A 57,671-nucleotide genomic window follows, 5' to 3' on the forward strand; every position below is an offset into this window, starting at 1 on the left:
AAGGGAACGACAAAAGCCGCCGTGGTCATCGAGGCCACGGCGGCTGCGTCTTGCGAAGTATTGCCAGCGAGCACCAGGCTCGCCGGGAATCAGATCTTGTTCAGAGCCAGCGCGAGCGCGGACTTCTTGTTGGCCGCCTGGTTGGCGTGGATGACGCCCTTGGACGCGGCCTTGTCGAGCTTGCGGCTCGCGAACTGCAGCTGCTGAGCAGCCTTTTCCTTGTCACCGCTGGAGGCAGCTTCACGGAAGTTGCGGATCGCGGTGCGCAGCGCGGACTTGACCGACTGGTTACGCTGACGCGCTTCCTCGTTGGTACGGATCCGCTTCATCTGAGACTTGATGTTGGCCACGCCTGTATCCTCTGGTTTCCTGTCGCTGGGTGGTATTCCTTGAAAGCTCGTCGGGCGCGCGCCCACGATGCAGCAGTTGGTGCTGAACTACAGGTAACACCGCGCCGAAGATCGAGGTTACCAGCTCGGCACCGCCCCGGCGAAATCGGCCCTCATCCGGCCGACCGGGGAGGCGACGCCGATTTCACCCGTTTCAGGTGATGCGAAGAATTTACCTGTGTCACACACGACCCTGCTGCCGGGTGATGCACAGTTTTTGTCATGACCTCCACCACTGCGCCGGGTTCGGCTCGATCTGCATCACCGGCCTTGGTGAGAACGAACGGGTTACCGGCTTCCACGCACACCGGTTTGTTCGAGGGATACGGGCCGGGCCGCTTCGCCGACGCGTTCGACGAGATGTTCGACGGGTCGGGAAAGGTGCGCGCGCCGTACAAGGGCATCCACGCCGCGATGGCGGCCAACGACGTCGACGACCTGGCCAAACGCTCCGATGCCCTGGACCGCGCGTTCATCGACCAGGGCATCACCTTCTCCCTGTCGGGTCAGGAGCGGCCGTTCCCGCTGGACCTGGTGCCCCGGGTGATCGCCGCCGCGGAGTGGGCCAAGCTCGAGCGCGGCATCAAACAGCGGGTCACCGCGATGGAGCTGTTCCTGGCCGACGTCTACGGCGAACAGAACATCCTGCGCGATCAGGTCATCCCCAAGCGCCTCGTGACCTCGTGTGAACACTTCCATCGCGAGGCCGCCGGGCTGGTGCCACCCAACGGCGTGCGCATCCACGTCTCCGGCATCGACCTGGTCCGCGACGAGAAGGGCGACTTCCGGGTACTCGAGGACAACCTGCGCTCGCCGTCGGGCGTCTCCTATGTGATGGAGAACCGGCGCACGATGGCCAGGGTCTTCCCCGACCTGTTCTCCTCGCACCGGGTCCGCGCGGTGGGCGACTATCCCGGCCACCTGCTACGCGCGCTGCGAGCCTCGGCCGCGCCCAACGAGGTCGACCCCACAGTGGTGGTGCTCACGCCGGGTGTGCACAACTCCGCCTACTTCGAGCATTCGCTGCTGGCCAGGCAGATGGGTGTGGAGCTGGTCGAGGGTCGCGACCTGTTCTGCCGCGACAACGTCGTCTACATGCGCACGACCGCGGGCGAGCGTCAGGTCGACGTGATCTACCGGCGCATCGACGACACCTTCCTCGACCCGATGCACTTCCGCCCCGACTCCGTGCTCGGCGTCGCCGGCGTGCTCAACGCCGCCCGGGCGGGCAACGTGGTGATCTCGAGCGCGGTCGGCAACGGCGTCGGCGACGACAAACTCATCTACACCTACGTGCCCAAGATCATCGAGTACTACCTCGGTGAGAAGCCGATCCTGCCCAATGTCGACACCTTCCGCTGCTGGCTCGACGACGAACGCGAGGAAGTGCTCGACCGGGTCGGCGAACTGGTGGTCAAACCGGTCGAAGGGTCCGGCGGCTACGGCATCGTGATCGGGCCCGACGCGTCGCCGCGCGAGCTGGACGCGATCAAGCGCAAGATCAAGGCCGACCCGCGCGGCTGGATCGCCCAGCCGGTGGTGCAGCTCTCGACGGTGCCGACCAAGATCGGTGACGATCTCGCCCCCCGCCACGTGGACCTGCGCCCGTTCGCGGTCAATGATGGTGACGACATCTGGGTGCTACCAGGCGGTCTCACCCGGGTCGCGCTGCCGGAGGGCTCGCTGGTGGTGAACTCCAGTCAGGGTGGCGGCAGCAAGGACACCTGGGTGCTGGCCGGGCGCGCGGGTTCGGTCGATCGGGAACTGGCCGGACCCGAACTGGTCAGCGAACCGCCGCAAGCGGATTCGTTCGAACTCGGCCGCGAACTCAGCACACCGCAGGCCAATCAGCAACAGCAGCAACAGCAGCAGACACAGCGGTTGATCGGGGACTAGAGACATGCTTGCTCGAAACGCCGAATCCCTACTACTGGATCGGCCGATACGTCGAGCGCGCCGACGACACAGCGCGCATTCTGGATGTGGCGGTGCATCAACTGCTCGAAGATGCCACCGTCGACGCGGACCGCACGTCGCGCGTGCTGCTCAAGGTGCTCGGGATCGAACCACCGGAGGGCCTGAGCTTGGACGTGTGGTCGGTCACCGATCTCGTCGCCTACAGCCACGACCACGGCGTCTCGATCAGTGACTCCATCACCAAAGCCCGCGAGAATGCCCGCGGCGCACGCGAAGTCACCTCGAGTGAGATGTGGGAGTGCCTCAATGCCACCTACAACGGCATGGCCGCGGCCGAGCGTGCCGCGCGTGGGCTGGGCCCGCACGAGTTCTTCTCCTACATCAAGGGCCGGGCGGCGATGTTCACCGGACTGACCGACTCGACCCTGAGCCGCGACGACGGCTACCGCTTCCTGCTACTCGGCCGGTCCATCGAACGCGTGGACATGATGGTGCGCCTGCTGCTCTCGCGTGCCGGCGACAAGACCTCCTCACCCGCCTGGGTGACGGTGTTGCGTTCGGCGGGCGCGCACGACACCTACCTGCGCACCCATCGCGGTGCCCTCGACGCTGCCAGGGTCGCCGAGTTCATCCTGATCGACCGCCTGTTCCCGCGTTCGGTATTCCACACGCTGCGCGTAGCCGAGGCCTGCCTGACCGAGCTCGATCAGCGACCCGGCAGCCGCGTCGGCGCCAGGCACGAGGCGCAGCGGGTGCTCGGACGCGCCCGCAGTGAACTCGAATTCCTGCCGCCGGGAGTGTTGTTGGAAGATCTGCAAGCCCGGCTGCTCGCACTGCAGAAATCGTGCCGTGAGCTCAGTGAAGCCGTGTCACGCCAGTACTTCCACGCCGCCCCGTGGGTGGCGTGGACCGATGTGCGCAGCAAGCAGGACAGCCGCGTGCAGGTAGAGGGAGAGCTATGAGTTGGCGGATCAGGGTGGTGCACACCACCGGTTATGTCTACGACGCGCCCGTGACGCGGTCGTTCAACGAGGCCAGGCTCACCCCGCGCGCCGACAGCAGACAGAACGTGATCCTCAATCGCGTCGAAACCGTGCCCGCCACAAGGGCTTACCGCTACACCGATTACTGGGGCACCGCGGTCACCGCCTTCGACCTGCACGCACCGCACACCGAACTCGAGGTGACCGGCTCGTCGGTGGTCGAGACCGAGCCGTTCGCCGAACCCACCGAGGAACTGAGCTGGGACGAGCTCTCGGGCGGGCGGGTGATCGACCGGTTCGACGAAATGCTCAGTCCCACCGCGTATGTCCCGCGCGATCGCAAACTGTCGACCGTGGCGCGTCAGCTCTCGCGTGGGGAGGAGCCCGCCAAGGCGGTGGTGCGCGCGGCCGAGTGGGTGCACAAGGAGATGGACTACATCGCGGGCACGACCTCGGTGCACACCTCGGCCCTGCAGGCCTTCGCCGAGCGGCGCGGCGTGTGCCAGGACTACGCGCACCTGACGCTGGTGTTGTTGCGCAGCATGGGAATTCCCAGTCGCTACGTGTCGGGATATCTGCACCCCAAGCCGGGTGCGCAGATCGGCGAGACGGTGGCGGGCCAGTCGCACGCGTGGATCGAGGCGTGGACCGGGCAGTGGTGGGGATACGACCCGACCAACAACCTCGCCGTCAACGAACAGCACGTGTCGGTGGGCGTCGGTCGTGACTACGCCGACGTGCCGCCGCTGAAAGGCGTGTTCTCCGGCGGCGGCTCGACGGACCTCGAGGTCGTTGTGGAGGTCACCCGCCTCGCGTAATGTCCGAGAGGCTCGTGCGGACCCCGCTCCCCGCGGGGATGATTCCTCCCGGAGAGGTGGCAGCCGATGTCTCCCACTGCACAGGAAATCGCCGAAATCGACGTCGTCCCCGAGCCGAAGAAGTGGGCGGCCGAGGGGCTCGGCACGTTCATCCTCGTGATCTGTGGCGTCGGCACCATGGTGTTGGCGGGTGATCGGGTAGGTCCGCTCGGTGTCGCCTTCGCCTTCGGACTGTCGCTGATGTTTCTGGTCTACGCGATCGGGCCGATCTCGGGCTGCCATGTCAACCCGGCTGTCACGCTCGGGCACATGCTGCTCGGGCGGATCAGCGCGATCGGGGCGGTCGGTTACGTCATCGCGCAGCTCGTCGGCGCGTTCCTCGCCGGGCTCGTGCTGTTCGCGTTGGCCAACAATCTGCCCGCCTACGACCGTCCCGTCGACGGCCTCGGCGCCAACGGCTGGGGCGCGCACAGTCCGTCGGCGGTGAGGGGGCCGCTCGGTGAGGTCGTCCTGCAGAACGGCTACGGCTTGGCCGCCACCATCATCATCGAGGTGATGCTCACCGCGCTGCTGGTGTTCGTGGTGCTGGCTTCGACCGATCAGATCTCCGATGTGCCGCTGGCCGGACTCTCGATCGGGGTCACGCTCACGGTGATCTACCTGGTCTCGCTGCCGATCGACAACACCTCGGTGAATCCGGCGCGCAGCCTCGGCGTCGCGCCCTATCAGGACGGGGCGATGGGGCAGGTGTGGGCGTTCATCGTGTTCCCGCTGATCGGCGGCGCGCTGGGGGCACTGCTCTACGGGCTGATCTTCGGCCGGTCCAAGGACGTGCACACCTAGGACCGAACAATCGAACCCCGATCCGAGGTGTTCGGATCGGGGTTCGATGTTGTTCAGCTCCAGCTGTATTCGGCGACCAACCGGTGCGCGACCAGGTCGAAGGTCTTGCGTTCGACGATCGCGCCCTCGCGCCGGATGCCGTCCTCCGGCACGTCGAGCACCCGGTCGAGGCGCACCCAGCTCGGCCTGCCGTCGTGATCCCACGGTCCGCTGCCGATCCCCACCCAGTTGCGGTCGTGGGCGCGGTCGGCCTTGGACGACAGCATCAGCCCGAGCAGGGTCTTGCGGTCGCGCCCGACCACCAGCACCGGCCGGTCCTTGCCATTGGTCGGATCCTCCTCGAACGGCACCCAGGTCCATACGATCTCGCCGGGGTCCGCGCGCCCGTCGAGCTGCGGGCAGTAGACGATCTGGCGGGCGCGGTGGGCGGTCGGCACGGGGGTCGAGGCCGTCGGGCGCACCGCCACGGCGGGTCCGGGCTTGGTCGACAGTGCGTCCACCAGCTTCTCGAGCAGTCGCGGCCCCTGCTTGCGCACGATTTTGGGCCCCTGCTCCTTGGCGATGACGCCTAGCTGCTTGCCGAGACTGTTCCAACTGCTGGCCATGAAGTGAAATATAACGCCGACTCACCCCGGGAGTGCACCCGTGACAGGGCACCGGTTCGGCGAAATGTGACGTCGACGCGCGCTCGGGCGCACCGGTGGCAAGGGCGTGGGTCCGTGCATGGGACGATGGGCCCAGTTCGCCTATACCCCGCGAGGAGTGGAGTGGCTTCCAGTTTTGCCGATACGACGTTCACCGATCCTGCCCGGATCCGGAACTTCTGCATCATCGCCCACATCGACCATGGCAAGTCGACCCTGGCCGATCGGATGTTGCAGCTGACCGGAGTGGTCGAGGATCGGGCTATGCGCGCCCAGTACCTGGACAGGATGGACATCGAGCGCGAGCGCGGCATCACGATCAAGGCGCAGAACGTGCGTCTGCCGTGGCAGGTCGACGGCACCGACCACGTGTTGCACCTGATCGATACCCCGGGCCACGTCGACTTCACCTACGAGGTCTCGCGCGCGCTCGAGGCCTGTGAGGGCGCGATCCTGCTGGTCGACGCCGCACAGGGCATCGAGGCGCAGACCCTGGCCAACCTGTATCTGGCACTGGAGAAGGATCTCACGATCATTCCCGTGCTGAACAAGATCGACCTGCCCGCCGCGGATCCCGATCGCTACGCGGCCGAGCTGGCCCACATCGTCGGGTGCGAGCCCGAAGACGTGCTGCGCGTCTCGGGCAAGACCGGCGTCGGTGTGACCGAACTGCTGGACAAGGTGATCGAGGCAGTCCCCGCGCCCGTCGGCGACGCCGACGCACCGGCCCGCGCGATGATCTTCGACTCGGTCTACGACACCTACCGCGGCGTGGTCACCTACATCCGCGTGGTCGACGGCAAGATCTCGCCGCGCGAGAAGATCAAGATGATGTCGACCGGCGCGACCCACGAGCTGCTCGAGGTCGGCATCGTCTCGCCCGAACCCAAGCCCACCCAGGGACTCGGCGTCGGCGAGGTCGGCTACCTGATCACCGGCGTGAAGGATGTGCGTCAGTCGAAGGTCGGCGATACCGTCACCAGCGCCCGCAACGGCGCCACCGAAGCCCTCACCGGCTACCGCGAGCCGCGCCCGATGGTGTACTCCGGCCTGTACCCGGTCGACGGCTCCGACTATCCGGATCTGCGCGACGCGCTCGACAAGCTGCAGCTCAACGATGCCGCGCTCACCTACGAGCCGGAAACCTCGGTGGCGCTCGGCTTCGGTTTCCGCTGTGGGTTCCTCGGTCTGCTGCACATGGAGATCACCCGCGAGCGGTTGCAGCGCGAGTTCGGTCTCGAGCTCATCTCCACCGCGCCCAACGTGGTGTACCGGGTGGAGATGGAGGACGGCACCGAACACGTCGTCACCAACCCGTCGTACTGGCCGGAGGGTAAGTCGCGGCACGTGTACGAACCCATCGTGAAGTGCACCGTCATCTCGCCGAGCGAGTTCATCGGCTCGATCATGGAGCTGTGTCAGCAGCGTCGTGGCGAGCTGGGCGGCATGGACTACCTGTCCGAGACCCGCGTCGAGCTGCGCTACACGATGCCGATGGCCGAGATCATCTTCGACTTCTTCGATCTGCTGAAGTCGCGTACCCGTGGCTACGCCAGCCTCGATTACGAAGAGGCGGGCGAGCAGGAAGCCGATCTGGTGAAGGTCGACATCCTGCTGCAGGGCGAGGCGGTTGACGCGTTCAGCGCGATCGTGCACCGCGACGCCGCGCAGGCCTACGGTCACAAGATGACCACCAAGCTGCGCGAACTGATCCCGCGTCAGCAGTTCGAGGTGCCGATCCAGGCCGCGATCGGCGCGAAGATCATTGCCCGCGAGAACATTCGGGCGATCCGTAAAGACGTGCTCGCCAAGTGCTACGGCGGCGATATCAGCCGTAAGCGCAAGCTCCTCGAGAAGCAGAAGGAGGGCAAGAAGCGCATGAAGACCATCGGTCGCGTCGAGGTCCCTCAGGAAGCTTTCGTGGCGGCGCTGTCGTCGGACTCGGACAAGCCGAAGAAGTAGGCACCACCACGAACTCAGGCGCCGGTGCTCATCGGCGCCTGAGCTATTTCCACCCGCAGCCGGACCCCGCCGAGCGGGCTGTGGTCGAGTTCGGCTGTGCCGGAATGCAATGCGGCCTGCTGGCGGACCAGCGCGAGGCCGAGGCCGGAGCCGGGGGAGCCCGGTCGTTTGGCGAAACGGTCGAAAGCGGTGGGCGACAGGTGTTCCGGAATGCCCGCGCCGTTGTCGTCGATGGTGATCTCGGCGCCTTCGGCGGTGGCTCGCGCCGCGACGGCGACCTCGGTGGCGTGCCCGTGCAGCACCGCGTTGGCCACGGCATTGGTGACGATCAGCATGATCCCGCCGGGCAAGCCGTGCACCGGAACCGGGTCGCAGGCGGTGAGGGTGACGTCGACGCCGGGATTCGCGCGGCGCGCGTTCTGCACCGCGCGGTCGAGGGTTTCGCACAGCTCGAACGGTTCGAACGCGCCCTGATCGGTGAGCTCGCCGACGGCAAGGCGTTCGAGATCGGTGAGGGTGCGCGCGATGTGGCCCTCGGCGGCCAGCACGTCGGCCAGGACGGCGCCGCGCTGGTCGGCGGGCAATTCGGTGCCTGCCAGCACCTGGAGGTCGGTGCGCATGGCGGTGAGCGGGGTGCGCAGTTCGTGGGCGCACACGGCCGCGAAGTCGCGGGCGCCGGCCAGCGCCTGGCGGGTCTCACCGTGCGCGGTCTCGAGGCGCGCCAGCATCCGGTTGATCGCGTCGGAGAGTTCCTCGGCTTCCTTGGCGCCGCGTCCGGACAGCGGCGGCAACTCGTCGAGGGTGTCGATCTCATGGGTGGCGGTGGCGAGCCTGCGCAGCGGGCGCGCGGCGAATCCGGCCAGCACCCAACCCAATACGGCCGCGACGAGCACTCCGGCCACGCCGATGCCGAGGCCGACCAGCTGGCTGCGGGTGATGGCGGCGTCGACGAGTTCGCGATCGGGATCGAGCCGCACCACCAGCCCGGGCGCGCCCTGCACCTGCGCCAGCGACTCGTCCGGCGGGGTGCCGGGTACCACGATCGTGTGCTCGCGCTGCAGGGGTGCGAGGACCGGCGGCCCCGGCACGGCCGGCGCCCCCGGATCGGACGGTGGATTCGCGAGATCACCGTCGAAGCGCTGCGCGACCTGCACCCGCATGCTGGATACGGTCTGATCGAGCTGGCTGGTACCCGCCACCTTCAGCAGCGCGCCATAGGTGAGACCGAGGGTGACCGCCACGATCGCGGCGACCACGGCAGATACCAGCGCGACCCGAACCCGCAACGACCACGAGGCCTTCACGGCTGATCTCGCAGCACGAACCCGACCCCGCGCACGGTGTGCAGCACCCGCGCGACACCGTCGGCCTCCAGCTTGCGCCGCAGATACGACACGAACACATCCACCACATTGGTGTCGGTCGTGAAGTCGTAGCCCCACACCGTCGACAGGATCTGCTCGCGCCCGAGCACGATCCCCGCATTGCGCGCCAGCATCGCCAGCAGCTCGAATTCCCGCTTGGTGAGGTCTACCGGTGACGAACCCGCGTGCACCCGGTGCCCGGTCAGATCGATCACCACCGCGCCGACTCGGATCGTGTCGGCCGAGGACGCCACGGTGACCGGCCTGCGCCGCAACAGCGCGTGCAGCCGCGCGACCAGCTCGCCCAGATCGAACGGTTTGGTCAGATAGTCGTCGGCGCCACGCTCGAGCGCGGCGATCCGGTCGGTGACGGCACTGCGCGCGCTGAGCACGCAGATGGGGATGTCGTTACCCATCGCGCGCAGGGCGGTGACCACGCCGACACCGTCCAGCTCGGGCATGTTCACATCGAGCACCATCGCGGCGGGAACGGCGGAACCCACCAGGGTGAGTGCGCGGGCGCCGTCGGGCGCGGTGATCACCTCGAAGCCCGAGAGTTCGAGGCCGCGCCGCAGCGACGCGAGCACGCGGACCTCGTCGTCGACGACCAAGATCTGCTGTCCCGTCATGCACTCACCCTAGTGATGTCCGTTGTTATCGCTGGTCAGAAGGGCTGTGCGGGCCGGCTGTCGGCCGAGCCGCTGCCCGGGACGACATCGCCGAAACCGCCGGGCGCAGGGACGACGACGCGGTCACCGTCGGGGTCGATCTGCCGGCATTCCACCGTTCCGTCCATGTGGGGTGCGGGGTTGCCCGGCACCGCGCGTTCGATGCGCAGCTGACGGGGCTGCTCGCCCGGCCGGCCGGGAACGACGTGCTCGAAGTGGGTATCCGGCTCGATGGTCAGCGGGGGCGGTCCTGGCACGTCGGTGCCCCCGGGCGCGGTGCAGATGATCGTGGTCGCTCGGCCGTCGCCGGGTCGGCTGCCCGGGTCGGCGGCGGCGACGCCGGTCACCGTGGCGGTGATCACGGCGGCGCCGCCGAGTAGTGCGGCGGCCTTGACGAGGTTGCGGGTGGCGATCATGGGCGGGCTCCTGACTGTGCGATTTCCGGCCTGCTCGGCCGGTGAGCCCGACGTTATGGCGCCGATCTTCACGCTCTGTTGAGCAATCGTTAGAGTTCTCTTGGAGTGCGGCGCCCCTGGTTCCCCGGGCTCGCCGAAAGATGTTGTTCGCCATAAGGTGAGTACCAACCGGCCTGCACGAAATGACAGGCCGACGGTCGAAAATTAGTGTTGGATGAGCCTGGACTTCGCCGCTGCATGTGGTGGGGGACCACAGCGATGCGAGTGTTGGAGCTTTGATGACGCGTGATCTGCCTTTCGATGACGGTGCCGCGCGCGCAGACGAGCCGGAGGGGTCCGACACGGCCTACCGGATCGCCAACGGCGTAGCCCGGGTGGCCAGGGCAGGCGCCTACGTCACCGGTGGCGCGCTGGTCGCGGCGAACGGGACCGCGCGCGAGCCGGGCACCAGCAATGCCGACAGCCGATACGCCGGCTGGTCGCAGCAGACCGCCTCCGCCGATCCGAGCCCGGACGCCCCGAGCCCGATCGTGACCTTCCCCGACCTGGCTGTCGAACCCGAGCCCGCGCCGGTGGTGCCGCATACCCCGGTCGTCGTCCCCCGGCCCGATGCCACCATGGTCGCCAAGCCCGACGAGTCCGACCGGCGCCCAGAGATTCCCGGCTCCGACGGCGATCGTGAATTCCGGATTCCCGGCAGTGACGAGCAGTCCAGCGGCATCGGCATTCCGGGCTACGGGAACACCCCGGCCGGACCAGGCCCCCACCCGCTGCCGGGCAACACTCCGGACCCCGGCTTCGACCTCCCCGGTTTCGAGGGTCTGCCCGGCCACGGCGATCTCCCCGGCTTCGATATCCCGGGGACGGGCGGCAACCTGCCCGGTTTCGACCTGCCGGGTACCGGCGGCACCCTGCCCGGTTTCGACGGTCTGCCGGGCGGTGGCATCGGCATTCCGGGCTACGACGGCTTGCCCGGACAGGGTTTCGGCACCCCGGGTTACGAGAGCGTCGGTATGCCGAGCGGCGATCCGGCCGACTCGCATGCCCCCGGCGGCATGTTCAACGGAATCGGCGACGTCTTCGACGGTATCGGCCGCACGGTCGACGGTGTCGGTGGGATGTTCGACGGGGTCGGCGCGATGGTGACCACCGACTGGCAGGTCGACGTCCACGTCGGGCTCGACGGGGTGTGGGCCACCTCGCAGATGAAGGTCGACGTGCAGGTCGGCCAGGTCGGCGATCAGCTCGACGATTACGGCCAATGGCTCGGTGACGGGCTGAAGGTCCCCGGCGACACCGCGGGCACCGCGCCGACCGGATCCGGCCTCGGCAACTCGTCGTCGGGTACCGGACTCGGAAATTCGTCGTCGGGTGCTCCCGGCCTGCCCGGATCGTCGCCGTCGGGCGTCGGCCTGCCGGGCGCGACAGCGCCTGCCCCGGCCGTCGTAGCGCCCGCCCCCGCCATCGCCCCGCCTGCCCCCGCGCCCGTCGCGGCGACGCCGTTCGCGCCGGCTCCCGCACCCGCCCCGGCGCCGATCGCCCCCGCGCCCGCGCCGCTCGCACCCGTCGCCCCCGCGCCGGTCGCGGTCAACCCCGTGGTCAGCACGCCGTTGCAGACCACCATCCAGCCCGACGTCGCCTCCACCCCGATCGCGAATGTGTTCGGCCAGCACGCTGTTTCGCCGCTGACCGCGCCCGCCGCCTCGGTACCCGCCCTGTTCACCCCGGCCACACCGACGAAACCCGTTGTGCTGCCCGAGGTCACCGGCGGTGGCCAAACGCCGACGACGGCGCCGGTGACCGTCCCGTCCAAGGTGCCGACGGTCGACATCGAGACCCCGACGACGGTCAAGGTGCCCTCGGTCACGGTCCCGACCGTGCCCGACATCACGAAGACACCGATCACCGTGTCGCCGACCGGTCCGGCCAAGCCGACCACCCCCGACGACGACTTCACCACCAAGCCCGGCACCGGCGGCGTGACGACACCCTCGACGGGCGACGTGACGACACCGTCGACGGGCGGCACCACGCCGTCGACGGGCGGTGGCACGACTCCGTCGACCGGCGGTGGCACGACTCCGTCGACCGGCGGTGGCACCACGCCGACCGTCGATGTCCCGAGCCAGACCACCCCGCACACGACCGTGCCGGTGCCCACCCAGCAGCCGACGGCGCCGACCAAGCAGCCGACCGTCGACATCGATCCGCCGAAGGTGGTCACTCCGCAGACGACCGTCGCACCGGTAAAACCCCCGGTCATCGAGACCAAGCCGATCGCCGCGGAGTTCGACCGGCACGACGGCGGCTACCATGGCGTTTCGGCCGGTTTGTTCGATACGGGTCTCGGCGGCGGCGATCCGCTCGCCGGCGCGTTTCCCGTCGAGCACCACGGGTATGACTTCGTGGTCTGAACACGACGATCTCGGCCGTGTTGATGCAACGAGAGTGAGGAACAGTTGTCTGCCGCAGCCGGACTGCAGACCGCGACGGTGAAGCATCCGGATGTGATGGCTCCCGTGATCGCGCTCGTCGACGAACTGCGGGAGCTGGTCCGTTCGGGCGGCCGCAACGATCTCGATGCCCGGCTCGGCATGGTGCGGGCCAGACTCAGCGATCCGCGGGTCCGGATCGTCGTCGTCGGTGAGCCGCAGGCGGGGATGAGCACGCTGGTCAACAGCATGGTCGGGTCCCCGGTCAGCGCCACCGAAGGCAGCCCGAGCGTGCCGGTGATCGTCGAATACGGCCAGGCGCCGAAGGCGACCCTGGTGAAGTCGGCGCCGGGTGGCCGGGTCGAACGAGTGCCCGTCGACCCGCTGAACCCGCTGCCCGCGCTGACCACACTCGGCGTACTGCGCGCCGAGTTCGCCGAGCCGAGTCGGCTGCTGGCCGACGGACTCGTCGTGATGGACGCGCCGGGTTCAGCCGCCCACGAGGCTGCCGCGTGGTCGATGATCGCCGCCGCCGACGTCGTCCTGTACGCCGCCGACGCCGCCGCCGAACTCACCGAGGCCCAGCTGGACTACCTGCGCCGGGTCGAGCGAGTGTGCCCGTCGGTGGTCTGCGTGCTCACCAAGATCGACCGCAATCCGCACTGGTCGCTCACCCAGCGGCGCAATCGCGCGCTGCTCGACGATGCCGGGCTGAACTTCGCGGTGGCGCCCGTGTCGGGTCTGCTGCACCGCGAGGCCACCGAGCGCGGAGACCAGCAGCGCGATGCCGAGTCGGGCGTGCCCCAGCTCATCGATCATCTGCGCGAATATGTTGTGGCCCAGGCTGATTCGGTGGCGGTGGCGGCCGCGGTGCGCGATATCGCGCTGATCACCGACCAGCTCACCGTCACCCTGCGGGCCGAGTCCGACACGCTGCGCGATCCGCGCAGGCGTGCCGAGATCACCCAGCGCCTTGCCGCCGCGCGCACCACCGCCGATCAGCTGCGTCAGCGCACTGCCACCTGGCAGGTCACCCTCGTCGACGGTAGTTCCGAGCTCAGCGCCGATATCGAGCACGATCTGCGGCATCGGCTGCGCAGTCTGGTCCGGGAGGCCGAGTCCGAGATCACCCGCACCGATCCCGCCCGCAAGTGGTCGGATTTCGCGTCCGAACTCGACGCGCGGATCTGCGAGGCGGTGGAGGAGAACTTCGTGATGGCGCACTACCGCGCCGTCGAGCTCACCGAGCAGGTGGCCTCGAAGTTCCCGCCCGACAACCGGACTCCGCCGCTGCCCGAACTGCGACTCACCAACCCCGGCGAGGTCCTCGAGCCGGTGCAACCGCTGGAACCCCTCGAAAGCGCCAAAGCCGGAGTGGGACAACAGCTGCTCACGGCGCTGCGTGGTTCCTACGGCGGCATCCTGATGGTCGGTCTTGCCACCAGCCTGCTCGGCATGTCACTGGTCAACTGGTACTCCGCGGGCGCGGGCGTGCTGCTGGGCGTGAACGCGCTGTGGGACGACCGCAAGAACCGCAAACAGCGCAGGCAGGCCGAGGCGAAGGTGGCGGTGGCCCGGCTGGCCGACGACGTGATCTTCCAGGTGGGCAAGGAATCACGCAACCGACTGCGCTCCCTGCAACGGGTGCTGCGCGACCACTACACCGAGATCGCCGCCGAAGTGGGCCGTACCGCCGACGAGGCACTGCGCGCCGCCGAGGAAACCGGTCTGCGCTACGGCGATCATCGTGAACTGCGCATCACCGAGATCGACGCGGGTCTGCGCACGGTGGCCGGGCTGCGCGCCCGCGCCGAACGACTCTCCTATTGAGGCGTTCGGCCCGGGTGGTCGAACATGTTGTCCCGCACGGAGTTCGGTGGCGAACGGCTCCGTTCACGGCCGGTGTGACGGTGTGTGCGCGGGCTGGAACTGACCCGCGTTGCGCTGGTCCTCCGCCCTGATCACGTGGGTCACCGCGTTGATCAGGGCCAGGTGGGTGAATGCCTGAGGGAAGTTGCCCAGGTGGCGCCCGGTGCGCGAGTCGATCTCCTCGGCGTAGAGGCGTAGCGGACTGGCCAGTCCGAGCAGCCGCTCGCACAGATTGGTTGCCCGTTCGAGTTCGCCGATTTCCACCAGCGCGGAGACCAGCCAGAACGAACAGATCGTGAACGTCCCCTCCTCGCCCTCGAGGCCGTCGTCGGTGGTCTCGGTGCGGTAGCGCAGCACCAGCCCGTTGACGGTGAGGTGGTCGGCGATGGCCAGCACCGTCGCGCGGATGCGCGGGTCGTCGGGCGGCAGGAAACGGGTCAGCACCACCAGCAGCAGTGAGGCGTCGAGAGTGTCGCCACCGTAGGTCTGGGTGAAGACGCCGTCGGCGCTGACACCGAATTCGAGGACGTCGTCGCGGATCTCCTCCGCGATCTCGAACCACTCGGCCGCGCGCTCGTGCTGGCCGTGCAGTTGCGCCAACCGCGCACCGCGATCCAGCGCCACCCAGCACATCACCTTCGACGAGGTGAAGTTCTGCGGTTCGCCGCGCACCTCCCAGATCCCGCGATCGGGCTTGCGCCAGTTCGCGATCGCGGCGTGCACGGTGCGTTCGAGCAAGGGCCACAACGACTCCGGCACCTGCCCGCGCGACTTCACGTGCAGGTACACCGCGTCGAGCATGGTGCCCCAGATGTCGTGCTGATCCTGGTCGTAGGCGGCGTTGCCGATGCGGACCGGGCGCGCGCCGTCGTAGCCGGACAGATTCGGCAGCTCGTATTCGGTGATGTGGCGTTCGCCGCCGATCCCGTAGAGCACCTGCAGGGGGAGCGCGTCGCCGTTCTCACCGGTGGTGACGTCGTCGAGGAAGGCGAAGAAGTCGTTGGCCTCACGGTCCAAGCCGAGGGTGTACAGGCCCCACAGCGCGAAACTCGCGTCGCGCACCCAGGTGTAGCGGTAGTCCCAGTTACGTTCTCCGCCAGGGGTTTCCGGCAGCGAGGTGGTGGAGGCGGCGAGCAGTGCGCCCGTCGGCGCGTAAGTGAGACCCTTGAGGGTGAGCGCACTGCGTTGCAGGTAGCTGCGCCATGGATGATCCGGGAAGTCGCCCTGGGTGATCCAGCGTCGCCAGCATTCGGCGGTCGCCCACATCTTCTGGGCCGCCTCGTCGAAGGTAGCTGGCGCGGGCAGTTCCGACCAGGTGAGCGCGACGAACACCTGGTCGCCCTCGGCCATTCTGGTGCGGGCTCGCGCCTCTCTGCCTTCCAAGCCGAGTCGCAGGTCGGTGGTGAGAACCAGCGACGGCGCGACATCCGGATCGCTCGACGCCCGTGCGGTCGCCTGCTCGTAGACCTTGCCGGTGTACTCCCATGTCGCGCCGCCCTGGTGGTAGTCGAACGAGGGCTGGCAGCTCATCTCCAGTTCGACCGTGCCGCTCACGCACTTGACCGTGCGCAGCAGCACGTGTTCGGCATCCCAGTCCATCGGGGTGCGGCGGTGGGTCTTGGACCGGGCGATGTTGTTGTGCCACGGGCCGAGTACGAGCGCGTCGCGCACGATCAGCCAGCCGGTTTCGGTCTGCCAGGTGGTTTCCAGGATCATCCCGCCCGGCAGATACCGCCGCGCCGCCGGCACATTCTTGCCGTAGGGGCCGATCCGGAAATGGCCTGCGCTGCGGTCGAGGACCGCGCCGAAGATACTGGGGGAGTCGGGGCGTGGCACACACATCCACTCGACCGAACCGCTACTGGCGATCAGGCAGCTGGATTCACAGTCGGACAGGAAGGCGTAGTCGTCGATCGGCGGAAAGGCGCCGCGACGGCCGCTGGAGGAGACCGGACTCAGAATCGGCAGGCTGTCGCTGGAAGACTCCATACCCAATGATCACGGCGCTGCGGGCGCGCGTCCACCGCTGCGGGCGCGATCCCGGCGGATCCGCTGGTCGTGGGCGGGGAATTCGCCTGTGCCGGTGCGGGCGAAGAGGGGCCGCGAGGGCAGCGACTAGGCTGGGCGGCGTGCAACGGATCGCAGGTTGGTGGGACGGGTTCGAACTCTGGGTAGCTGGGCTGCCCTTTATTCCGCAGTTCCTCGTGGTGCTGGTCGGGATGGTTCCGATCAGCTTCGCGATCGCCTTCCTGCTCGATCGAGGCTTGCGGGTGGTCTTCCGGGTGCTGCGCCGGGACGAGCGTGCTGAACCGATGCCGGTCGTCGCCGAACGTCCGAGCGTGGGAAGCGGTGTCCGCTGATGCCACGGTCTCGCGTTCAGCTGGCGCTGGTGGGCTTGCTCGTTCTGGTTGTGATCGCCTGGTTTTTCACGCGGTGACCGGCGCGAGCACTGACCCGCGCCGGCACAGCAGCTAGTTCTTGCGCCAGTCGTCGAAGCGTTTGCCCAGGTCGGATACTGTGCGGCCGACTTCTTGCCCGACGGTGCTCACCGCGGAGCCGACGTCGCGGCCGAGGTCACGGACGGTGCGGACCAGCAGGTCTTCGGATTGGTCGAACGACTCGCGGTAGTGGCGTGCGGCGTCTTTGACCTCGTCGCTGATTCGCGCGTTCTTGTCGTGTTCGCGGCGGGGGTAGCTACCGCCGAGGACGCGTTCGTAGTCTCCCGATTGGATCCAGCGGCGGAGTTCGGCCGCGCGCAGCACCGAGAACGGGTGCGATTGCAGTTCCAGGTTGAGGAGCTTGAGGACGCCGTCGCGCAGGTCGCCCGAGCGCATGTAGTCGTCGGCCTGATCGAGGAAGGCGCCGTGGTTCATCTCGTGCAGCCAAGCACCGCCGGCGGTTTTCATGTGCACGCGCACCGAGGCCTCGACGTCCTGGCAGCAGAGCAGGCCCGCGCGGTCGCCGGACAGTTCCGACTTGCGGCTCCACTCCATCAGGGCCGCGACGATCGCGCGCAGGGCCCAGCCGCCGACCGGCATCCAGCCGACCGACGCCGACAGGCGCATCAGGTGCATGAGCATCGTGCGATAGACCGCGTGCCCGGACAGGGCGTGACCGAGTTCGTGGCCGACGACGAACCGCAACTCCTCGGTGTCCATCAGTTCGAGCAGGCCGGTGGTGACCACGATGAACGGCTTGTCCATCCCGATCGTGAACGCGTTCACCGACGGGTCCTGCAGCACGAACATCTCCGGCGTCGACTGGGCGTCGAGCACGCCGACGCAGTCCGCGCGCAACTCGTGCAGCGTGCGGAACTGGCGGTCGTCGACCCGTACGGCGGTCGCCAGGTACATCAACCGGTGCTGACGCTCCCGGAGCAAGCCCGACAGCGCGCGCAGCACCGTGTCGAAGCCGCTCAGCGAGCGCAGTGCCACGAGTGCGGTGCGGTCGGCCGGGTGTTCCCAAGCGCGCGTGCTGATCTCCGGAAAACGCGTGCGAACCCGGTCTGGAGCCATGGTCATAGGATGAAATCCCCCCTGGTTAGAGAACTCTCGTCGATTGCGATCATCATGTCCCAATCTGCTACAGTCTGCCTGTGTCGTCGAGTGTCGCTCCGCAGATCCGCCATGAGTTGGCGTTGATCGCTGTCGGCAACCTCGCGGTCGCAGACATTCTCTGTCGGTGATCGGCCACCGGACTCGTCTGCGCTCCTCTGCCCAGTAGACTGGCGCGCGCTTTCCTTTCGCAGTCGTAGTCCGTCACCCCGGGGGCCATCGGGCCCGAGTCGCGCCAACTGTCGTGCATCCGCCACGGCAGGTCTACCGATCGACACGAGCGTTCCCTGCCCGCACGAAAGCCGTTGCGCCGCAGGTCCTTTCCCGAAAGGTTCACCCCGATGTCTCGCAATACCTGGATCGGCTCGCGCCGCCGCGCCGCCGCCATCGCCCTCACCGCCGTCGCCGCGCTCGCGCTGACCGCTTGCGGCGGTGGCGCCAGCGACTCGACCGACGGAGAAGCGACCGCCGACGGCAGCGGGGGCACCCTCAACCTCTACGCCTACGCCGTGCCGAAGCCGGGCTTCGACAAGATCGTGCCCGAGTTCAACAAGACCGAAGCGGGCACCGGCGTGCAGGTCCAAGCCTCCTACGGCGCCTCGGGCGACCAATCGCGCAAGGTCAAGGACGGCGCAGAGGCCGACGTCGTGAACTTCTCGGTCGAACCCGACATCACCCGCCTCGTCGACGCGGGCCTGGTCGAGGACAGCTGGAACGCCGACGCCACCAAGGGCATCCCCTTCGGCTCGGTCGTCACCCTCGTGGTCCGCAAGGGCAACCCCAAGGGCATCAAGGACTGGGACGACCTGCTGAAGCCGGGTGTCGAGGTCGTCACCCCGAACCCGTTCAGCTCGGGCTCGGCCAAGTGGAACCTGCTCGCCCCCTACGCCGCCAAGAGCGACGGCGGCAAGAACCAGCAGGCCGGTCTGGACTACCTGGCGCAGCTGATCTCGCCCGAGCACGTGAAGGTGCAGCCGAAGTCGGGCCGCGAAGCCACCGAGACCTTCCTGCAGGGCACCGGTGACGTGCTGCTGAGCTACGAGAACGAGGCCATCTTCTCCGAGCGCAACGGCGACCCGATCGAGCACATCAACCCGCCGACCACCTTCAAGATCGAGAACCCGGTCGCGGTGCTGAAGAACTCCAAGAACCTGGCCAAGGCCACCGCGTTCCGCGACTTCCTCTTCACCGCAGAGGGCCAGAAGGCGTGGGCGCAGGCCGGTTTCCGTCCGGTCGACCCCGAGGTCGCCGCCGAGTTCGCCGCCGACTTCCCGACCCCGGCCAAGCTGTGGACCATCGACGACCTCGGTGGCTGGAAGGCCGTCGACAAGGATCTGTTCGCGCAGGGCACCGGCAAGGTCGCCGTCATCTACGACCAGGCAACCAAGTAGTCGGTGACCCGGCTCACACGCGATACTGGACAACTGTGACTGACAGCAGTGGGCCCGCCGGGGCCGGGGACACCCCCGATCCCGGCGGCCCTGGCAAACCTGAAAAACGCAAGCCCGCGGGCCGACGCTGGTCGTGGCTGCGTGTCACCGGCTCGGTCGGTCCCTTCGGCATCGGCGTCGCCGTGATGTGGCTCAGCATCATCGTGCTGCTGCCGCTGGCCGCACTCACCGTCAGCTCCTTCGAGGACGGCTGGTCCGGTTTCTGGGACGCGGTCACCGCGCCCTCGGCGCTCGACTCGCTGAAGGTGACGATCGGCGTCTCGGTGATCGTCGCCGTGATCAATGTCGGGATGGGCACCCTGATCGCCTGGGTGCTGGTGCGCGACGAGTTCCCCGGCAAGGGCATCGTCAACGCGTTGATCGACCTCCCGTTCGCGCTGCCGACGATCGTCGCCTCGATCGTGCTGCTCTCGCTCTACGGCCCGAACAGCCCGTTCGACATCCACCTCAACGCCACGCAGCCCGGTCTGGTGGTGGCGCTCGCGTTCGTCACGCTGCCGTTCGTGGTGCGCTCGGTGCAGCCGGTGCTGATCGAGGTCGACAAGGAAGTCGAGCAGGCCTCGCTCTCGCTCGGTGCGAGCAACTGGATCACCTTCCGCCGCATCGTGCTCCCCACCCTGGCGCCCGCGATCATCTCCGGCGGCGGCCTCGCCTTCGCCAGGGCGATCGGCGAATACGGCTCGGTGGTGCTGATCGGTGGCAACATCCCGCGCGAGACGCAGATGACCTCGCAGTACATCCAGCAGCAGATCGAGGTCGACCGGCCGATCAACGCCGCCGCGGTGTCGGTGGCGCTGCTGGTGATCTCGTTCGTCAGCCTGCTCGTGCTGCGGATCCTCGCCGAACGTTCATCGCGTAAGGAAGAGGCGGCCCGATGAAACTGTCCGCGTTCACCAGGATCTCGCTGCGCACGGTCGCACTCGGCTACCTGCTGATCCTGCTGGTGCTGCCGCTGGTGATCATCCTGCTGCGCACGTTCGAGCGGGGGATCGGCGCGTTCATCGACTCGATCAGCACGCCCGCGGCCATCTCGGCGTTCCAGCTGTCGATGCTCATCGTGGTCATCGTGGTGCCGTTGAACGTAGTGTTCGGCGTGGTCACGGCGCTGGCCCTGGTCCGGAGCAAGTTCCCCGGCCGCAGTCTGATGCAGGGCATCGTCGACCTGCCGTTCGCGGTGTCGCCGGTCGTCGTCGGTGTGTCGCTGATCCTGCTGTGGGGCGCGGGCGGCTGGTTCGGCGGGCTGGAATCACTCGGATTCAAGGTGATCTTCAGCCTGCCCGGCATGGTGATCGCGACCATCTTCGTCACGCTGCCGTTCGTGGTGCGCGAGGTGGAGCCGGTGCTGCACGAGATCGGCGACGATCAGGAGCAGGCCGCGGCCACCCTCGGCGCCTCGCGTTGGCAGACCTTCTGGCGAATCACCCTGCCCGCCATCCGCTGGGGCCTGACCTACGGCGTCGTGCTCACCGTGGCCCGCGCGCTGGGCGAATTCGGCGCGGTGATCATGGTCTCCACCGCCCTACCCGGAAAATCCCAGACGCTGACCCTGCTGGTGCACGGCCGTTATATCAACGACCACAACACCTTCGGCGCCTACAGCGCGGCCACCCTGCTGATGGGTATGGCGCTGATCGTCCTCCTCCTGATGACTCTCCTCGAACGCAAGCGGGGCACCGAATGATCACCGTGACCAACGCGCGCAAGAACTACGGTTCCTTCGCCGCCCTCGACGATGTCAGCATCGACATCCCCTCCGGCGAGCTCACCGCGCTGCTCGGCCCGTCCGGTTCGGGCAAGTCGACGCTGCTGCGCTCGATCGCCGGGCTGGAATCGCTCGACTCGGGCGTGGTGATGATCGCGGGCAACGACGTGACCCACGTGGCGCCCCAGAAGCGCGACATCGGCTTCGTGTTCCAGCACTACGCCGCGTTCAAGCACATGACCGTGCGCGACAACGTCGCCTTCGGCCTGACCATCCGCAAGCGGCCGAAGAAGGAAATCGAGAAGCGCGTCGACGAACTGCTCGGCATCGTCGGCCTCGACGGTTTCCAGCACCGCTACCCGGCGCAGCTCTCGGGCGGTCAGCGTCAGCGCATGGCACTGGCCCGCGCGCTCGCCGTCGACCCGCAGGTACTGCTGCTGGACGAGCCGTTCGGCGCGCTCGACGCCAAGGTGCGCACCGATCTGCGCCAGTGGCTGCGCCGGCTGCACGACGAGGTCCACGTGACCACCGTGCTGGTCACCCACGACCAGGAGGAGGCCCTGGACGTGGCCGACCGGATCGCGGTGATGAACAAGGGCCGCATCGAGCAGGTCGGTTCGCCCGAGGAGGTCTACGACCGGCCCGCCAACGAGTTCGTGATGTCGTTCCTCGGCGCGGTCGCCCGGCTCAACGGTCACCTGGTCCGCCCGCATGACATCCGCGTCGGGCGCGATCCGAGCATGGCGATGGCCGAACACGAGGGCACCGCCGAATCGGCGGGGGTCACCAGGGCCACGGTCGAGCGAATCGTGCGCCTCGGTTTCGAGGTGCGCCTGGAATTGCGCAATGCCGCGACCGGCGACCAGTTCGCCGCCCAGGTCACCCGCGGCGACGCGGCGGCCCTGCGCCTGGCCGAGGGCGAGACGGTCTACGCCCGCGCGACCCGGATCCCGGACCTGCCACTGACCTGATCGACGCAGGTGAAGGCCCCGTGACTCATCGTCGCGGGGCTTTTGCTGTTTCTGTGGCGAGAAGATTCGCCGGCCTCACCGCACCTCGACCTCGACTGTGTATGACGCAGCGTCACAGGTAGAGGCGTTTTTACTGGTGAGTAGCTTTTCGGCGAGGTATTTCGACGCGCCGAACACGCGAAAGCGCGTGGTCCGCAGAGTTGACGTGACTCTCTGTAGGTGTAACTATTGGAAACAGTAAACGTCCCTAGAGGAGAGGCAGTGACGACGATGTCTGCGCCCACCACCCCTGACGTCGATCCTGTAGTCGCAGAGGCTCAGGCGTACGCCGAGAAGTTGCTGATGCTGTCCGAGGCATCGGTCGATCGCCACTTCGACCCGTTCGAGGACATCGACTGGGACGCCCCCGACTTCGATCCGAACTGCAAGCCCGAGCGCTGGGTCCTGGTGACCTCGGCCGACCCCATCGGCCGCCACCCCTGGTACCAGGCGCTGCCGTTGGAGAAGAAGATCGAGATCGGCAAGGTCCGTCAGGCCAATGTCGCCAAGGTCGGTCTGCAGTTCGAGGCCATCCTGATCGTCGGCATGATGCAGCACATCTTCAACCTGAAGAACAACGACCCGGAATTCCGGTACTGCTCGCACGAGATGATCGAAGAGCACAACCACACCCTGATGTTCCAGGAGATGGTGAACCGCGTCGCCGACGTGCCGGGCATGAACCCGCTGGTGCGTCAGTTGCGCCACCTGGTCTCCCCGGTCGGCGCCCTGATGCCGAACCTGTTCTTCATGGCCGTGCTCGCCGGCGAGGAGCCGATCGACCACATCCAGAAGGACATCCTGCGCTCGGGCGACGACATCCACCCGATCATGCGCGGCGTGATGGCGATCCACGTGGCAGAGGAAGCTCGCCACATCTCCTTCGCTCACGAGTTCCTCAAGAAGAACGTGCCCGCGCAGCGCTCGTTCAACAAGTTCGTGCTGTCGATCGCCATGCCGACCATCATGTTCATTCTCGGCCGGGCCATCGCGACCCCGCCGAAGACGTTCTTCAAGCAGTTCGACATGCCCGCCGACGTGCGCAAGGAGCTGTTCTACGGCTCCAAGGAGGCCAAGCAGGTCTTCGCCGACTACTTCATCGACGTGCGCGCGCTCGCCGAGGAGATCGGTGTGATGAACCCGGTCTCGCGGCTGGTGTGGAAGATGTTCGGCATCGACGGACCGTCGAGCCGCTACCGCTCGGAGCCCAAGCGCTCCGCCAAGCACGCCGCCTGAGACGATAGCAATATGCCATATGTTGTCACCCAGTCATGCTGTAGTGACGCCTCGTGCGTCTACGCATGCCCGGTCAACTGCATTCATCCCACCCCGGATGAGCCGGATTTCCGTACCGCGGAGATGCTCTACGTCGATCCGGCGGCGTGCGTGGACTGTGGCGCCTGTGCCACCGCGTGCCCCGTCGATGCCATCACCTCGTCGAAGAAGCTGACCGACGAGCAGAAGCCGTTCATCGAGATCAACGCCGACTTCTACCGCGTGCAGCGCGACCGGCCGACGTTGGCCGCACCGGTGATGCCGCCCGCGATCGACACCCAGCGCTCCCCGCTGCGGGTCGCGATCGTGGGGTCGGGCCCGTCGGCGATGTACGCCGCCGACGAGCTGCTCACCCAGCCCGGCGTCGCGGTCACGATGTTCGACCGGCTGCCGCAGGCCTACGGTCTGGCGCGCCTCGGCGTGGCACCCGATCACAAGCACACGCGTAAGGTCGCCGACCTGTTCGACATCATGTCGAAGCAGGACGACTTCGGTACCTACCTCGATGTCGAGATCGGCAAGCACATCAGCCACGCCGAGCTGCTCGAGCACTTCCACGGTGTGATCTACGCCGTGGGCGCGTCCTCGGATCGCAAGCTGAACATTCCGGGCGAAGGTCTGGCGGGCAATGTGTCGGCCACCGACTTCGTCGCCTGGTACAACGGCCATCCCGACCACGCCGACGACACCTTCGACCTGAACCAGAAGCGCGTCGTCATCGTCGGCAACGGCAACGTCGCCCTCGACGTCGCCCGCATCCTGACCGTCGATCCGGCCCTGCTCGCCGACACCGACATCGCGCCGTACGCGCTGAAGGCATTGCGCGAGAGCAAGATCGAGGAGGTCGTGATCCTCGGCCGTCGTGGCCCGGCGGAGTCGGCGTTCACGGTGCCCGAGTTCGTCGGCCTGCTCGCCGCCGATATCGACATCGCGATCGAGGGCGAACTGCCCGCGGTCACGCCCGATCTGCCGTACAAGGTCGAGCAGAAGCTGCGCCTGCTGCACAGCGTCGCGAACCGCCCGTTCGGTGCGCGCAAGCGCATCGTGTTCCGATACCTGTCCTCGCCGGTGGAAATCGTCGGTACCGACACGGTGACCGGGGTGCGGGTCGAGCGCAACGAGCTCGTCACCGACGCCGAAGGCCGGGTGGCCGCGACGCCGACCGGCGACACCGCGCTGCTCGAGGCCGGTGTCGTGCTCACCTCGGTCGGTTACCGCGGCGTGCCTACCGCGGATCTGCCGTTCGACGACGCTCGTGCGGTGATCCCGAACGACGCGGGCCGGGTGCTCACCGCGCCCGGCGGCGAGGTCTTCCCCGGTACGTATGTCACCGGCTGGATCAAGCGCGGTCCGACCGGCTTCATCGGGACCAACAAGTCGTGTGCGCAGGAGACCGTGCAGCAGCTCGCCGACGATTTCAACGGTGGCAAGCTGCGTGCGCCCGCGCGCGACGCGTCCGAGTTCGACCGACTCGTGCGAGCCCGTCGCCCGCAAGCTGTGGCCGGCGGTGCCGCGGTGCCACGGGAACGCTCCGTGAAGCGGCTGTTCGCTCGCGGCTGATCGAAAATCGAAGGCCCGCAACGTCACTGGGAGACGTTGCGGGCATTCGCTATTTCTACTGTGCGGTGAAGCCGCCGTCTGTGGTGATGGAAGCACCGGTGACGAAGGACGCCTCACGGCTGAGCAGGAACGCGCACACCGCGGCGACCTCGTCGGGCTGTGCGATCCGCCCCATCGGGTGCAGCGCGGCGATGGCCGCCTCGCCCTCGGGCGTCGCGCCCATCGACGCGCGGAAGGCCGGTGTGTCGACCGCGCCGGAGATCAGCGCGTTGACTCGCACACCCGTGGTCGCCGTCTCCAGCGCCACCGACTTGGTCAGTCCGACGACGGCGTGCTTGGCCGCCGCGTAGGGGGCAACCTGTGCCATGCCGACCACGCCGAGGTTGGAGGCGTTGTTCAGGATCGCGCCGCCCCCCGAGGCCATGATCGCGGGCACCTGGTGGCGCAGACCGTAGAAGACGCCGTTGAGGTTGAGTTCCATGTCGGCGCGCCAGGCGTCGTCGTCGATCTCGGCGATCGGTCCGAAAGCGTTGATCGCGCCCGCGTTGTTGAAAGCCGCGTCCAGGCGACCGTATTCGGTGAGCGCGGCCTGGGTCAGTCGTTCGACATCGGCGTCGATCGTGACATCGGTCGCGACGAACAGCGCTCGCCCGCCTGCCGCTCTGATCTGCTCGGCGACCTGCTCACCCTGATCCTTGCCGCGGGACCCGAGGACGACCGCGGCACCCTCGGACGCGACCCGGAGCGCGACCGCCCTGCCGATACCGGACCCTGCGCCGGTGATGAGAACGACCTGGTCGGCGAATCGAGTGGACATGTGTAGTGCCTTCTTTCCCTTGGGGTTTCGGAGCTCGGAGTCGGTGTCTCTCCGCTCTTTCAGTCAACCGGCGGGGGTAGGCCCGTGCTGGCGGGAATCGGCCGCCGCGTTGATGCGTCATCAAAAGTGGGCCAACTTCGATATGGAGGAATGTAATTCGGCGTCAGTGAAATCGTGTTGGTAGTAAATGAATTGGTTACCGGTCGGTAAGTGCGTCGAATGGCCGAGATAACAAACTCCAAGAATGTATTCAATGGGGGCTGTGTCCGATTACTCGCAGGTAGCTGCTTCTCGGAGTCTGTGAATCGCCGTGGTGACGTTCAGGGGGGTGGATATTCCGTCTTCAACCACCTCACCTGCGCGAATAGCGTTGTGGTGACCCATGGTTGCGGGTTTCGTATCAATCGGGCAGCAATTCGCCGACGTGCCAGTTAATCTAGGCGAGCTGTTTGGAAGACGACCGCGGCCACATGGTGCGCTCGCGTGCTGGACGTGGTCACGGTGCGTTGACGGGATAGCAAAAAACATGACCAGAGGTCTGGGCTTGAGTATCGGTGTGGCCAATGCGATTTCGGCGGTAGTCGCCGACGATCCGGCCAAACCGGCGGTGCGCACACGACGCACCGCACTGACATTCGACGAGGCGGGTAGGCCCCGCATCGGCGCCATCAACGAGTTCGCCTCGGCGATCACGGATTTCGCGGATCTCACCCGCGAACCGGAGCCGATGGTGATGGGTGGCCGATTCTATTCGGCGACCAACCTGATCGCCGCGGTGGTCACCGGTCTGATCGAGCTGGCCGAAACACCGGCCGGGATCGTGTTGACCTATCCCGCGGTCTATACCGATAAACAGGTCTCATTACTTGGCCAGGCCCTGCACCTCGCAGGCGCCGGTGAGGTGCTGCTCGTACCCGAACCGGTCGCCGCCGCGGAATGGCTGGAGATCGATCGCGGCCCGCTGGAGCCGGGTTTCGTGCTCGTCTACGACCTCGGCGCCACCAGCCTCGACCTCACCGTGCTGCGCGTCGGCCCCGACTGGCCGCACCACCCGATGGTCGGAACCCCCACGCGGTCCAGCGATTTCGGTGGCAAGCCGCTCGGTGAGATGGTCGCCAGGTACGCCGGCGAACCGGGGCAGGGGCGCGCGACGCAGACGCTCACCTCCATGGTGAACATCGACGCGCTGCGCGCCGAACACATCCGCGACACCTTCCCGCTGGTCAGCAAGAGCGTGGCGGCGGCGGGCCTGCGGCTGGCCGACCTGTCGCGCATCCTCGTGGTCGGCGGTGCCTCGCGCCCACCCGAAGTCGCTCGCACCCTCGCCGAACTCGGCGTTCCGCTCGTCACCGTCGCCGACCCCGGACAGGTGATCGCCGCGGGCGCAGCGGGTTTGGCGGCGCGTACCTTCGCGCCCGAGGAGCAGAGCAGCGGGCCGGTGCCGCACGTCGCGGTGTTCTCCAGCGCGGCAGTCGTTTCCGCGCTCGCCATGTCGGCGATGACGGTGTTCGGCAGCCCCTTCGATCCCGGCTTGATGCCGGTCCTCGACCGTTTCCCCGTCCTCGCCGTGCCTGCCGACGCACTGCTCTACGACATGAGCGCCGACCTTCTCGCCGCCCGAACGGCCGGTCTGATCAGCGAGGTCGACCCGGTCAGCGGGAGCATCCGGGTCGCCGGTGTGGCCGCGGCTCGCAGCGCGTACGAGAATTTCATCGCCCCCGCGACGGCGCCCGGCGGCAAGTCCCGCCCCGGTGGGTACGCCGGTGCGGGTGCCGACCGTGGCGGTCCCGGCCACCAGGACGTCCGCAACGACTGCAAGTCGCCTGTCCTCGCCCGCACCACGTACGGCGACCCGGCCCGCTTCATCAACCCCCTACCCTTCGGCCAGCCGGCCGCCCAGCCCCAGAACACGCCGACCAATCCTGGCGCCCCCGAACTCCCCCATGGCGGCCCGATCTCGGCCCCCGGCCCTGATGCGCCGGGCACCCCCGGCGCCACTGACCCCGCCACGCTTCCCGCCGCAGGCACCGCGCCCGCGCCGGGCACGGCACCCACGGATGGCACATCCGCACCGGCCGGTGGCACCACCACTCCCACCGGCGGGACCTCGGCCCCGAGCACGGGCGGCGTCTCCATCGATATCGGGGGATCTGCCCCCACCGGTGGAACCGGCACTGGTACAACACCTTCCGATACGGGTACTTCCGGCGGCTCAGGCGGAACCACGACCGGTGGAACCACCGGCGGCGGATCGACCGGTGGTGGAACCTCCGGCGGCACAGACACTTCCGGTGGTGCGACGGGCGGCACATCGGGTGGTGGTGCTTCGACCGGCGGCAGCGGCGGTGGCGCGTCCAGCGGTGGTACCTCGGGTGGTGCGTCCGGCGGCGGCGACGGCGGTGCGTCCGGTGGCGGTTCCGACAGCGGCGCCTCCGGTGGTGCTTCGGGTGGCTCGACAGGCGGCGGCGCTTCGGGTGGCGGCGCAACCGGTGGTGGAACATCGGGCGGCGGAGCTTCCTCCGGTGGTGCGTCGGGCGGCACATCCTCCGGCGGCAGCACTTCCGGTGGTGCTTCCTCAGGCGGTGGCACGTCATCCGGTGGATCGGACAGTGGCGCATCCTCCGGCGGCGCATCCTCCGGCGGCGCCTCGTCCGGTGGTGCTTCGTCAGGCGGCTCGGGTGGAGCATCCTCGGGTGGGTCGGGTGGCGGCGGAGGTGGTGGCGGCGGCGGAGGAGGTTCTCGCCGCTGACCGATGGTGTCGGCGCCCCGACATCGTGGAATTCCGGCGCTCACCGCGGAATTTCGGCACGGCGGACCCACCCGGGGGCCGCGGAGGCCTACGCCGAGGAACAGGCCCAGCTCGAGCGCGAAGCGAGCTCCCGTGGCATGGTCGCGCCGTGGTACAGCCCGTGGAAGCTGGAACCGCGGGTCGGTGGCGATCTAGATTTCGGATGACATCGCCGAACGTTCGCAACCAGCGTGCTGGTGGCGAGCAGTGCGTCGATGTCATCACCGGGCGCGATCGCCGGGCCGATGTGCCACGTCGAGCCCGGGTGTCCGCGGATGGCGCCGGTGGTGAATCGGGCGTGAGTGTCGGTGGGGGCGGGCACAATAGGGCGGTGGCTGAAGTTGGGGGAGCGCCGAAGCTGATCGCGCTCGATGTGGATGGGACCCTGCTGGCGACGGGGTTCGAGATCAGCGCGCGGGTGGGCGCGGCGGTACGGGCGGCGGTGTCGGCGGGAGCGCACGTGGTGGTGACCACCGGGCGAACCCTGCTCGCCACGCGCCCGGTTCTGGGCGAGCTCGGGCTGTCGGAGGGACATGCGTTGTGTTCCAACGGCGCTGTGCACATCGACGTGGCGCGCGGCGAGCCGGTCGCGGTCCAATCGTTCGACCCGGGCCCGGCCGTGCTCGCGTTGCGCGCGCTGTTCCCGGCGATGGTCTTCGCCGCGGAACGAGTGGGCGTCGGCACCTGGGCAACCGGACACGGACCGGGGGAGTTCTCGATCGGCGACTTCCAGCTCGTCGACCATCGCAAGCTGAGCAGTGTGCCGACGCCGCGCCTCAACGGCTGGTGGCCCGACGGCACTCCCGATGAAATGCTGCGCCTGCTCCAAACGTTCGACGTTCCGGATGCGTCCTGGGTACACGGCGAGTACGGGCCCTGGCTCACCGTCTCCCGCCGTGGTGTGTCCAAAGGCTGGGCGCTGGAACAACTTCGGCACCTCCTCGGCGTCGAGGCCCATGAGACCCTGGCCATCGGCGACGGCTTCAACGACCGCGAAATGTTGCGCTGGGCAGCGCATTCGGTCGCGATGGCCGGGTCGCCCGCCGAGGTGCTCGCGCTGGCCGACGAAGTGACCGGCCACGTCGACGAGGACGGTGTCGCCACCGTCCTCGAACGCTGGTTCGCCTGAGCCTCAGACAGCGATCGTGGCGGCTACCGGTGCAGACCTCGGCGGAGGCTGAGCGTCGCCCCCATCCGTCGTCGCCCGAATCTGCGCCGGCTGGCTCGATCAGCTGGACGCCGCTGCGGTCATCGCGACGTAGTGCGGGTTCGCCATGATCCCGAGGACATTGCCGAACGGATCCAGCACCGCCGCGGTCGCGAAACCCGCACCGTCGCCGCGTTCGGTGATCGGCTCGTACTCGGTGGCGCCCAACTCGAGCAATCGGGCGAAGGTGGCCGCGAGATCGTCGACCTGCCAGAACACCACGCCACCCCCGCCCGGCGCGTTGCGCGCGCCAGCCGGGGCGTACGCGCGATTGATGATGCCGAGCTCGGCCTGCAACGGCCCGAGCCGAAACTCGTAGTACCCGCCCGGAACCTCGTAATACGGTGCGATGCCGAGGAATTCGGTGTACCAGTCCTTGGCGGCGGTGAGGTCGTCGGCGTAGTAGGTGGTGGTGGCCATTCCGCGCAGCATGTCTGCTCCATTCGGTTGTCGCTTCGGTGTGAACACGACTTTGCCAGCGAAAGTGCTCATCAAATGAGCACTTTATTTGGCAGAATTACCGAGTATGCGAGCAGACAGATTGGTAGCCACCCTGTTGTTGATGCAGGCGCGGGGACGAGTGACCGCCGCTCAGGTTGCCGCCGAGCTCGAGGTCTCGGTGGCGACCGCCCGGCGTGACCTGGAGGCATTGTCGGCCGCGGGCATCCCGGTCTACCCACAATCGGGTCGCGGCGGCGGTTGGTCGCTGATCGGTGGCGCGCGCACCGACCTCTCCGGACTCACGGCGGGGGAGACCAGGGCGCTGTTCCTCCTGGCCGGCCCCGCCGCCCAGGCCGTGCCCGAACTGAAATCCGCACTGCGCAAGCTGGTTCGGGCGCTGCCGCACACCTTCCGAGCCGATGCGGCCGCGGCCGCCGATGCCGTTGTCGTCGATCCCGCGCGCTGGGGGCGCCCGGATCCGCAGACACCGGCGGTACTCGACACGGTGCAGCGCGCGGTGGTGGATCGCAGGCGCGTACGCATCGACTATCTGCGCAAGGGTGAACGCACGGTCCGCACGATCGACCCGTGGGGCCTGGTCGAGAAGGAAACGGTCTGGTACCTCATCGCGGGCACCGACCGCGGGCAGCGAACCTTTCGTCTCGACCGCATCGTCGACGTCGTCACCCTCGATGAGACAGCCGATCGGCCCGCGGATTTCGATCTGTACGCGCAGTGGTCTCAGATCGTCGAGCAGATGGAGGGCCGTCGCGCCGCCGTCGCCGCGACGGTCCTCGTCTCCGCGCAACTCGCGCCCATCCTGGCCGACCAGCAGGGCCGCAACTGCACCCTGCTCGGCCCTGATCCGGACGGCCGGGTGCGAGCACAGATCACCGCCGACACCGCGAAAATGGTTGCCCGGCAACTGGCGGGCTGGGGCGCCGACGTGGAGGTCGTCGGGCCCGCCGAGGTCAGATCCGAACTAGTAGCGCTCGGCACTGAATTGGTGCGCGACAACAGCGTCGACGGCCCCGCAGCCACTACGCCCGGTCGATGAGCCCGGCCAGCGATCTGACCACCTCGCTGGCGACGACCGCTTGCCCACTCGTGGTGAAGTGGATGAGATCCGCGCTCATCAGCTCGGGTCGCGACTGCAAAGGATGGTTCCAGAATTCGGTGAGCACCACATCGAACTCGGTGGCCGCGGCCCGCAACATCTCGTTGAGCACGATCATCTGCGGCCGCATGGCCCGCATCGGCGCCATCCGCTCGACGGACCACACGTCGGCCATCGTGAATATCGACAGCCGCGCCCCGGTGTCGGCCAGCGCGGTGAGGATCGTCGACAGATTCTCGCGCAGCCGATCGACATCGCCGCCCGCGGTGAACAGATCATTGCCGCCGCAGCTGAGATGGACGAGATCCGGTGCGAATTCGATTATTTCGGACAACTGGAGGTCGATCACCTGACCGCTGGTCGCGCCGATCCGGCCGGTATTGCGGTAGGCCAGGGTGGGATTCGCCGAAGCCAGACCGGCCGCGACCCGATCGGACCAGCCGGTAGGGGCGTATCCGGGACTCGGATCGCCGGTCCCCGCGGCGATGGAATCACCGAGCACCGCGAACCGTTGCCACGGTGCGCCGGCCAGCAGCGCGGTGACCTGCTCCGGTGCGAGGACCAGTGGGTCCTCGGCCTCGGCGAGGAATTGCACGGACAGTGGTGTGCTGGAAGACATGTCGATCTCCTCGGTTCAGGTGGTCGAACGGGTAGGTGAAGGGAAGGCGAGCAGCAGGGCGACGGCGAGGTTGATCGCCGCGCCCACGGCGAACAGGATGTGAAAGCCGCGAAGTGGGTCCGATGTCGCCGAGAAGATCGCCGCCAGCACCGCGATGCCGAGCGCGCCACCGACCTGGCGAGCGGTCAGGTTCATGCCGATGCCCGCCGCGAACTGTTGCGGCGGAACCGAACTCGCCGCTGCCGTGCCGAGAACCGTGACGACGATGCCGATCCCACCGCCGCCGAGCAGCCCGGCGGGGACCCACGCCGTCCACAGCGCGGGTTCGGGCCCGAAGGCGTCGGTGCTCATCCAGGCCAGCGCGGCCGTCGACATCAGCCCGCCGAGCACGCCGACCCACCGCTGGCCCGCGGGTGCCGTAATTCGCCCGGTGACCACGGCGGTCACCATCGAGGCCACCGCGCCGACGGTCAGCGCCGCCGCGGACTCGAGTACGGAATAGCCCCAGATGGCGTCGAGGAACAGCGGACCGGCCAGCAGCCACGCGAACATCGAGGCGCCGAACAGCAACGAGCCCGCGTTCGCCAACGCGAACTGCCGTTCCCGCCACAGTGATACGGCGACAGCGGGGTTGGCCTGCCGACCCGAGCGAACCAGCGCGAACACCGTGAGCGCGAGGCCGCCGAGCAACGCGAGGAGCGTGCCGGGTGCGGTCCAACCCCACGACTGACCTTCGGTGACAGCCGCGACGATCGCACCGAGCCCGATCGCGACGGCGAGAGTGCCGAGCGGATCGGGCAATGTCGAATCGCGCGCGATCTTGCCGCCGCCCGGCAGCCGAAGTCCCGGCACGATCAATATCAAGGCGATCGGCACATTGATCAGGAACACCGCACGCCAGCCGAACACCTCGACCAACGCACCACCGAGTGCCGGACCGACCACCGCCGCGAACCCACCGGCCGCCGACCAGGCGCCGATCGCGGCGCCGATCCTTTCCCTCGGTGTGGCTTCCAGGACCAGCCCGAGGGCCGCGGGGACCATGAACGCCGCCGCGATGCCCTGCAGAACCCGTCCCGCGATGAGCCAGTCCGCGCCGGGCGCGAGCCCGCACAGCAGGGAGGTGACGGCGAATCCGGCCAGCGCCAGTGCGAACAGGCGGCGCCGGCCCAGCGCGTCGGCGAGGCGCCCGGCCGGGGTGAGCAGTGCCGCGAACGCGATCGCGTAGCCGCTGACGATCCAGGTCAGCGTGCCGGTGGAGGTGCCGGGATAGCTCAGGGCGATCGTCGGGAACGCGATATTGACGACGGAGAGGTCGAGGAAGGCGATGAATGCCGCACCCGCGGCGATGGCGAGGGTGCGGCCCGCGGCGCCGGTGCCGGGAGTGGCTGTGCTGAGCGGATCTTCGGGCCGAGCGGACACGTCGGTCATGCGAGGTTCCTTCGATGAGAGAAATAAGAACGTACGATCGTTCGTAAATAAAAGTACGACCGATCGTTCGCCTTCGCAACCCCGTGGTGGAACAATGACTCACATGACCCAGCTGACCGAACCGAGTGACCAGCGATTGGCCAAGGGCGCCCGGGCGCGTGCCTCCATCGCCCGTCGCGCGGCCGAACTCGCCTCCGTCGAGGGTCTCGACGGTCTCAGCATCGGTAGGCTCGCCACCGACCTCGGCATCAGCAAAAGTGGCATCGCCACCCTCTTCGGCACCAAAGAAGCCCTGCAACTCGCCGCCGTCCAGGCAGGCCGCGACATCTTCATCGAAGCAGTCATCGCCCCTGGCCTGCGCGCTCCACGCGGCGGAGCCCGGATCCGCGCGCTGATCGACCGCTGGTTCGCCCACATCGAAGACCCTCCGTTCCCCGGCGGCTGCTTCCGGGTGGCCACCCTCACCGAATTCAGTAGCAAGCCCGGCCCCGTGCGCGACGCCGTCGTCGCCGACCACGACGATTGGCTGTCGTTCCTGGCCGCCGAGGTCCGTAAGGCTCGAGCCATGGGCGAACTCGCCGACGTCGACCCCGACCTCCTGGTCTTCGAACTGGATGCGATCGTGAGCGCCGCCAATATCGCCTGTCAGACGGGGGATTCGGCCCGCGTCGAGGCCGCACGCACCATCGCGAACCGCTTGTTGTCCGACGTGCCGAGTGGGGCCTAGTCGGGAAGTCGCGCCCGGTCGAGGATCATCCTGACTCCGCGCGCCTGGTCCTGGTCGACGTGGCGCGTCGGAACGACGGGAGCCGGACGCAAGAACGGCGCCGCTACCGGATCTGGGTAGCGGCGCCGAGAGCGGGACGCGTCGGGCTGGTTTCTCCTGGCGGATCAGTGGTGATGTTCGGGTGCGTGCTGGGTGGTGAGAGTGAACGCGGCGGTCCGGACGACGTCGTGGTGTTTGAAGTCGAGGAACAGGCGATACGTACCCGGGCCGGGAACCGCTGTGTGGAAAGTGATTTCGGGTCCCGCTGGGGTGATGCCGTCACCCGGCTCGCCGTTGGGATGGACGTGGACGTAGGCGAGGTCGCCCGCGCGCAGGATCACGAGGTGGCCGAAGGCTGCCAGGTAGGGCTGTAGATCCGTCACCGGCTCGCCGTCCCTGCGCACGGTGAGCGTCAGTAGATCGCCCTCGGCGCGCAACTCGCCGTCCACGGCCACCTCGTAGCCGTCGACCTCGGTGGCGCGGTTCACTGCTGGAACCGGTTGCGGTGCATAGTGTCCCGCGATCGCCAGATCGGCGCCGAGGGTGATGGTGCGGCCGAGCGCGCGAGGCGCGATATCGGTGAACACCCGGTAGGCCCCGGCCTCGGGCAGATCCAGCTGAATCACCCAGGTGCCGTCCGCTTCCCGTCGCGGGTGTACATGCCAGAACCCGGTCAACTCGCGCCGCGCCACGATCAGGTGCAGTTCCCGATCGTGAATCGCGTCGAACTCGGTCACCGCAGTCCCGTCCGGTCCGAGGATCCGGAACCGGAAGTCGATCCGGCCCGGGTCGGCAATCGTGGTGTCGAGGTCGAGGGTGTACCCGTCCTGCGTGATCTGCAGGCCTCCGGGCAAACCCGCACCGTGTCCGGCGTGCGCGCCACCGTGTGCAGCGTGACCTTCATGTCCTGCGTGCGCGCCACCGTGTTCGGCGTGATCTGCGTGTGTGCCGCCATGTTGGATGTGGCCGACGTGGCCCGCGTGCGTGTCGGTGCCTGCGTGCTCGACCGGGCCGGCGGTGTGGTGGGCGTGGGCGTTGGTGGTCATCGTTTCGCCTCTCTCGGTTCGCTGTGCGTTGATACGAACATATACCCCTGGGGGGTATCTAGTAAAGAGGGTGAGGCCTGTGACCTATGCCACTGGAAAGGCCTTGTGTACAGCGTGGTGAGAACCTACGGACGCCGCGCAGCTAGTCCTGAGTAGGCACTGCCTCAGGGTGGGTCGGCGCGGCAGCTCTCGGCGTCCGAGGAAAGCCTCGTCGCGATAGAGTCCGAATCAGGCGGAAAGTTCGAGATCAGTGGCGACGGAGCTGTCGTACCGAGCCCAGATCACCTCGACCAGCGCCGAGTGCGCTCCGATGACGTCGGCGTGCACGAGGGCGGGTGCGGCGGTGACCAGTCGATCGGTCAGTAGTCCCGGCGCCAGGAACCACGGCGCGACCACGATGTGCTCGGCCCCGCGGGCTCGCAGGTGATCCACAGCCCGCTCGATACCGGGTTCGACTGTGGCGAAGCAGATTTCGGTCAGGCAACCGGTCATGGCCGCCAGCCGCCGCGCCACCACCGAGGTCCGGCGATTGGCCGCGGCATCGCGCGAACCGACAGCGGCGACAGCGATTCCCAGCGCGGGGTCGCCCAGTGGTCCCGTCGCGGGTGTCACCACGCTCACCGACGCGAGACCGGAACTCGCCGCCGTCGGCGCCGGGAGAACGGTCGCCGCCGCGCGTCGATCCGCGGGCATCCGGAATCGAGACCCGGTGAGGATGCCGCGCGACGGATGGGGTTGATCGGACGACGCCACGCAGTCAGTGGCCGACTCCGGGAACACGGATGTGCCGTGCGGCGTCGGTGCCGCTGGATCGGGAGGGGTCGGCACGGCGGGCGACGAGCCGGGCGGTACGGGGAGTCGGTACGCCGTCGCGACCCGGTCGGCGAGTGCCGCGATGAGCAGCGGATCGGGGCCGAGGACGGCTGCCTGGGTGAGGCGGAGGTGGGGATGGCGGCGGGTGGCGTCGGCCAGCAGGGCGGGGAGGTCGACGCGGGCGTGGAAGGCGTTGCCCAGCAACAGCGGAACGACGATCACGTCGGCGTGGCCCCGGGTAGCGAGGTCGTCGACCACCTCGTCGACCGAGGGCGCGCTCAGATCCAGGAAGGCGAGCCGGACCGGGATGTCGGGTCGAGCGGCGGCTACTTCGGCGACCGCTGCCGCCATGGTCGCCGCCGAACGCGGATCACGGCTGCCGTGGGCGACCGCGATCAATGCGGGTCCACCGCCACCGAGCGGGGTAACCGACAGCCTGTCGCCACTGCCACGAGGCACCACGATCGCACTCGTAGCCGGGCCGATCGATGTGGGCCCGCCATCGCCGCGCGGCACTGCGACGGCACCCGTAACCGGGGCGATCGGCACCGGCCCGCCACTGCCGCGCGGCACTGCGACGGCGGCCGTCGGCGGGGCGACCGATACCGGCCCGCCTCTGCCGCGCGGCACCGGGACGGCACCACGCGGCGGGGCGGGCAGGCGATACATCAGACCGCGGTACCGACCTCGACCGAGGTCAGCACGTCGCCGACCAGGCCGGCCGCGAGGGTGTTGCCACCGGCGGGGTCGATCAGCAGGAACGACCCGGTGTGCCGGTTGGTGCGGTAGTCGTCGGCCGGGATCGGCTCGGCCAGCCGCAGCGAGACGCGACCGATGTCGTTGAGCTCCAACGACTCCGGGCTCGGCTGCGCGGTCAGCGTCTGCTCGTCGAACCGCTCCACGAGCGCGCCGACGATGGCCTGCGTGGTCTTGGCGCCGTGCTTGAGCAGCAGCCGGGCACCGGGGCGAAGGCCCTTGTCGCCGAGCCAGCACACCGTCGCGTCGAAGGTGTCGATCGACTCCGGCGCGTCGTGCGCCGAGGCGATGATGTCGCCGCGCGAGATGTCGACCTCATCGGCCAGGATGAGCGTCACGCTGCGCCCGGCCTGTGCGACGGCCAGTTCACCGTCCGGCGTGTCGATGCGCTCGACGGTGGTCTTCTTACCCGAGGGCAGTACCACGATCTCGTCGCCGGGCGACACGGAACCGGCCGCGATCTGACCCGCGTAACCGCGGTAGTCGGGGTATTCGGCGGTGCGCGGGCGGATCACGTACTGCACGGGGAAACGCAGACCCAGCGCGTGCGTGCCGGTCGAATCAGCGTCCACCGGAACGGATTCCAGGTGCTCGATCAGCGAGGGGCCGGTGTAGTACGGGGTGTTCTCGGAGCGGCTGGCGATATTGTCGCCGTGCAGCGCCGAGACCGGGATCTCGATGACGTCCTCGGTGGCCCAGCCCAGCTTCGAGGTGAGGTCGTTGAACTCGGCGGAGATCTCGGCGAACACCTCGGCCGGGTTGTCGACGAGGTCGATCTTGTTCACCGCGAGTACCAGCCGCGGCACACCGAGCAGCGCGAGCACGGCCGCATGGCGACGGGTCTGCTCGATGACGCCCTTACGCGCGTCGGTCAGCAGGATCACCAGCTGCGCGGTGGACGCGCCGGACACCGTGTTGCGGGTGTACTGCACGTGCCCCGGCGTATCGGCGAGCACGAAAGACCGCTTGGGCGTAGCGAAGTAGCGGTACGCCACGTCGATGGTGATGCCCTGCTCACGCTCGGCGCGCAGGCCGTCGACGAGCAGCGACAGGTCCGGGGTGGACAGTCCACGGTCGACCGAGGCGCGGGTGACGGCGTCGATCTGATCGGCCAGCACGGACTTCGTGTCGTAGAGCAGCCGCCCGACCAGGGTTGACTTGCCGTCGTCGACAGAACCGGCGGTGGCCAGCCTCAATAGGTCGGACATCAGAAATAACCCTCTCGCTTGCGGTCTTCCATGGCGGCTTCCGAGACACGATCGTCGCCGCGAGTGGCGCCACGCTCAGTAAGTCGTGATGCCGCGACCTCGGCCAGGATGGCCTGGTTGTCGGCGGCGTCGGAGATGATGGCGCCGGTGGTGGAACCGTCGCCGACGGTGCGGTAGCGCACCGAACGGGTCTCCAGGACCTCGTTCTCGTTCGGGCCGCCCCACACACCGGGCGTCATCCACATGCCGTCGCGGGAGTACACCGGACGCTCGTGCGCGTAGTAGATCGACGCCAGGTCGATGTCCTCGCGGGCGATGTAGCGCCAGATATCGAGCTCGGTCCAGTTGCTCAGCGGGAACACCCGCACGTGCTCACCGGGAGCGTGCTTGCCGTTGTAGAGGTTCCACAGCTCCGGGCGCTGACGCTTCGGGTCCCACTGGCCGAAGGCGTTGCGCAGCGAGAAGATGCGCTCCTTCGCACGCGAACGCTCCTCGTCGCGACGGCCGCCGCCGAAGACCGCGTCGAAGCGGTGCTCGGTGATGGCGTCGAGCAGCGGCACGGTCTGCAGCGGGTTGCGGATGCCGTCGGGGCGCTCGGTCAGACGGCCGTCGGCCAGGTACTCCTCGACCGAGGCGACGTGCAGGCGAAGGCCGTAGCGCTCGACCACCTTGTCGCGGAACTCAAGCACCTCGTCGAGGTTGTGCCCGGTGTCCACGTGCAGCAGCGTGAACGGCAGCGGCGCGGGCCAGAAGGCCTTGAGTGCCAGGTGCAGCAGGACGGTGGAGTCCTTGCCGCCGGAGAACAGGATCACGGGGCGCTCGAATTCGCCCGCGACCTCACGGAAGATGTGGATCGCCTCGGATTCCAGCGCCGCGAGGGTGTCGAACTCGGTCAGGCCGAGATCGCGTTCGGTGGTGTTGGTACTCACAGGCTCACTCCCGGTGATAGTCATGATTGGTGCAATCCGCACTCGGTCTTGGCGATACCGGCCCAGCGGCCGCTGCGCGGATCGGACCCCGGCTCGGGCTTGCGCGTGCACGGTGCGCAGCCGATGGACGGGTAGCCCTCCTCCACCAGGGGATTGACGAGGATGCCGTTAGCCTCGATGTAGGCCTGCATCTCGTCGTCGGACCACGGTGCGATCGGATTGATCTTCACCAGGCCGAAGGCTTCGTCGAACGAGATCAGCGGCGCGTTGGCGCGGGTGGGCGCCTCGACGCGGCGGATGCCGGTGATCCACGCGTTGTAGCCGCTCAATGAGCGCTTCAGCGGGACGACCTTGCGCAGTCGGCAGCATTCGGCGGCGTCACGGGCGAACAGATCCTTGCCCAGCAGTGCGTCCTGCTCGGCGACACTGGCCTCGGGCGCCACGTTCACCACGTTCACCCCGTACACGGCCTCGACCGCGTCGCGGGTGCCGATGGTCTCGGCGAAGTGGTAGCCGGTGTCGAGGAACAGCACGTCCACACCGGGACGGGTCTGCGCGGCCAGGTGGACCAGCACGCCGTCCTGCATGTTCGAGGCGACGATGTAGCCGTTGCCGAAATTGCGGTCGGTCCACGCGATCAGGTCGGCGGGCGAGGCATCGGGGCCCAGCTCGGCCGCGCCCTGCTCGGCGAGCGCGCGCAGTTCGTCTTCGGACAGCTTGGCCGCGAGATTCGTTGTCACAGTGGGGATCTCCTCATCGACTATCGGAGGTCGGCTTCGTCGGCGCGAACCGCCCACACCGCGAAGCGTTCCCCGGATTCCCGGTTCTTGACGAAGTTGCGGACGACGCGATCGATGTAGTCACCGAGCTCGACACTGGTCACCTTGTGCTGGCGCAACTTCCGGCCGAACGCGCTGTCCAGGCCGAGGCTGCCTCCGAGATGAACCTGGAAACCCTCCACCTGATTCCCGGTGCCGTCGTCGACGAGCTGGCCCTTGAAGCCGATGTCGGCGATCTGGGACCGGCCGCACGAGTTCGGGCAGCCGTTGATGTTGATGGTGATCGGCACGTCGAGTTCGGCGTTGATGTCGGCCAGGCGCTGCTCGAGCTCGGGCGCCAGCACCTGCGAGCGCTTACGGGTCTCGACGAAGGAGAGCTTGCAGAACTCGATGCCACTGCACGCCAGCAGGTTTCGGCGCCAGACCGAGGGGCGGGCCTGCAGACCGAGCGGTTCGAGCTCGTCGATCAGCGCGTCGACCTGGTCGTCGGGGATGTCGAGGACGATCAGCTTCTGGTACGGCGTGAAGCGGATACGATCCGAGCCGTACTTCTCGGCGGCGTCGGCGACCTTGCTCAGGATGGTGCCCGAGACGCGACCGGCGATGGGGGAGAAGCCGACGGAGTTCAGGCCGTTGCGCAGCTTCTGCACACCGACATGGTCGATGGGCTTGGCGGGCTGCTCGGGCGCGGGCCCGTCGATGAGCTTGCGCTTCAGGTATTCGTCCTCGAGCACCTGACGGAACTTCTCGATGCCCCAGTCCTTGATCAGGAACTTCAGGCGGGCCTTGGTGCGCAGGCGGCGGTAGCCGTAGTCGCGGTAGAGCGAGACGACCGCTTCCCACACATCGGGGACCTCTTCGAGCGGCACGAAAGCGCCGACGCGCTGAGCCAGCATCGGGTTGGTGGACAGTCCGCCGCCGACCCACAGATCGAGGCCGGGACCGTGCTCGGGGTGGTTCACGCCGACGAAGGCGACGTCGTTGATCTCGTGCACCACGTCCTGCTGGCCCGAGATCGCGGTCTTGAACTTGCGGGGAAGGTTCGAGTACTCCTTCTTCCCGATGTAGCGCTTGACGATCTCGTCGATCGCCCAGGTGGGGTCGATGATCTCGTCGAGCGACTCGCCCGCGAGCGGCGAACCGAGCACCACGCGGGGGCAGTCGCCGCACGCCTCGGTGGTGTGCAGACCGACCGACTCGAGCCGGCGCCAGATCTCCGGGACGTTCTCGACCTCGATCCAGTGGTACTGGACATTCTCGCGGTCGGACAGGTCTGCGGTGTCGCGGCCGAACTCGGTGGAGATCTGCCCGACCGTGCGCAGCTGGGCGGCGGAGAGCGCACCGCCGTCGCAACGCACCCGCATCATGAAGTACTTCGCTTCGAGCAGGTCGATGTTGTCGTCGTCGGTGAAGGTGCCGTCGTAGCCCTCTTCACGCTGGGTGTAGAGACCCCACCAGCGGAAACGGCCACGCAGGTCGGCTTTGTCGATCGAGTCGAAGCCGCCCTTGGCGTAGATGTTCTCGATGCGCGAACGCACGTTGAGCGGGTTGTCGTCCTTCTTGGACTGCTCGTTCGGGTTCAGCGGCTCGCGGTAGCCGAGGGCCCACTGGCCTTCGGACCGGCGGCGGACCGGCTTGCCGGTGCGGGCGCGCGGTGCGACCGGGGCATCGGTGCTCGGGCGGGCCGGGCGCTGGGCAGCTGAACGCTCAGTGCGGGCCTGCGCCGTCGACTGTTCGGTCGAACCGGCGTCGGTGCTCGACGTCATGGTGGGTCGCTCCTGCGGGGTGATTGGACATCCGTGCTGAAGGCGCGAGGGGCTGGCTCGCGTCAGGCGGTCAGCGGGCCGATGAAAGTCGAAGGCACCGGGGGATACCCGGGCGTGGACGCCGCTGCGCTACCGGTGGAAACCGGGCCGACAACAGGCGCTGCAGACACGCTGGAAGTCGACGTGGCGACGGGCCACGAGTCGTACTCCAGTTGCGTGCATGTGCCTATTGTGCCACGTCAGCCTGGTCGTTCCGACCGCAAGGAGATATTTCCCGCACTTTTGGGGGAAATTCCCTGGACGGCCGTCCTGTTCTGTGACGGGGGTCATAGTTCGCTGCCGGAAAGCGACCTGTGATGCACCCGCGGCGGCGCGTGTGCCCTGCCGCACAGCTCGGTTGACCTGGAGCGCGCTCGAGGTTGCACAGTAGTGACATGAGCAACGACGCCACTGTTACCGGTCAGACGCCCGCCGATCTCGACACCGAACTCGCCGCCATCCGCGCGATCGTCGACACCATCGCGCACGCACAGGCCAACGAACTGGCCGAGGAATTCGTCGGTGTCTTCCGGGAAGACGCGATCTGGACCACCGGACACGGCAAGCGACTGTTCGGCCGCCCGGCCATCGCCGAGTTCACGGCGCAGGTGCTGCCCGGCGCCACCACGCACGGCACCGCGACCTACGAGGTCGAGCACGTGCTGTTCCTGCGACCCGATGTCGCCGCCGTGAAGATTCGCCAGAGCTACTTCACCCTCGACGGCGAGCTGTCGGGTCAGGGCACACCGATGTACGTGATGACCAAGGAAGCGGGCACCTGGGTGCTCACCGCCAACCAGAACACACCAGTCGTGACGGACTGACGCGCCAGGGCGCTGATCGGCGCGCACCGAAGCCCACCGTTCGCCGATCCGGCGACCTGGGCTGCGGCGCGGCGGCGAATCGGCCACGCATGAGTCGGCGAAGGGGCCGGGCGCGATGGTTTCCCTCGACCCGGGGAGACTGGAGGCGTGACTACCAGCGCTGCTTCCGGGGCTCCCGGCGTGACAACGGTCGATGCCGATCGGCCGGTGCTGCGCGATTTCGGGGGCGGCGCGTTCGGGGTGTACGTGCACGTGCCGTTCTGCGCCACGCGCTGTGGGTACTGCGACTTCAACACCTACACGGCGGGGGAGTTGGGTACCTCGGCGTCGCCACAGTCGTGGCTCGAGGCATTGCGCGGGGAACTCGCGACCGCCGCGACCGAGTTCGGCGCACTGCCGAGCGCGACCCCCGAGGTGTCGACGATCTTCGTCGGCGGCGGGACTCCCTCGCTGCTCGGCGGGGACGGCCTCGCGTCGGTGCTCGATGCCGTTCGCGCGAATTTCACCCTGGCCGCCGATGCTGAGGTGACCACCGAATCGAACCCGGAATCGACCTCGCCCGAGTTCTTCGAGCGGTTGCGCGCGGCCGGCTACACCCGGATCTCGCTCGGCATGCAGTCCGCCGCACAGCATGTGCTGAAGGTGCTCGACCGCACGCATACTCCGGGTCGCGCGGTCGCCGCGGCGAAGGAAGCGCGCGCGGCCGGGTTCGATCACGTGAACCTCGATCTGATCTACGGCACCCCCGGCGAGACCGATGCCGATCTCGATCTGAGTCTGGACGCGGTGCTGGCCGCCGGTGTCGATCATGTCTCCGCCTACTCTCTGATCGTCGAAGATGGAACTGCCTTGGCGCGCAAGGTCCGTCGTGGTGAACTGCCCGCTCCCGACGACGACGTCCTCGCCGCCCGCTACGAGCGCATCGACGCCCGTCTCGCCGCTGCCGGTCTGTCCTGGTACGAGGTATCCAATTGGGCCGCAAACGATTCCGCCCGCTGCCGGCACAACCTCGGCTACTGGGACGGTGGTGACTGGCTCGGCGCGGGCCCCGGCGCCCACAGCCACGTCGGCGGTGTCCGCTGGTGGAACGTCAAACATCCCGCCCGCTACGCCGATCGCGTCGCCCACGGCGGTCTCCCGGCCGCGGGCTGGGAGGCCCTCACCGACGAAGAGCGCTACACCGAACACCTCATGCTCACCGTCCGCCTCCGCACCGGCCTGCCCCTCGCTGATCTAGCCCCCTCGGCAACCGTGGCCCTCGACCGCGTCCTGGCCGACGGCCTCGCCCGGATCGCTGACGACCGTCTGGTCCTCACGGACCGCGGGCGCCTGCTCGCCGACGGCATCGTGCGCTACCTCCTCGACTGAATTGACGCCGCTGCCTCACTCGGACCGAGTGGGAAACACGCGGGCGGTGATGTCATCGTGATCTGAATTTCGAGATTTCTTCGGCTTGGGATCCGAACCAGAGATTGCCCGGTCATCCTGGTGTATTCCGCCAATGCACACCTGGTGAGAGGCCCAGAGCATTGGGGTGCTCTAAGGGTATGTTCGGTGGGTTCGGGGTGGAAGATAACGATTAGGGGCGTAGGCTTTGGCTCGATCCTAGGGAGTTATATGTCCACCGAACGGCACATCACCCTCGTCCACGAGCAGAGCGAATTCGCCGAAGCGCGCTCCGCTGAGAAGGCGGAGAACGCTCGTCAGTGCGCGGTCGCCGCGCGGACGGTCGCCTCGCACTCGAACGACGCCGAGGACTGCACGTCGCTGCTGGCGATGCTCGGTCTCGACGCCCTCGCGGGCAAGGAAGTCGGCGCCCCCGACTCCGCCGCCCGCTGCGGCGCGGCTGCCCGCGTCTGATCCGGCACCGGCCACCCCGATGTGGGTGGCCACTGCCGGCGCTCTCGCGATTCGCTGACATCGCCGTCAGCACCGCGTCGCCGATCGTGAGCGCTGCTCGTCGCGCACGAGTTCATCCGCACCGATGACCCCACCGGCAATCGCCGGTCGTGGCTCACCGAGCAGTTCCGCGGTATTCGCCGAGGTGATCAAGTACGCCGGTAGCCCGCGCGCCGCATCCTCCGCCGGCGCAGGCAAGGTCTGCGGCGCCCCGGCACAGTGGAAGTAGCGATCGACCGACCGGGTTGCCGTGTGCCCCGCTGGTGAATTCGCGCCGATAGCTGAACCCGCCGAGCCGGGAACACTGTGCCCGACTATCCCTGGCCGCTGCGCGTCATGCTGACCGGTCGGCTGATATCGCGGCCCACTCGATGATCGATCACCTGTATCCCCGGCAGTCCATGAGAGTCCGGCGTACGGACTTGTCGGCGAACTGCGCCCCGCCGAGGCGGTCGCTGGATCGCCGCTGAACACAGGGGAATTCCGCCAAGGTGCTGTGAGTGAACCTGCACCACCCGGCACCGAAATACCCGCGCCACCGGGCACCGAAATACCTGCGCCGGCCGGCGACGAAACACCTGCACGACCCGGCGATGCCACACCTCCGGTTGTGCCCGAAGCCGCGGGCGCCGACACGGCGCTGACAGGTTGCCCCATACCGTCGGCCATGACATGGTCCGGCGCCGCCGACGCAGGCGAAGTGCCGCCACCACGCAGACCTGCCCCGTCGGCCTCGCCGCCTTCGAGGCCCGTCGACTCCGCCGTCGCGTCGACGGCGAGGCGGGTAGCGCGGCCGCCGGATTCCGCTGTCGCGCCGACAGGTTCAACCGCCCCGCAGCCCTCGACCAGCAGCCGCCGATCGCCCGGCTCGCCCACTGCGCCAATACGCCGAGTTGGCATGGGCAGCAACGGAATACGCTCTATCAGCTCGCCGAACGGCACGACGTACCGCTGCCGCATCTCCGCCCGCGCGTTCTCCTCCGCCGCGGACGCCGCACCGTGCGCAGCAGCCGAATCCGCGTCGTCCACGCTGTCGCTCACCGACCACGCCGAATCCGCGCCGACCGCCCTGTTTGCCTGCGCCGACGCACCCGCCTCGGCGGCAATCAGTGGCGGAATCGCGTATTTGGTCGCCACGATCGCCTCGGCCGCCGTCCGAACGAGTTCCGGCACCTTCTCGAGTGCCACGCTGAGATCGCGTGCTTGCGTCACGTAAGTGTCGACCATGGAACCAGCCGCCGCGCCGCCCGTACTCGACCAAGCCTGTGCGAGTAGCTCGCCCATCGCGTGCCGGAAGACGCACAGGCTGTCGTCCCACCACCGCGCGATCTGTTCGAACATCTCGGCCTGTGCCATGGCCTCGGTCACCTGGAGCGATTCGAAAGCCGCGACGATCTCGCGGTGTCGCCACGAATGCGTGTTCTCCCCGCCGCCGGGAACACGCCATTGCGTGGCACTCACGGCAAGACCTGGTTTCTCGCGGCCGACCACACCGACCCCTGAGATGATGGAATAGATTGTCCTGCAGTCGATTCCATGGAATTGAATTGACCGGTCCACTCCTGGTCGGCATGAACGATCCGATCGCGCGCGCCGCGGAACAACTGCCGAATATCCTCGATAATCCGCGAATGCGCATCCAAGGTGGCCGCGATGCTGTTTTCTTTCGCCCCCGCCAGCGAACGCAATCTCGCCACCAAGGTGGATGCGGATATCAGCCGGGCATTGTCTTCGCCCAGTCCCCACTGCCCGCGCTCGCCGACCTCGACGGCAAGCGCGCGAATCCGCGTGATGGCCCGCAGAAGTTCGTCACACGCGGCATCGATCCCCGCGAACTCCGCCGGTCGCATCGTGAGTGCGCCTGACCCGAGATTCCATGTTTCGCCGCCCGCGCTCGGTTGCGCCACAGTTCCCCCTCGATGGCTGAAAAATGCTGGTAAACCCCCTGATTCGGTTCCGAACCTACTTCGGCGGACCCACCCGGACAACCCCCGAAATCCCACCTGTGGATAACTCGGGCCTGTGGATAACTTTTCGCCTGGCCGCCCGGTGCCGACAGCCCGAACACCGCCCCCGATGCCGGATATCCCGCGCATGACAGTTCGATGCCGGACGACCGTGCGATCCGGCGAGCGGGAACAAGACAATTAGACTGGACACCAGACGCTCCGAGCGTCTGCGTGCGACCCTGTGCGAACGGGCCCGCACGACGTACCGGGCACGAGCGAGGAAGGTGGGGTCGATGGCGTCGAGCACCGAAGATCGACGTTTCGAGGTCCTGCGAGCGATCGTCGCGGATTACGTCGCCACCAAGGAACCGATCGGCTCGAAGTCGCTCGTGGAGCGGCACAATCTCGGCGTCTCCAGCGCCACCATCCGCAATGACATGGCGGTGCTGGAGGCCGAGGGCTACATCACCCAGCCGCACACGAGTTCGGGACGCATCCCCACCGACAAGGGCTATCGCGAGTTCGTGGACCGGATCGCCGAGGTGAAACCCCTCTCGGGCGCCGAGCGCCGGGCCATCATGGAATTCCTCGAATCCGGTGTCGACCTCGACGACGTCCTGCGCCGCGGCGTGCGCCTGCTGGCCCAGCTCACCCGCCAGGTCGCCGTGGTGCAGTACCCCACCGTCTCGGCCTCGATCGTGCGTCACATCGAGGTGGTCGCGCTCAACCCGGCCCGCCTGCTGCTCGTGGTGATCACCGACACCGGTCGCGTCGATCAGCGCATCGTCGACCTCGGCGCGGTGATCTCCGATGACGACCTCGCCGCCGTGCGCGGCCTGCTCGGCGGCGCGATGGACGGCAAGCTGCTCTCGGTGGCCAGCGCCTCGGTGGCCGGCGTGCCCGAACGCGCACCGGCCAAGATCCGCGACGTGCTGGTTCGCGTCTCCACCGTCCTGGTGGAGACGCTGGTCGAACATCCCGAAGAACGCCTGGTCCTCGGCGGCACCGCCAACCTCACCCGCAACGTCGCCGATTTCGGATTCCCCGGTTCCCTGCGCAGCGTGCTGGAAGCCCTGGAAGAACAGGTCATCGTGCTCAAACTGCTCGCCGCCGCGCAGCAGCCGGGTCAGGTGATGGTGCAGATCGGCGAGGAGACCCAGGTCGAGCAGATACGCGGCGCCTCGGTGGTCTCCACCGGCTACGGTGCGGCGGGTGCCGTCCTCGGCGGCATGGGCGTGCTCGGCCCCACCCGGATGGACTACCCCGGCACCATGGCGTCGGTCGCGACTGTCGCCCGCTATATCGGCGAGGTGCTCGCCGAAAGGTGAAGCCAGCTCGGGAACCGAGACAGCCGGACTGTTAAGGTCGATACTTCGGCCGGTAAAGTTGAGTGGATTCGACTAAAGGATGCGCCCGGCGCTCGGCCGGCCCACACCGACCAAGGACTAGAGAACTCACGTGGCACGGGATTACTACGGACTGCTCGGCGTCGGCAAGAACGCCACCGACCAGGAGCTCAAGCGCGCTTACCGCAAACTGGCCCGCGAACTGCACCCCGATGTGAACCCGGACGAGGGCGCACAGGCCCGCTTCAAGGAAGTCTCCACCGCCTACGAGGTGCTGACCGACCCCGAGAAGCGCCGGATCGTCGACCTCGGCGGTGACCCGCTCGAAAACGGCGGCGGCGGAGCAGGATTCAACGGCGCGGGCTTCGGCGGCCTCGGCGACGTCTTCGAGGCCTTCTTCGGCGGGATGAGCGGCCAGGGCGGTGGCCAGCGCAAACCGCGCGGTCGCGTGCAGCCCGGCGCCGACTCGCTGATCCGCACCCGGCTGAGCCTGGCCGAATGCGCGGTCGGTGTCACCAAGCACCTGACGGTCGACACCGCGATCCTGTGCGATGTCTGCGTGGGCTCGGGCACCAACGGCAACTCCAAGCCGGTCCGCTGTGAGACCTGCGACGGCGCGGGCGAGGTGCAGTCGGTGCAGCGCTCGTTCCTCGGCCAGGTGCTCACCTCGCGTCCCTGCCCCACCTGCCGTGGCGCGGGCGAGACCATCCCCGACCCCTGCAACAAGTGCGGCGGCGACGGCCGGGTCCGCGCTCGTCGCGAGATCGCCGCGCCCATCCCGGCTGGTGTCGCCAGCGGCATGCGGGTTCGGCTGGCCGCTCAAGGCGAGGTCGGCCCCGGTGGCGGCCACGCCGGTGACCTCTACGTCGAGGTCGTCGAGCAGCCCCACGACACCTTCGTGCGCGACGGTGACGACCTGCACTGCACCGTGCGGGTGCCGATGGTCGACGCGATCCTCGGGACCACCGTGGTGGTCGACACCATCCTCGACGGCCCCACCGAACTCACCATCGCGGCGGGCACCCAGCCCGGCGAGGTCATCCAGCTGCGTGCGCACGGCATGCCGCGGCTGCGTTCGGGTGCGCGCGGTGATCTGCTCGCCCACCTCGACATCGTCGTCCCGAGCAAGCTCGACGGCAGGCAGACCGATCTGCTGCGCAAGTTCAAGGGCATGCGTGACAAGGATCGCGCCGAGGTGATGTCGACGCAGTCCGAGCACAACAGCGGCCTGTTCGCCCGGCTGCGCGCGTCGTTCAGCGGACGCTGACAAACGTGGCCGCGACGGTCTTCTACCTCGACGAGGTGCCCGAGCCGGGTGCCGTCGCGGTGCTCGACGGTCCGGAGGGTCGCCATGCCGCGACCGTGCGCCGGATCAAGGTCGGCGAGCCGATCACCCTGTCCGACGGACACGGTGTGCTCGCCGACTCAGAAGTCGTCTCGGCCCAGAAGGATCGCCTGGAGCTGGCGGTCCGCGACCGGCGCACGGCCACACCGCCCACCCCGCAGGTGACCGTGGTGCAGGCCTTGCCGAAGTCGGATCGCTCCGAGCTGGCCGTCGAACTGATGACCGAGGCGGGCGCCGACCTGATCGTCCCGTGGCAGGCATCGCGCTGCGTCGCGAACTGGGAAGCCAAGGCCGCCAAGGGGATCGAGAAGTGGCGTGCGGCGGCCAAATCCGCGGCCCGCCAATCCCGGCGCGCCTACATCCCCGAAATCGCCGGCCTGCACCGCACCCGCGACCTGGTGGAGCTGGTGCGAAAAGCCAAGGCGGACGGCGCGATCGTCGCTGCCCTGCATGAATCCGGCGCGGGCAGATTCACCGAACTGCCGCTGGCCGAGGCGAGCGAAGTGGTTCTGATCGTCGGCCCCGAAGGTGGCCTCGACGACGCCGAGCTGGCCGCGCTGGCGGCGGCCGGAGCCGACGTCGTGCTCCTCGGCCCGACCGTCCTGCGGACCTCCACCGCGGCCGCCGTCGCGCTCGGCGCGCTGGGGGCGTTGACCGCACGCTGGTGAGCAGGAGTGGACCGGCCGGGAACGGGTATCCCGATGAGGTCGCGCAGCGCATACCACGGGCGCATTTTTAACCACTGTGCGGTGTCAGTGCTCGGCGGTAAACTGATCTCATCGAACACCAGGTCGAAACCGGAAGCAGGCTGTAGCCACTTTTGAAGAACTCAGGCGAGATCGGCAACCCCACCAACCCCGTATCCAACATCGGCGCAGGCGGTAACAGTGCTGGTCCCGCGGCGCGAACCGTGCGTTCCAGCATCGAGCTCGCCCCCGAGTCGGTGTTCGGCTTCCTCGGCTCGGCCGACCAGAACCTGCGTCAGCTGGAGAAACTGCTCCCGGCCGACATCCACGTTCGCGGCAACACCGTCACCATCACCGGTAAAGCGGGCGATGTGGCGCTGGCCGAGCGGGTGATCGAGCAACTCGTCGCGATGACCGGCCGCAACCGGGTGCTCACCCCGGAGACGGTGCGCCACACCATCTCCATGCTCACCGACGAGGGCGTGTCCGAATCGCCCGCCGAGGTGCTGAGCCTGGACATCCTGTCGCGCCGTGGCAAGACCATCCGCCCCAAGACGCTGAACCAGAAGCGCTATGTCGACGCGATCGACGCCAACACCATCGTGTTCGGTATCGGACCCGCAGGCACCGGAAAGACCTACCTGGCCATGGCCAAGGCGGTGCAGGCGCTGCAGTCCAAGCAGGTCACCCGCATCATCCTGACCAGGCCCGCGGTCGAGGCAGGCGAGCGCCTCGGTTTCCTGCCCGGCACGCTCAACGACAAGATCGACCCGTACCTGCGCCCGCTCTACGACGCCCTGCACGACATGATGGACCCCGAGGCCATCCCCAAGCTGATGGCCTCGGGTGTGATCGAGGTCGCGCCGCTGGCGTACATGCGTGGTCGCAGCCTCAACGATTCGTTCATCATTCTCGACGAGGCGCAGAACACCACGGCCGAGCAGATGAAGATGTTCCTCACCCGCCTCGGCTTCGGCTCGCGGATGGTGGTCACCGGTGACATCTCGCAGGTCGACCTGCCCAACGGGCAGCGCTCGGGTCTGCGGGCAGCCGCGGAGATCCTCACCGATATCGACGATATCCACTTCTCGGAGCTCACCAGCGCCGACGTGGTCCGCCACCGGCTGGTCTCCGACATCGTCGACGCCTACGACCGCTTCGAATCCGAGACCCGTGCGCTCCCCGGCCCGCACTACCCGGGCAATCGCGCCCAGCGCCGAGCAGCCGGTCGTACCGACCGTCGGTAACCGTCACTGTGCCCTTGGCGGGCGGGGCCGGTGATCGGGGCGGGACACGATCAAGCTGGCCCGATGCCGCTCCCGGCGGCGTCGGGCCAGCACCGTACCCTGAACAGGTGAGCATCGAGATCGCCAACGAATCGGGTATGGACATTCCCGAAGAAGACCTGGTCAGCGTCGCACGTTTCGTGATCGCCCGGATGGACGTCCATCCGGCGGCCGAACTGTCGATGGTGCTCGTCGATCTCGACACCATGGCCGACCTGCACGTGCGCTGGATGGATCTGCCCGGTCCCACCGACGTGATGTCGTTCCCGATGGACGAGCTCGAGCCCGGCGGTCGTCCCGACAGCCCGGAGCCAGGCCCGTCCATGCTCGGTGACATCGTCCTGTGCCCGGAGTTCGCGATGGGTCAGGCGCAGAAGGCCGAACACTCGCTCGACCACGAGCTAGCCCTGCTCACCGTCCACGGCGTGCTCCACCTGCTCGGCTACGACCATGCCGAGCCGGAGGAGGAGAAGGAGATGTTCGCGCTGCAGGGCCAGCTGCTCGAGGAGTGGTACGTGAGCCTGAGCGAGGAACAGCGCCGTGCCGAGCTGGCCGAGCGCGACGACCGACTACTCGGCAAGGCAGGTTTCACCGCACCCGGTGAAGGCCCCGCGTGACAGCTCTGACCCTGATCCCGCTGGCGATCGTGTTGATCGGTATCGGCGGGGTGTTCGCGGGCGTGGACTCCGCACTGAACACGGTGTCGCGGGCCAGGCTCGACGACATGGTCCGCGAGGAGCGCTCGGGCGCCGCCCGACTGCGCAAGATCGTCGACGACCGCCCGCGCTATGTGAATCTCGTTGTCCTGCTGCGCATTCTGTGCGAGATCACCGCGACGGTGCTGCTGGCGGCCGCCACCCTCGACCTGTGGAACGAGAGCACGGCGCTGCTGGTCACCGCGGCGCTGATGGTCGTTGTCTCCTACGTCGTGATCGGCGTCGGCCCGCGCACACTCGGCCGCCAGCACGCCTACTCGATCGCGCTCGCCGCCGCCGTACCGCTGCAGATCATCGGCGCGGTGCTCAGCCCGGTCAGCCGCCTGCTGATTCTGCTCGGCAACGCGATCACCCCCGGTAAGGGATTTCGCAACGGACCCTTCGCTTCCGAGATCGAGCTGCGCGAGGTGGTCGACATGGCCCGCGAGCGCGGCGTGGTGGCCGACGACGAACGCCGGATGATCCAGTCGGTGTTCGAACTCGGCGATACCGCGGCGCGCGCGGTGATGGTGCCGCGCACCGAGATGGTGTGGATCGAAGACGACAAGACCGCCGCCCAGGCGATGTCACTTGCGGTGCGCTCCGGTCATTCGAGGATCCCGGTGATCGGCGAGAACGTCGACGACGTGCTCGGCGTGGTCTATCTGAAAGACCTTGTGCCCTATGCCGATCGCGCCCGCAAGGTGTCGGTGCGCGAGGTGATGCGGCCCGCGATCTTCATTCCCGATTCCAAGCCGCTCGACGCACTCCTCGACGAAATGCAGCGCCGCCGCAATCACATGGCGCTGCTGGTCGACGAATACGGCGGCATCGCGGGACTGGTGACCATCGAGGACGTGCTCGAGGAGATCGTCGGCGAGATCAACGACGAGTACGACACCGACGAAACCCCGCCCGTGGAAGACCTCGGTGACGGCCGCTATCGCGTCTCGTCGCGGCTGTCGGTGGAAGACCTGGGGGAGCTCTACGGCCTCGACATCGAGGACGACGACGTCGACACGGTGGGCGGGCTGCTCGCGCACGAGCTGGGCCGCGTCCCGCTGCCCGGCTCCAAGGTGACCGTCTTCGGGCTGGTGCTGCGTGGCGAGGGTGGCGCCGACGCGCGTGGGCGCATGCGGGTCAACACCGTGCTGGTACGCCGGGCCGCCGACAAGGACAAAGACAAAGCGGAGAAGAAGACCGACAAGCCCCGTAAGGGCACGACTGACGAGGCAACCGCCGACACCGACCAGGTGCGCGTGCCCGACGACAACGGAGAACACCATGAGTGAACTGAACGCCGAGGACAACAAACTGCTGGTACTGGCGCGTGGCGCGCTGGGCCGCACCGGTGGCGCGAGCGGCGCCGCGGTGCGCGACACCGACGGCCGCACCTACGCCGCGGGCGAGGTCGCGCTGACCGCGTTGCGCCTGACCGCGTTGCAGGCCGCTGTGGCCGCCGCGATCTCGAGCGGCGCCGAGGGTTTCGAAGCCGCGGTCGTCGTCGGCGGTGCTGCCGAGGACGCGGGCGTCGACGCGCTGCGCGAGGTATCGCCCGCGGCCTCGGTCATCCGTACCGACCGCGGCGGCGCCGTGCTGAGCGAGGTGCACGGTGGCTGACTCCGGCAAGGAATTCCGTTCCGGCTTCGTCTGTTTCGTCGGCCGCCCCAACACCGGCAAGTCGACGCTCACCAACGCGCTGGTCGGCACCAAGATCGCGATCACCTCCTCGCGCCCGCAGACCACCCGCCACACCATCCGCGGCATCGTGCACCGCGAGGACGCCCAGCTGATCCTGGTCGACACCCCCGGTCTGCACCGCCCGCGCACCCTGCTCGGCCAGCGCCTCAACGACCTGGTCCGCGACACCTACTCCGAGGTCGACCTCATCGCGCTGTGCATCCCGGCCGACGAGAAGATCGGCCCCGGTGACCGCTGGATCGTCGAGCAGATCAGGATGATGGCGCCCAAGACCAAGATCCTCGGCGTGGTCACCAAGATCGACAAGGTGGGCCGCGACGAGATCGCCCACCAGTTGATGGCACTGTCGAAGCTGCTCGGGCCCGAGTCCGAGGTCATTCCGGTGTCGGCCGTGAAGGGCGAACAGGTCGAGGTGCTCGTCGACCTGATCGCGTCGCAGTTGCCCGAGGGCCCGGCGTTCTATCCCGACGGCGAGATCACCGACGAGCCGGAGGAAACCCTCATGGCCGAGCTGATCCGCGAGGCGGCCCTCGAAGGCGTGCGCGACGAACTTCCGCACTCGCTGGCCGTGGTCATCGAAGACATCGAGCCCTACGAGGCGAACGAGGACATGCTCGAAGTGCATGCCCTGCTCTACGTGGAGCGGCCCAGCCAGAAGGCGATCATCATCGGCAAGAACGGCGCCCGCCTCAAGGACGTGGGCACGAATGCCCGCAAACAGATCGAGCACATTCTCGGCACCCGCATCTACCTGAACCTGCACGTGAAGGTAGCCAAGGATTGGCAGCGCGACCCGAAACAGCTGGGGAAGCTGGGCTTTTGACCGTTTGAGTGTCGGCGGTTCGGGGTATCGTTCGGCGAACACGCCGGTTCGTTCGGTGTGCTTCGCTGATCGTCCGGGGAGGCCGAAGAAGTGCCCGATGCCAATGATGTCGGCAAGCTGCTTGAGTTGCTGCGGGCGCTCGAGATCCCCGACGCCCGCCCGCGCGTGCTGCGCACACTGGTGCACGGGCGGCGCGCGTTGCCTCGCCCGATCGTCGAGGTGGTCGGCGTGGCCGGACACACCGCGCTGGTCGGCGAAATCTACAGCTGGCTCAGTGAATCCGGCGGCAGGCGGGCGACGCCGCGCGTCAAGCTCGACCTGCACACGCCCGACCTGCCGCCCATGCTGCTCACCCCTGACCTCAACGCCATCGATGCGGGCCCGCACGCCAGAGATCAGGAGATCCCCGGCCACTGCCTCCCGATCGTGCAGCACCTCGTGGCGGGTTTCGCCGTCGACGATACCGCGATGGGCGCGATCAAGTTCCCGCGCTACCGCACCGCCGATTGGCTCACCCGGCAGCGGGTGACGTCCGACGAATCCGAGGCGCCCGACGAACTGCGCCGCAGGCTGCCCAAACTGCTACGCAGCGGTTCGTCGACCGACCGCTCCGATGCCACCGAAGGTGTTGCGGGCGGCATGATTTCGAGCCTGGTCTTCGCTGTGCTGGCACTGTGGCCGGTGCTGCGGTTGTGGCTGTGGGTGTCCGGGCGCATTCCCGGCATGTCGAAGGTGACGCGGTGGTTCCTGCACCAGCGCTATCTGGCGCCCGAATTGTCCGGCAGTTTCCTGGGTTTCGCGTCCCGTCTCGCCTTGCCGCACCGAATCGACGAGAACGAGGAGCAGGTCGCCAAGCTCCTTGTGCACGCGTTTCTCGAGGACCTGCGTGATGCTTACAAGCGCCGGATCTGGCGCCCGTCGAGCTGGCGGCGCACCGCGTACCCGGTGGCTTTGTTCGGTGGTCTCACCGAGGGCAGCGACGGCGCGCGCATTCTCACCTGGATCAACGAAATCCGCAACGAGACCGGCCTTTTCGATCCACTGGTGGTCGTCGCACTGCGCGATGAAGGACCGAGCCGCGAGGTCGGCGAGCTCTCGCACATCAGTGATCTGCGCCCACTGCGCACCCTGGAGAGTCTCGCCGACGCGCCGACCCCGCAACCGCCGGATCCGCTGCAGGAGTGGGTGCGTGAGATCGACAACCGGCGCACCCATCGTCAGGCCGACGCCTGGTTCCTGCCGTTGCGCGCGATCCTGCCGCCCGACACCATGCCCCGAGTCAGCGATGCCCGATTCCGCGGACTGGCCTTGCCGCCCGCGCCGCCGATGGCGGCGCGCAGCTGGTTCGTCGGGCTGTGCGTGCTGATCCCGATCGTGCTCGCCGTGGCCGCGACGCTGGTGTACTTTCCGCCGCTGCGTGGTGCCGAGTGTTCGCACTGGCCGTGGACCGGTGGGGTCTCGGTGAGCCTGCGCGACGGTGAATGCGTCGGCTACAGCGACAACCCCCGCCAGACCTTCGCCGACGACCCCGAGTTGTCGGCGATGCAGCGAGAAGTGTTCCGGCTCAACGCCGATGCGGCCGACGCGCGCGAGAACAACCAGAACCGGCCGTTGGTCTCCCTGGTGTACTTCGCGGGCCTGAGCTACGTCGACACCAATGTGCGCTACCCGCACGCCCAGGTCGAGGAACTGGCCGGGCTGGCGGTGCAGCAGCGTCGCGCCTTGCTGGCCTCCGACGAATCGGAACCGCTGTTGCGCATCATCATCGCCAATGGTGGTTCCGATATGCGCCATGCCGGCTGGGTGGTCGACAATCCGCTGCGTGAACTCGTGGCACGTGACCCCAGCGTGCTCGGCGTCGTCGGAATCGATCGCAGCAACGACGAAACCCGCAGGGCCATCACTCGTCTCGGCGAGCTCGGCGTGCCAGCGGTGGCGACGACGCTGTCCGCCGATGGCCTCGAACAGGCATCGCCGCTGTATTTCCAAGCGGCACCGAGCAATACCGTGCAGGCTCGCCTCGTCGCCGAGTACGCGCAGGGCGCCCGCGATCTCGATGGTGCTCCCCGCTACGACAAGGTGGCGATCTATCACCCCGAGGGTGACAGTGATCTGTACGTGACCACGCTCGTCGAGGATGTGCGGAAGGAACTCACCACACGCGGTGTGGCGCAGGAGAGTATGAGCTGGCGCGAACAGCAGCAGCTCTACCGTTTTCCCGCGCCGTGCGAGACCGCCGGGTTCGACCGCCGCACGCTGCTGTTCTTCGCGGGTCGCAACGATGACTTCCCGACCTTCGCCAAGGCGGTGAGCCGCGGCTGCGTGAGTGGCGCCGGTCCGGCGATCCTCGGCAACGACGCGGTGACCCGGCTGATCACCGATCCGAAGGCCACCGCCGCGCTCCCGGCCAACCTCACCGTGCGCTACGTGTCCAAGGCCTCGCCGGTGATGCTCGGCGGCGCCGATTGCGTCAGTGGCATCGGCAAACTCGGCGACCAGCCGGTCCCGTTCGAACACGAACAGCTGTGCTCGGAGCTGGCAGACCTGATCGAGGACCTGCGCGGCTACCCCGACCTCACCGACTACCGGCCCACCTGGGCAGGCGACCGTACCGGTCTGGCCTTCGACGTGAGCGGGCTGTTCCTCCAAGCGGTGCGCAACAGTCGCGGCGTCCTGGCCGACCCGAACCGCACCGCCATCGCAGTCCAGCTGCGCGAGTCCGACTATCGCGGCGTCACCGGGACTCTCGGCTTCTCGACCAGTCGCGTCGCCGATAGTTCGTCCATCGCGGTCCTGGTCACCACCGCGGTCGGCGCCGCGGGCCCCCAACGTTGCCTGCTGATGTTCCCCCGGCAAACCGGCCGGGACGGCTGTCCGCCCGGCACGAAGAGCGACCTCGAAGGATGGGTTGAACCAGGTCGGTAGCGCTCGGGCATCGCAATTCAGCTACCGCGCGGCCTGATTCATCCTGTTATAGTCCGCTCGGGCGTCGATCGGACCCGGTGGTTTCCGGTCGGCTTTCCGGGCGGGGACCGCAGTTCGGGTCGCCGGCCCGGTTACCTGCCGGAAGGGTCCCGGCAGACTTGTGAAACGTGGGAGTCCGGGCGGGTGAGTATTTCCGACGGTGCGGAGTTCGCCGGTTATCTGATCGAGCGACGCCTCGGCGCCGGTGGCATGGGCACGGTGTACCTGGCCCGCCATCCACGGCTGCCCCGGCACGACGCGCTCAAGGTCCTCGCCGACGACCACGCCGCCGACGCCGAGTTCCGCGCCAGGTTCCTGCGCGAAGCCGAACTCGCCGCCGCGCTGGCACATCCGAACCTCGTCGCCGTGCGTGACCGCGGAGAAACCGACGGCCGACTCTGGATCGCCACGCAGTACGTCGCCGGTTCCGATGCCGCCGAACTCATCCGTCGCCAACCCGCGGGGCTCGACCTGGCACGTGCTGTGCACATCGTCGTCGAAGCCGCTCGCGGGCTCGATGAGGTGCACCGCGCGGGGCTGCTGCATCGTGATGTGAAACCGGCGAACATTCTTGTCGCCGAGCAGCCGGGGCATCAGGATCGTGTGTTGGTCACCGACTTCGGCATTGCCCGTCAGGCCGAGGACACCGCGACGCTGGCCTCGGGTGGTGGGCTCACCGCCACCCTGTCCTATGTGGCTCCCGAACAACTCGGCGGTGACCGGGTGGATCGCCGCGCCGATGTGTACTCCCTGGGCTGCACGTTGTTCCAATTG

The 57,671-nt window shown here is 68.0% G+C and carries 50 protein-coding genes and 2 pseudogenes (1 of these 52 cut by a window edge); 32 read left to right on the top strand and 20 right to left on the bottom strand.

All coding sequences use genetic code 11. The annotated features are described in order from the left end of the window. Nucleotides 1-89: 89 nt before the first annotated feature. Nucleotides 90-350, bottom strand: a complete 261-nt coding sequence (rpsT, locus tag ACWZHB_RS02115) for a 30S ribosomal protein S20 (RefSeq protein ID WP_266298552.1) — start codon at nucleotides 348-350, stop codon at nucleotides 90-92. Between the two features lie 261 nt (nucleotides 351-611). Between rpsT and ACWZHB_RS02120 the strand changes: the two genes are divergently transcribed. The 4 genes and pseudogenes from ACWZHB_RS02120 to ACWZHB_RS02135 all read left to right on the top strand — a co-directional run bounded on the left by ACWZHB_RS02120 (nucleotide 612) and on the right by ACWZHB_RS02135 (nucleotide 4,950). Next, nucleotides 612-2,285: a circularly permuted type 2 ATP-grasp protein gene (locus ACWZHB_RS02120; protein WP_427906253.1), complete on the top strand. Its 1,674-nt coding sequence runs from the start codon at nucleotides 612-614 to the stop codon at nucleotides 2,283-2,285. A gap of 4 nt (nucleotides 2,286-2,289) precedes the next feature. Further along, a pseudogene (locus ACWZHB_RS02125) lies at nucleotides 2,290-3,268 on the top strand (alpha-E domain-containing protein). Further along, nucleotides 3,265-4,107 (top strand): transglutaminase family protein, encoded by an 843-nt coding sequence (locus tag ACWZHB_RS02130; protein ID WP_427906254.1) that lies wholly within the window; start codon nucleotides 3,265-3,267, stop codon nucleotides 4,105-4,107. The pseudogene ACWZHB_RS02125 and the gene ACWZHB_RS02130 overlap by 4 nt, the downstream one beginning before the upstream one ends. 66 nt (nucleotides 4,108-4,173) lie before the next feature. Continuing rightward, a complete protein-coding gene (locus ACWZHB_RS02135; protein WP_427906255.1) occupies nucleotides 4,174-4,950 on the top strand; it encodes an aquaporin in 777 nt (258 codons plus the stop codon). Between the two features lie 53 nt (nucleotides 4,951-5,003). On the opposite strand, the gene ACWZHB_RS02140 is transcribed toward ACWZHB_RS02135, so the two are convergent. Next, complete coding sequence (locus ACWZHB_RS02140) at nucleotides 5,004-5,555, bottom strand: type II toxin-antitoxin system PemK/MazF family toxin (RefSeq protein WP_427906256.1); 552 nt, start codon at nucleotides 5,553-5,555, stop codon at nucleotides 5,004-5,006. A 126-nt stretch (nucleotides 5,556-5,681) separates the two neighbouring features. Here ACWZHB_RS02140 and lepA point away from each other — a divergent pair, with 126 nt between their 5' ends. Further along, on the top strand, nucleotides 5,682-7,556 hold the full coding sequence (lepA, locus tag ACWZHB_RS02145) for a translation elongation factor 4 (protein WP_427906257.1): 1,875 nt from the start codon (nucleotides 5,682-5,684) through the stop codon (nucleotides 7,554-7,556). Between the two features lie 14 nt (nucleotides 7,557-7,570). Here lepA and ACWZHB_RS02150 read toward each other — a convergent pair whose 3' ends face one another. Genes ACWZHB_RS02150 through ACWZHB_RS02160 form a run of 3 tightly spaced genes read right to left on the bottom strand, consistent with a single transcriptional unit; the run spans nucleotide 7,571 to nucleotide 10,004 of the window. Next, on the bottom strand, nucleotides 7,571-8,860 hold the full coding sequence (locus ACWZHB_RS02150; RefSeq protein ID WP_427906258.1) for a HAMP domain-containing sensor histidine kinase: 1,290 nt from the start codon (nucleotides 8,858-8,860) through the stop codon (nucleotides 7,571-7,573). Beyond that, nucleotides 8,857-9,549: a response regulator transcription factor gene (locus ACWZHB_RS02155; RefSeq protein ID WP_427906259.1), complete on the bottom strand. Its 693-nt coding sequence runs from the start codon at nucleotides 9,547-9,549 to the stop codon at nucleotides 8,857-8,859. Before ACWZHB_RS02155 ends, ACWZHB_RS02150 begins: the two co-directional genes overlap by 4 nt. Before the next feature lie 35 nt (nucleotides 9,550-9,584). After that, complete coding sequence (locus ACWZHB_RS02160; protein WP_427906260.1) at nucleotides 9,585-10,004, bottom strand: hypothetical protein; 420 nt, start codon at nucleotides 10,002-10,004, stop codon at nucleotides 9,585-9,587. A gap of 278 nt (nucleotides 10,005-10,282) precedes the next feature. Between ACWZHB_RS02160 and ACWZHB_RS02165 the strand changes: the two genes are divergently transcribed. Further along, a complete protein-coding gene (locus ACWZHB_RS02165) occupies nucleotides 10,283-12,418 on the top strand; it encodes a hypothetical protein (protein WP_427906261.1) in 2,136 nt (711 codons plus the stop codon). 45 nt (nucleotides 12,419-12,463) lie between these two features. Continuing rightward, nucleotides 12,464-14,266, top strand: coding sequence for a P-loop NTPase family protein (locus ACWZHB_RS02170; RefSeq protein WP_427906262.1), 1,803 nt, complete (start codon nucleotides 12,464-12,466; stop codon nucleotides 14,264-14,266). Nucleotides 14,267-14,329: 63 nt separating this feature from the next. Here ACWZHB_RS02170 and ACWZHB_RS02175 read toward each other — a convergent pair whose 3' ends face one another. Continuing rightward, entirely contained in the window at nucleotides 14,330-16,294 is a 1,965-nt protein-coding gene (locus ACWZHB_RS02175; RefSeq protein WP_427906263.1) for a glycoside hydrolase family 15 protein, read from the bottom strand. 140 nt (nucleotides 16,295-16,434) lie between these two features. On the opposite strand from ACWZHB_RS02175, the gene ACWZHB_RS02180 reads away from it, so the two are divergent. Beyond that, the gene (locus ACWZHB_RS02180) at nucleotides 16,435-16,665 is read left to right on the top strand and encodes a hypothetical protein (RefSeq protein WP_427906264.1); all 231 of its coding nucleotides are present in this window, start codon (nucleotides 16,435-16,437) and stop codon (nucleotides 16,663-16,665) included. 111 nt (nucleotides 16,666-16,776) lie between these two features. On the opposite strand, the gene ACWZHB_RS02185 is transcribed toward ACWZHB_RS02180, so the two are convergent. Next, nucleotides 16,777-17,826 (bottom strand): M48 family metallopeptidase, encoded by a 1,050-nt coding sequence (locus tag ACWZHB_RS02185; RefSeq protein WP_427906265.1) that lies wholly within the window; start codon nucleotides 17,824-17,826, stop codon nucleotides 16,777-16,779. Between the two features lie 74 nt (nucleotides 17,827-17,900). Between ACWZHB_RS02185 and ACWZHB_RS02190 the strand changes: the two genes are divergently transcribed. The 7 genes from ACWZHB_RS02190 to ACWZHB_RS02220 all read left to right on the top strand — a co-directional run bounded on the left by ACWZHB_RS02190 (nucleotide 17,901) and on the right by ACWZHB_RS02220 (nucleotide 24,857). Continuing rightward, the gene (locus tag ACWZHB_RS02190; RefSeq protein WP_019045829.1) at nucleotides 17,901-17,990 is read left to right on the top strand and encodes an Ms4533A family Cys-rich leader peptide; all 90 of its coding nucleotides are present in this window, start codon (nucleotides 17,901-17,903) and stop codon (nucleotides 17,988-17,990) included. Nucleotides 17,991-18,200: 210 nt separating this feature from the next. Continuing rightward, a complete protein-coding gene (locus tag ACWZHB_RS02195) occupies nucleotides 18,201-19,250 on the top strand; it encodes a sulfate ABC transporter substrate-binding protein (RefSeq protein ID WP_427906266.1) in 1,050 nt (349 codons plus the stop codon). Between the two features lie 137 nt (nucleotides 19,251-19,387). Continuing rightward, complete coding sequence (gene cysT / locus ACWZHB_RS02200; protein WP_427909051.1) at nucleotides 19,388-20,188, top strand: sulfate ABC transporter permease subunit CysT; 801 nt, start codon at nucleotides 19,388-19,390, stop codon at nucleotides 20,186-20,188. Beyond that, nucleotides 20,185-20,991 (top strand): sulfate ABC transporter permease subunit CysW, encoded by an 807-nt coding sequence (gene cysW / locus ACWZHB_RS02205; RefSeq protein ID WP_427906267.1) that lies wholly within the window; start codon nucleotides 20,185-20,187, stop codon nucleotides 20,989-20,991. The genes cysT and cysW overlap by 4 nt, the downstream gene beginning before the upstream one ends. Next, nucleotides 20,988-21,983, top strand: a complete 996-nt coding sequence (locus ACWZHB_RS02210; protein ID WP_427906268.1) for a sulfate/molybdate ABC transporter ATP-binding protein — start codon at nucleotides 20,988-20,990, stop codon at nucleotides 21,981-21,983. Before cysW ends, ACWZHB_RS02210 begins: the two co-directional genes overlap by 4 nt. Before the next feature lie 270 nt (nucleotides 21,984-22,253). Continuing rightward, nucleotides 22,254-23,258, top strand: coding sequence for an AurF N-oxygenase family protein (locus ACWZHB_RS02215; RefSeq protein WP_427909052.1), 1,005 nt, complete (start codon nucleotides 22,254-22,256; stop codon nucleotides 23,256-23,258). Between the two features lie 12 nt (nucleotides 23,259-23,270). Continuing rightward, entirely contained in the window at nucleotides 23,271-24,857 is a 1,587-nt protein-coding gene (locus ACWZHB_RS02220) for an FAD-dependent oxidoreductase (protein ID WP_427906269.1), read from the top strand. Between the two features lie 55 nt (nucleotides 24,858-24,912). Here ACWZHB_RS02220 and ACWZHB_RS02225 read toward each other — a convergent pair whose 3' ends face one another. Beyond that, nucleotides 24,913-25,674 carry a glucose 1-dehydrogenase gene (locus ACWZHB_RS02225; protein ID WP_427906270.1) on the bottom strand — a complete coding sequence of 254 codons (762 nt, stop codon included), beginning with the start codon at nucleotides 25,672-25,674 and terminating at the stop codon, nucleotides 24,913-24,915. Between the two features lie 526 nt (nucleotides 25,675-26,200). Between ACWZHB_RS02225 and ACWZHB_RS02230 the strand changes: the two genes are divergently transcribed. Continuing rightward, nucleotides 26,201-28,423, top strand: coding sequence for an Hsp70 family protein (locus ACWZHB_RS02230; RefSeq protein ID WP_427906271.1), 2,223 nt, complete (start codon nucleotides 26,201-26,203; stop codon nucleotides 28,421-28,423). A gap of 370 nt (nucleotides 28,424-28,793) precedes the next feature. Then, complete coding sequence (locus tag ACWZHB_RS02235; protein ID WP_427906272.1) at nucleotides 28,794-29,591, top strand: HAD family hydrolase; 798 nt, start codon at nucleotides 28,794-28,796, stop codon at nucleotides 29,589-29,591. 99 nt (nucleotides 29,592-29,690) lie between these two features. Here ACWZHB_RS02235 and ACWZHB_RS02240 read toward each other — a convergent pair whose 3' ends face one another. Next, nucleotides 29,691-30,101: a VOC family protein gene (locus ACWZHB_RS02240; protein ID WP_427906273.1), complete on the bottom strand. Its 411-nt coding sequence runs from the start codon at nucleotides 30,099-30,101 to the stop codon at nucleotides 29,691-29,693. Nucleotides 30,102-30,195: 94 nt separating this feature from the next. Between ACWZHB_RS02240 and ACWZHB_RS02245 the strand changes: the two genes are divergently transcribed. Further along, a complete protein-coding gene (locus ACWZHB_RS02245) occupies nucleotides 30,196-31,167 on the top strand; it encodes a helix-turn-helix transcriptional regulator (protein WP_427906274.1) in 972 nt (323 codons plus the stop codon). Here ACWZHB_RS02245 and ACWZHB_RS02250 read toward each other — a convergent pair. Together ACWZHB_RS02250 and ACWZHB_RS02255 are read right to left on the bottom strand one after the other, a co-directional pair. Then, a complete protein-coding gene (locus tag ACWZHB_RS02250) occupies nucleotides 31,151-31,846 on the bottom strand; it encodes an SGNH/GDSL hydrolase family protein (RefSeq protein ID WP_427906275.1) in 696 nt (231 codons plus the stop codon). The genes ACWZHB_RS02245 and ACWZHB_RS02250 overlap by 17 nt on opposite strands. 15 nt (nucleotides 31,847-31,861) lie before the next feature. After that, entirely contained in the window at nucleotides 31,862-33,277 is a 1,416-nt protein-coding gene (locus tag ACWZHB_RS02255) for an MFS transporter (protein WP_427906276.1), read from the bottom strand. A gap of 103 nt (nucleotides 33,278-33,380) precedes the next feature. Between ACWZHB_RS02255 and ACWZHB_RS02260 the strand changes: the two genes are divergently transcribed. Next, complete coding sequence (locus ACWZHB_RS02260; RefSeq protein ID WP_427906277.1) at nucleotides 33,381-34,004, top strand: TetR/AcrR family transcriptional regulator; 624 nt, start codon at nucleotides 33,381-33,383, stop codon at nucleotides 34,002-34,004. A gap of 164 nt (nucleotides 34,005-34,168) precedes the next feature. Here the strand turns inward: ACWZHB_RS02260 and ACWZHB_RS02265 are convergent, their stop codons facing one another. The 7 genes and pseudogenes from ACWZHB_RS02265 to ACWZHB_RS02295 all read right to left on the bottom strand — a co-directional run bounded on the left by ACWZHB_RS02265 (nucleotide 34,169) and on the right by ACWZHB_RS02295 (nucleotide 41,340). After that, on the bottom strand, nucleotides 34,169-35,089 hold the full coding sequence (locus ACWZHB_RS02265; protein WP_427906278.1) for a hypothetical protein: 921 nt from the start codon (nucleotides 35,087-35,089) through the stop codon (nucleotides 34,169-34,171). 228 nt (nucleotides 35,090-35,317) lie between these two features. Beyond that, entirely contained in the window at nucleotides 35,318-35,782 is a 465-nt protein-coding gene (locus tag ACWZHB_RS02270) for a CbiX/SirB N-terminal domain-containing protein (RefSeq protein ID WP_427909053.1), read from the bottom strand. A 171-nt stretch (nucleotides 35,783-35,953) separates the two neighbouring features. Beyond that, a pseudogene (locus tag ACWZHB_RS02275) lies at nucleotides 35,954-36,337 on the bottom strand (sirohydrochlorin chelatase); the annotation flags it as partial. A gap of 233 nt (nucleotides 36,338-36,570) precedes the next feature. Beyond that, nucleotides 36,571-37,866: a sulfate adenylyltransferase subunit 1 gene (locus tag ACWZHB_RS02280; protein ID WP_427906279.1), complete on the bottom strand. Its 1,296-nt coding sequence runs from the start codon at nucleotides 37,864-37,866 to the stop codon at nucleotides 36,571-36,573. Further along, nucleotides 37,866-38,819, bottom strand: a complete 954-nt coding sequence (gene cysD / locus ACWZHB_RS02285; RefSeq protein ID WP_427906280.1) for a sulfate adenylyltransferase subunit CysD — start codon at nucleotides 38,817-38,819, stop codon at nucleotides 37,866-37,868. The genes ACWZHB_RS02280 and cysD overlap by 1 nt, the downstream gene beginning before the upstream one ends. Beyond that, nucleotides 38,816-39,535 (bottom strand): phosphoadenylyl-sulfate reductase, encoded by a 720-nt coding sequence (locus tag ACWZHB_RS02290; RefSeq protein WP_427906281.1) that lies wholly within the window; start codon nucleotides 39,533-39,535, stop codon nucleotides 38,816-38,818. Before ACWZHB_RS02290 ends, cysD begins: the two co-directional genes overlap by 4 nt. Nucleotides 39,536-39,555: 20 nt before the next feature. Then, the gene (locus ACWZHB_RS02295) at nucleotides 39,556-41,340 is read right to left on the bottom strand and encodes a nitrite/sulfite reductase (RefSeq protein WP_427906282.1); all 1,785 of its coding nucleotides are present in this window, start codon (nucleotides 41,338-41,340) and stop codon (nucleotides 39,556-39,558) included. A 434-nt stretch (nucleotides 41,341-41,774) separates the two neighbouring features. Here ACWZHB_RS02295 and ACWZHB_RS02300 point away from each other — a divergent pair, with 434 nt between their 5' ends. The 3 genes from ACWZHB_RS02300 (at nucleotide 41,775) to ACWZHB_RS02310 (ending at nucleotide 44,063) form a co-directional block, all read left to right on the top strand. Then, complete coding sequence (locus tag ACWZHB_RS02300) at nucleotides 41,775-42,203, top strand: SgcJ/EcaC family oxidoreductase (RefSeq protein ID WP_427906283.1); 429 nt, start codon at nucleotides 41,775-41,777, stop codon at nucleotides 42,201-42,203. A gap of 180 nt (nucleotides 42,204-42,383) precedes the next feature. Next, nucleotides 42,384-43,571, top strand: coding sequence for a radical SAM family heme chaperone HemW (hemW, locus tag ACWZHB_RS02305; protein WP_427909054.1), 1,188 nt, complete (start codon nucleotides 42,384-42,386; stop codon nucleotides 43,569-43,571). Nucleotides 43,572-43,820: 249 nt separating this feature from the next. After that, nucleotides 43,821-44,063 (top strand): hypothetical protein, encoded by a 243-nt coding sequence (locus ACWZHB_RS02310; protein WP_266298616.1) that lies wholly within the window; start codon nucleotides 43,821-43,823, stop codon nucleotides 44,061-44,063. Between the two features lie 66 nt (nucleotides 44,064-44,129). Here the strand turns inward: ACWZHB_RS02310 and ACWZHB_RS02315 are convergent, their stop codons facing one another. Next, entirely contained in the window at nucleotides 44,130-45,563 is a 1,434-nt protein-coding gene (locus ACWZHB_RS02315; RefSeq protein ID WP_427906284.1) for a hypothetical protein, read from the bottom strand. Beyond that, on the bottom strand, nucleotides 45,560-46,009 hold the full coding sequence (locus ACWZHB_RS02320) for a hypothetical protein (RefSeq protein ID WP_427906285.1): 450 nt from the start codon (nucleotides 46,007-46,009) through the stop codon (nucleotides 45,560-45,562). The genes ACWZHB_RS02315 and ACWZHB_RS02320 overlap by 4 nt, the downstream gene beginning before the upstream one ends. Nucleotides 46,010-46,344: 335 nt before the next feature. Between ACWZHB_RS02320 and hrcA the strand changes: the two genes are divergently transcribed. From hrcA to ACWZHB_RS02370, 10 genes are all read left to right on the top strand, one after another. Further along, the gene (gene hrcA, locus ACWZHB_RS02325) at nucleotides 46,345-47,379 is read left to right on the top strand and encodes a heat-inducible transcriptional repressor HrcA (RefSeq protein ID WP_427906286.1); all 1,035 of its coding nucleotides are present in this window, start codon (nucleotides 46,345-46,347) and stop codon (nucleotides 47,377-47,379) included. A 130-nt stretch (nucleotides 47,380-47,509) separates the two neighbouring features. After that, nucleotides 47,510-48,664, top strand: coding sequence for a molecular chaperone DnaJ (gene dnaJ / locus ACWZHB_RS02330; RefSeq protein ID WP_101463914.1), 1,155 nt, complete (start codon nucleotides 47,510-47,512; stop codon nucleotides 48,662-48,664). 5 nt (nucleotides 48,665-48,669) lie between these two features. After that, nucleotides 48,670-49,410: a 16S rRNA (uracil(1498)-N(3))-methyltransferase gene (locus ACWZHB_RS02335; RefSeq protein ID WP_427906287.1), complete on the top strand. Its 741-nt coding sequence runs from the start codon at nucleotides 48,670-48,672 to the stop codon at nucleotides 49,408-49,410. Nucleotides 49,411-49,610: 200 nt separating this feature from the next. Beyond that, nucleotides 49,611-50,675 (top strand): PhoH family protein, encoded by a 1,065-nt coding sequence (locus ACWZHB_RS02340; protein WP_427909055.1) that lies wholly within the window; start codon nucleotides 49,611-49,613, stop codon nucleotides 50,673-50,675. A 107-nt stretch (nucleotides 50,676-50,782) separates the two neighbouring features. After that, nucleotides 50,783-51,331, top strand: coding sequence for an rRNA maturation RNase YbeY (ybeY, locus tag ACWZHB_RS02345; protein ID WP_410875054.1), 549 nt, complete (start codon nucleotides 50,783-50,785; stop codon nucleotides 51,329-51,331). Next, nucleotides 51,328-52,701 carry a hemolysin family protein gene (locus ACWZHB_RS02350; protein WP_427906288.1) on the top strand — a complete coding sequence of 458 codons (1,374 nt, stop codon included), beginning with the start codon at nucleotides 51,328-51,330 and terminating at the stop codon, nucleotides 52,699-52,701. Before ybeY ends, ACWZHB_RS02350 begins: the two co-directional genes overlap by 4 nt. After that, complete coding sequence (locus tag ACWZHB_RS02355; protein WP_427906289.1) at nucleotides 52,694-53,029, top strand: cytidine deaminase; 336 nt, start codon at nucleotides 52,694-52,696, stop codon at nucleotides 53,027-53,029. Before ACWZHB_RS02350 ends, ACWZHB_RS02355 begins: the two co-directional genes overlap by 8 nt. Further along, nucleotides 53,022-53,933, top strand: a complete 912-nt coding sequence (gene era, locus ACWZHB_RS02360; RefSeq protein WP_427906290.1) for a GTPase Era — start codon at nucleotides 53,022-53,024, stop codon at nucleotides 53,931-53,933. Before ACWZHB_RS02355 ends, era begins: the two co-directional genes overlap by 8 nt. Nucleotides 53,934-54,023: 90 nt before the next feature. After that, nucleotides 54,024-56,858, top strand: coding sequence for a type 1 periplasmic-binding domain-containing protein (locus ACWZHB_RS02365; RefSeq protein ID WP_427906291.1), 2,835 nt, complete (start codon nucleotides 54,024-54,026; stop codon nucleotides 56,856-56,858). A 183-nt stretch (nucleotides 56,859-57,041) separates the two neighbouring features. Further along, on the top strand, nucleotides 57,042-57,671 hold the start of the coding sequence (locus tag ACWZHB_RS02370) for a serine/threonine-protein kinase (RefSeq protein ID WP_427906292.1). 996 nt of this gene lie beyond the right edge of the window; only the first 630 of its 1,626 coding nucleotides appear in the window; the start codon lies at nucleotides 57,042-57,044; its stop codon lies off the right edge, out of view.

It is taken from the genome of Nocardia sp. FBN12 (assembly GCF_054031145.1).

Coding starts and splice junctions, on each gene's coding strand:
- ACWZHB_RS02210 (WP_427906268.1), top strand. CDS start 20,988: ATGATCACCGTGACCAACGCGCGCAAGAACTACGGTTCCTTCGCCGCC.
- ACWZHB_RS02215 (WP_427909052.1), top strand. CDS start 22,254: ATGTCTGCGCCCACCACCCCTGACGTCGATCCTGTAGTCGCAGAGGCT.
- ACWZHB_RS02355 (WP_427906289.1), top strand. CDS start 52,694: ATGAGTGAACTGAACGCCGAGGACAACAAACTGCTGGTACTGGCGCGT.
- ACWZHB_RS02135 (WP_427906255.1), top strand. CDS start 4,174: ATGTCTCCCACTGCACAGGAAATCGCCGAAATCGACGTCGTCCCCGAG.
- ACWZHB_RS02165 (WP_427906261.1), top strand. CDS start 10,283: ATGACGCGTGATCTGCCTTTCGATGACGGTGCCGCGCGCGCAGACGAG.
- ACWZHB_RS02130 (WP_427906254.1), top strand. CDS start 3,265: ATGAGTTGGCGGATCAGGGTGGTGCACACCACCGGTTATGTCTACGAC.
- ACWZHB_RS02270 (WP_427909053.1), bottom strand. CDS start 35,782: ATGCCCGCGGATCGACGCGCGGCGGCGACCGTTCTCCCGGCGCCGACG.
- ACWZHB_RS02220 (WP_427906269.1), top strand. CDS start 23,271: ATGCCATATGTTGTCACCCAGTCATGCTGTAGTGACGCCTCGTGCGTC.
- ACWZHB_RS02160 (WP_427906260.1), bottom strand. CDS start 10,004: ATGATCGCCACCCGCAACCTCGTCAAGGCCGCCGCACTACTCGGCGGC.
- cysD (WP_427906280.1), bottom strand. CDS start 38,819: ATGACTATCACCGGGAGTGAGCCTGTGAGTACCAACACCACCGAACGC.
- ACWZHB_RS02195 (WP_427906266.1), top strand. CDS start 18,201: ATGTCTCGCAATACCTGGATCGGCTCGCGCCGCCGCGCCGCCGCCATC.
- ACWZHB_RS02140 (WP_427906256.1), bottom strand. CDS start 5,555: ATGGCCAGCAGTTGGAACAGTCTCGGCAAGCAGCTAGGCGTCATCGCC.
- ACWZHB_RS02300 (WP_427906283.1), top strand. CDS start 41,775: ATGAGCAACGACGCCACTGTTACCGGTCAGACGCCCGCCGATCTCGAC.
- ACWZHB_RS02230 (WP_427906271.1), top strand. CDS start 26,201: ATGACCAGAGGTCTGGGCTTGAGTATCGGTGTGGCCAATGCGATTTCG.
- ACWZHB_RS02240 (WP_427906273.1), bottom strand. CDS start 30,101: ATGCTGCGCGGAATGGCCACCACCACCTACTACGCCGACGACCTCACC.
- ACWZHB_RS02295 (WP_427906282.1), bottom strand. CDS start 41,340: ATGACGTCGAGCACCGACGCCGGTTCGACCGAACAGTCGACGGCGCAG.
- hrcA (WP_427906286.1), top strand. CDS start 46,345: ATGGCGTCGAGCACCGAAGATCGACGTTTCGAGGTCCTGCGAGCGATC.
- ACWZHB_RS02265 (WP_427906278.1), bottom strand. CDS start 35,089: ATGACCACCAACGCCCACGCCCACCACACCGCCGGCCCGGTCGAGCAC.
- ACWZHB_RS02185 (WP_427906265.1), bottom strand. CDS start 17,826: ATGACCATGGCTCCAGACCGGGTTCGCACGCGTTTTCCGGAGATCAGC.
- ACWZHB_RS02250 (WP_427906275.1), bottom strand. CDS start 31,846: ATGTCTTCCAGCACACCACTGTCCGTGCAATTCCTCGCCGAGGCCGAG.
- ACWZHB_RS02120 (WP_427906253.1), top strand. CDS start 612: ATGACCTCCACCACTGCGCCGGGTTCGGCTCGATCTGCATCACCGGCC.
- ACWZHB_RS02280 (WP_427906279.1), bottom strand. CDS start 37,866: ATGTCCGACCTATTGAGGCTGGCCACCGCCGGTTCTGTCGACGACGGC.
- ACWZHB_RS02155 (WP_427906259.1), bottom strand. CDS start 9,549: ATGACGGGACAGCAGATCTTGGTCGTCGACGACGAGGTCCGCGTGCTC.
- ACWZHB_RS02260 (WP_427906277.1), top strand. CDS start 33,381: ATGACCCAGCTGACCGAACCGAGTGACCAGCGATTGGCCAAGGGCGCC.
- ACWZHB_RS02245 (WP_427906274.1), top strand. CDS start 30,196: ATGCGAGCAGACAGATTGGTAGCCACCCTGTTGTTGATGCAGGCGCGG.
- ACWZHB_RS02175 (WP_427906263.1), bottom strand. CDS start 16,294: ATGGAGTCTTCCAGCGACAGCCTGCCGATTCTGAGTCCGGTCTCCTCC.
- lepA (WP_427906257.1), top strand. CDS start 5,682: ATGGGCCCAGTTCGCCTATACCCCGCGAGGAGTGGAGTGGCTTCCAGT.
- ACWZHB_RS02225 (WP_427906270.1), bottom strand. CDS start 25,674: ATGTCCACTCGATTCGCCGACCAGGTCGTTCTCATCACCGGCGCAGGG.
- ACWZHB_RS02255 (WP_427906276.1), bottom strand. CDS start 33,277: ATGACCGACGTGTCCGCTCGGCCCGAAGATCCGCTCAGCACAGCCACT.
- ACWZHB_RS02310 (WP_266298616.1), top strand. CDS start 43,821: ATGTCCACCGAACGGCACATCACCCTCGTCCACGAGCAGAGCGAATTC.
- cysW (WP_427906267.1), top strand. CDS start 20,185: ATGAAACTGTCCGCGTTCACCAGGATCTCGCTGCGCACGGTCGCACTC.